The sequence below is a fragment of the Labrys sp. WJW genome (assembly GCF_001676615.1).
Lineage (GTDB): Bacteria > Pseudomonadota > Alphaproteobacteria > Rhizobiales > Labraceae > Labrys > Labrys sedimenti.
In genome coordinates this window covers 1-57,671 of record NZ_LYXZ01000061.1, presented here as the reverse complement: position 1 = coordinate 57,671, position 57,671 = coordinate 1, and the positions used below count along the sequence as shown (strand labels likewise).

Annotated in this window: 51 protein-coding genes, 1 pseudogene and 1 riboswitch (1 of these 53 running past the window's edge); of the genes and pseudogenes, 19 read left to right on the top strand and 33 right to left on the bottom strand. The window is 64.2% G+C overall.

The window, feature by feature from the left end; genetic code table 11:
• From BA190_RS30030 to BA190_RS30015, 4 genes are all read right to left on the bottom strand, one after another.
• On the bottom strand, positions 1-239 hold the beginning of the coding sequence (locus tag BA190_RS30030) for an NAD(P)-dependent oxidoreductase (protein ID WP_068296870.1). The gene continues 1,111 nt to the left of window position 1, outside the view; only the first 239 of its 1,350 coding nucleotides appear in the window; its start codon is at positions 237-239; its stop codon lies off the left edge, out of view.
• A gap of 202 nt (positions 240-441) precedes the next feature.
• Entirely contained in the window at positions 442-1,275 is an 834-nt protein-coding gene (locus BA190_RS30025; RefSeq protein WP_068296867.1) for a hypothetical protein, read from the bottom strand.
• Positions 1,272-1,799: an RNA polymerase sigma factor gene (locus BA190_RS30020; RefSeq protein ID WP_068296864.1), complete on the bottom strand. Its 528-nt coding sequence runs from the start codon at positions 1,797-1,799 to the stop codon at positions 1,272-1,274. The genes BA190_RS30025 and BA190_RS30020 overlap by 4 nt, the downstream gene beginning before the upstream one ends.
• A gap of 146 nt (positions 1,800-1,945) precedes the next feature.
• Positions 1,946-2,215 carry a bacterioferritin-associated ferredoxin gene (locus BA190_RS30015; protein ID WP_068296862.1) on the bottom strand — a complete coding sequence of 90 codons (270 nt, stop codon included), beginning with the start codon at positions 2,213-2,215 and terminating at the stop codon, positions 1,946-1,948.
• A 272-nt stretch (positions 2,216-2,487) separates the two neighbouring features.
• Between BA190_RS30015 and bfr the strand changes: the two genes are divergently transcribed.
• Complete coding sequence (gene bfr, locus BA190_RS30010; RefSeq protein ID WP_068296855.1) at positions 2,488-2,970, top strand: bacterioferritin; 483 nt, start codon at positions 2,488-2,490, stop codon at positions 2,968-2,970.
• Between the two features lie 151 nt (positions 2,971-3,121).
• Entirely contained in the window at positions 3,122-3,823 is a 702-nt protein-coding gene (locus BA190_RS30005; RefSeq protein WP_068296852.1) for an aspartate/glutamate racemase family protein, read from the top strand.
• 96 nt (positions 3,824-3,919) lie between these two features.
• Here the strand turns inward: BA190_RS30005 and BA190_RS30000 are convergent, their stop codons facing one another.
• The 7 genes from BA190_RS30000 to BA190_RS29970 form a co-directional block, all read right to left on the bottom strand.
• Positions 3,920-4,339 carry a GreA/GreB family elongation factor gene (locus tag BA190_RS30000; protein WP_245314999.1) on the bottom strand — a complete coding sequence of 140 codons (420 nt, stop codon included), beginning with the start codon at positions 4,337-4,339 and terminating at the stop codon, positions 3,920-3,922.
• A gap of 105 nt (positions 4,340-4,444) precedes the next feature.
• Positions 4,445-5,419 carry a transaldolase gene (gene tal, locus BA190_RS29995; RefSeq protein WP_068296846.1) on the bottom strand — a complete coding sequence of 325 codons (975 nt, stop codon included), beginning with the start codon at positions 5,417-5,419 and terminating at the stop codon, positions 4,445-4,447.
• Positions 5,420-5,652: 233 nt separating this feature from the next.
• Complete coding sequence (locus BA190_RS29990; protein WP_068296843.1) at positions 5,653-6,432, bottom strand: class I SAM-dependent methyltransferase; 780 nt, start codon at positions 6,430-6,432, stop codon at positions 5,653-5,655.
• Positions 6,433-6,466: 34 nt separating this feature from the next.
• On the bottom strand, positions 6,467-7,270 hold the full coding sequence (locus BA190_RS29985) for an ABC transporter ATP-binding protein (RefSeq protein ID WP_068296840.1): 804 nt from the start codon (positions 7,268-7,270) through the stop codon (positions 6,467-6,469).
• Positions 7,267-8,289 carry an iron ABC transporter permease gene (locus tag BA190_RS29980; RefSeq protein ID WP_068296839.1) on the bottom strand — a complete coding sequence of 341 codons (1,023 nt, stop codon included), beginning with the start codon at positions 8,287-8,289 and terminating at the stop codon, positions 7,267-7,269. Before BA190_RS29980 ends, BA190_RS29985 begins: the two co-directional genes overlap by 4 nt.
• A gap of 1 nt (position 8,290) precedes the next feature.
• The gene (locus BA190_RS29975) at positions 8,291-9,334 is read right to left on the bottom strand and encodes an ABC transporter substrate-binding protein (RefSeq protein ID WP_068296837.1); all 1,044 of its coding nucleotides are present in this window, start codon (positions 9,332-9,334) and stop codon (positions 8,291-8,293) included.
• 185 nt (positions 9,335-9,519) lie between these two features.
• Positions 9,520-9,751: riboswitch (cobalamin riboswitch) on the bottom strand.
• A gap of 72 nt (positions 9,752-9,823) precedes the next feature.
• On the bottom strand, positions 9,824-10,813 hold the full coding sequence (locus BA190_RS29970) for a GTP-binding protein (RefSeq protein ID WP_068296830.1): 990 nt from the start codon (positions 10,811-10,813) through the stop codon (positions 9,824-9,826).
• Positions 10,814-11,125: 312 nt separating this feature from the next.
• On the opposite strand from BA190_RS29970, the gene recQ reads away from it, so the two are divergent.
• The 6 genes from recQ to BA190_RS29940 all read left to right on the top strand — a co-directional run bounded on the left by recQ (position 11,126) and on the right by BA190_RS29940 (position 24,825).
• Positions 11,126-12,937, top strand: a complete 1,812-nt coding sequence (recQ, locus tag BA190_RS29965) for a DNA helicase RecQ (protein ID WP_068296828.1) — start codon at positions 11,126-11,128, stop codon at positions 12,935-12,937.
• A gap of 175 nt (positions 12,938-13,112) precedes the next feature.
• Positions 13,113-16,766, top strand: a complete 3,654-nt coding sequence (locus BA190_RS29960) for an acyl-[ACP]--phospholipid O-acyltransferase (protein ID WP_068296826.1) — start codon at positions 13,113-13,115, stop codon at positions 16,764-16,766.
• Positions 16,759-17,325 (top strand): TetR/AcrR family transcriptional regulator, encoded by a 567-nt coding sequence (locus tag BA190_RS29955; RefSeq protein WP_068296824.1) that lies wholly within the window; start codon positions 16,759-16,761, stop codon positions 17,323-17,325. Before BA190_RS29960 ends, BA190_RS29955 begins: the two co-directional genes overlap by 8 nt.
• A 214-nt stretch (positions 17,326-17,539) precedes the next feature.
• Positions 17,540-19,369 carry an ABC transporter ATP-binding protein gene (locus BA190_RS29950; protein ID WP_068296821.1) on the top strand — a complete coding sequence of 610 codons (1,830 nt, stop codon included), beginning with the start codon at positions 17,540-17,542 and terminating at the stop codon, positions 19,367-19,369.
• Positions 19,370-19,551: 182 nt separating this feature from the next.
• On the top strand, positions 19,552-22,173 hold the full coding sequence (gene pepN, locus BA190_RS29945; RefSeq protein ID WP_068296820.1) for an aminopeptidase N: 2,622 nt from the start codon (positions 19,552-19,554) through the stop codon (positions 22,171-22,173).
• 360 nt (positions 22,174-22,533) lie between these two features.
• A complete protein-coding gene (locus BA190_RS29940; RefSeq protein WP_068296817.1) occupies positions 22,534-24,825 on the top strand; it encodes a PAS domain-containing sensor histidine kinase in 2,292 nt (763 codons plus the stop codon).
• Positions 24,826-24,869: 44 nt separating this feature from the next.
• On the opposite strand, the gene BA190_RS29935 is transcribed toward BA190_RS29940, so the two are convergent.
• The 6 genes from BA190_RS29935 to BA190_RS29910 form a co-directional block, all read right to left on the bottom strand.
• The gene (locus BA190_RS29935; protein ID WP_068296814.1) at positions 24,870-25,088 is read right to left on the bottom strand and encodes a hypothetical protein; all 219 of its coding nucleotides are present in this window, start codon (positions 25,086-25,088) and stop codon (positions 24,870-24,872) included.
• On the bottom strand, positions 25,085-25,390 hold the full coding sequence (clpS, locus tag BA190_RS29930) for an ATP-dependent Clp protease adapter ClpS (protein ID WP_068296809.1): 306 nt from the start codon (positions 25,388-25,390) through the stop codon (positions 25,085-25,087). The genes BA190_RS29935 and clpS overlap by 4 nt, the downstream gene beginning before the upstream one ends.
• Before the next feature lie 130 nt (positions 25,391-25,520).
• Positions 25,521-28,418 (bottom strand): bifunctional [glutamine synthetase] adenylyltransferase/[glutamine synthetase]-adenylyl-L-tyrosine phosphorylase, encoded by a 2,898-nt coding sequence (locus BA190_RS29925; protein WP_068296807.1) that lies wholly within the window; start codon positions 28,416-28,418, stop codon positions 25,521-25,523.
• Positions 28,419-28,555: 137 nt separating this feature from the next.
• Positions 28,556-30,004 carry an ATP-binding protein gene (locus BA190_RS29920; protein WP_068296806.1) on the bottom strand — a complete coding sequence of 483 codons (1,449 nt, stop codon included), beginning with the start codon at positions 30,002-30,004 and terminating at the stop codon, positions 28,556-28,558.
• 72 nt (positions 30,005-30,076) lie between these two features.
• Complete coding sequence (locus BA190_RS29915) at positions 30,077-30,757, bottom strand: response regulator transcription factor (protein WP_068296804.1); 681 nt, start codon at positions 30,755-30,757, stop codon at positions 30,077-30,079.
• A gap of 247 nt (positions 30,758-31,004) precedes the next feature.
• Positions 31,005-32,540 carry a Do family serine endopeptidase gene (locus BA190_RS29910; RefSeq protein WP_082980133.1) on the bottom strand — a complete coding sequence of 512 codons (1,536 nt, stop codon included), beginning with the start codon at positions 32,538-32,540 and terminating at the stop codon, positions 31,005-31,007.
• 372 nt (positions 32,541-32,912) lie between these two features.
• Here BA190_RS29910 and BA190_RS29905 point away from each other — a divergent pair, with 372 nt between their 5' ends.
• The 5 genes from BA190_RS29905 to BA190_RS29885 all read left to right on the top strand — a co-directional run bounded on the left by BA190_RS29905 (position 32,913) and on the right by BA190_RS29885 (position 38,982).
• Complete coding sequence (locus tag BA190_RS29905) at positions 32,913-33,443, top strand: RNA polymerase sigma factor (RefSeq protein ID WP_068296962.1); 531 nt, start codon at positions 32,913-32,915, stop codon at positions 33,441-33,443.
• Positions 33,444-33,482: 39 nt separating this feature from the next.
• On the top strand, positions 33,483-34,445 hold the full coding sequence (locus tag BA190_RS29900; protein WP_245314998.1) for a FecR domain-containing protein: 963 nt from the start codon (positions 33,483-33,485) through the stop codon (positions 34,443-34,445).
• Positions 34,446-34,693: 248 nt separating this feature from the next.
• Positions 34,694-37,318: a TonB-dependent receptor domain-containing protein gene (locus BA190_RS29895; protein ID WP_371260435.1), complete on the top strand. Its 2,625-nt coding sequence runs from the start codon at positions 34,694-34,696 to the stop codon at positions 37,316-37,318.
• An 85-nt stretch (positions 37,319-37,403) separates the two neighbouring features.
• Entirely contained in the window at positions 37,404-38,291 is an 888-nt protein-coding gene (locus tag BA190_RS29890) for an energy transducer TonB (protein WP_068296797.1), read from the top strand.
• A 181-nt stretch (positions 38,292-38,472) separates the two neighbouring features.
• Positions 38,473-38,982: a Dps family protein gene (locus BA190_RS29885; protein WP_068296793.1), complete on the top strand. Its 510-nt coding sequence runs from the start codon at positions 38,473-38,475 to the stop codon at positions 38,980-38,982.
• A gap of 47 nt (positions 38,983-39,029) precedes the next feature.
• On the opposite strand, the gene BA190_RS29880 is transcribed toward BA190_RS29885, so the two are convergent.
• The 8 genes from BA190_RS29880 to BA190_RS29845 form a co-directional block, all read right to left on the bottom strand.
• On the bottom strand, positions 39,030-39,488 hold the full coding sequence (locus BA190_RS29880; RefSeq protein WP_068296790.1) for a cytochrome c-type biogenesis protein: 459 nt from the start codon (positions 39,486-39,488) through the stop codon (positions 39,030-39,032).
• 3 nt (positions 39,489-39,491) lie between these two features.
• Positions 39,492-41,477 carry a heme lyase CcmF/NrfE family subunit gene (locus tag BA190_RS29875; RefSeq protein ID WP_068296787.1) on the bottom strand — a complete coding sequence of 662 codons (1,986 nt, stop codon included), beginning with the start codon at positions 41,475-41,477 and terminating at the stop codon, positions 39,492-39,494.
• Complete coding sequence (ccmE, locus tag BA190_RS29870; protein WP_068296783.1) at positions 41,474-41,929, bottom strand: cytochrome c maturation protein CcmE; 456 nt, start codon at positions 41,927-41,929, stop codon at positions 41,474-41,476. The genes BA190_RS29875 and ccmE overlap by 4 nt, the downstream gene beginning before the upstream one ends.
• Positions 41,926-43,068, bottom strand: coding sequence for a c-type cytochrome biogenesis protein CcmI (gene ccmI / locus BA190_RS29865; protein ID WP_068296780.1), 1,143 nt, complete (start codon positions 43,066-43,068; stop codon positions 41,926-41,928). The genes ccmE and ccmI overlap by 4 nt, the downstream gene beginning before the upstream one ends.
• Before the next feature lie 222 nt (positions 43,069-43,290).
• Positions 43,291-43,689 carry a hypothetical protein gene (locus BA190_RS29860; protein ID WP_068296777.1) on the bottom strand — a complete coding sequence of 133 codons (399 nt, stop codon included), beginning with the start codon at positions 43,687-43,689 and terminating at the stop codon, positions 43,291-43,293.
• 301 nt (positions 43,690-43,990) lie between these two features.
• On the bottom strand, positions 43,991-45,415 hold the full coding sequence (locus tag BA190_RS29855; RefSeq protein WP_068296771.1) for an ATP-binding protein: 1,425 nt from the start codon (positions 45,413-45,415) through the stop codon (positions 43,991-43,993).
• Positions 45,412-46,086 carry a response regulator transcription factor gene (locus BA190_RS29850; RefSeq protein ID WP_068296769.1) on the bottom strand — a complete coding sequence of 225 codons (675 nt, stop codon included), beginning with the start codon at positions 46,084-46,086 and terminating at the stop codon, positions 45,412-45,414. The genes BA190_RS29855 and BA190_RS29850 overlap by 4 nt, the downstream gene beginning before the upstream one ends.
• 10 nt (positions 46,087-46,096) lie before the next feature.
• Entirely contained in the window at positions 46,097-46,405 is a 309-nt protein-coding gene (locus BA190_RS29845) for a PepSY domain-containing protein (protein WP_156771764.1), read from the bottom strand.
• 271 nt (positions 46,406-46,676) lie between these two features.
• Here BA190_RS29845 and BA190_RS29840 point away from each other — a divergent pair, with 271 nt between their 5' ends.
• Entirely contained in the window at positions 46,677-47,423 is a 747-nt protein-coding gene (locus BA190_RS29840) for a trypsin-like serine protease (RefSeq protein ID WP_162275254.1), read from the top strand.
• A 118-nt stretch (positions 47,424-47,541) separates the two neighbouring features.
• Positions 47,542-48,330, top strand: a complete 789-nt coding sequence (locus tag BA190_RS29835; RefSeq protein ID WP_068296762.1) for a trypsin-like serine protease — start codon at positions 47,542-47,544, stop codon at positions 48,328-48,330.
• A 27-nt stretch (positions 48,331-48,357) separates the two neighbouring features.
• Here the strand turns inward: BA190_RS29835 and BA190_RS36245 are convergent, their stop codons facing one another.
• Entirely contained in the window at positions 48,358-48,516 is a 159-nt protein-coding gene (locus BA190_RS36245) for a hypothetical protein (protein ID WP_156771763.1), read from the bottom strand.
• A gap of 326 nt (positions 48,517-48,842) precedes the next feature.
• On the opposite strand from BA190_RS36245, the gene BA190_RS36240 reads away from it, so the two are divergent.
• A complete protein-coding gene (locus tag BA190_RS36240; RefSeq protein ID WP_156771762.1) occupies positions 48,843-48,989 on the top strand; it encodes a hypothetical protein in 147 nt (48 codons plus the stop codon).
• Between the two features lie 19 nt (positions 48,990-49,008).
• On the opposite strand, the gene BA190_RS29830 is transcribed toward BA190_RS36240, so the two are convergent.
• The gene (locus tag BA190_RS29830) at positions 49,009-49,500 is read right to left on the bottom strand and encodes a YcgN family cysteine cluster protein (protein WP_068296759.1); all 492 of its coding nucleotides are present in this window, start codon (positions 49,498-49,500) and stop codon (positions 49,009-49,011) included.
• Positions 49,501-49,560: 60 nt separating this feature from the next.
• Positions 49,561-50,016, bottom strand: a complete 456-nt coding sequence (locus BA190_RS29825) for a VOC family protein (protein WP_068296756.1) — start codon at positions 50,014-50,016, stop codon at positions 49,561-49,563.
• A gap of 262 nt (positions 50,017-50,278) precedes the next feature.
• On the opposite strand from BA190_RS29825, the gene BA190_RS29820 reads away from it, so the two are divergent.
• The 3 genes from BA190_RS29820 to BA190_RS29810 are packed head-to-tail and all read left to right on the top strand — an operon-like array spanning position 50,279 to position 53,540.
• Entirely contained in the window at positions 50,279-52,408 is a 2,130-nt protein-coding gene (locus tag BA190_RS29820) for a transglycosylase domain-containing protein (protein ID WP_371260434.1), read from the top strand.
• On the top strand, positions 52,405-53,016 hold the full coding sequence (locus BA190_RS29815) for a DUF1214 domain-containing protein (RefSeq protein ID WP_082980129.1): 612 nt from the start codon (positions 52,405-52,407) through the stop codon (positions 53,014-53,016). Before BA190_RS29820 ends, BA190_RS29815 begins: the two co-directional genes overlap by 4 nt.
• Positions 53,013-53,540, top strand: coding sequence for a DUF1254 domain-containing protein (locus tag BA190_RS29810; RefSeq protein ID WP_068296749.1), 528 nt, complete (start codon positions 53,013-53,015; stop codon positions 53,538-53,540). Before BA190_RS29815 ends, BA190_RS29810 begins: the two co-directional genes overlap by 4 nt.
• Positions 53,541-53,728: 188 nt before the next feature.
• Here the strand turns inward: BA190_RS29810 and BA190_RS37105 are convergent.
• The 5 genes and pseudogenes from BA190_RS37105 to BA190_RS29785 all read right to left on the bottom strand — a co-directional run.
• A pseudogene (locus BA190_RS37105) lies at positions 53,729-54,193 on the bottom strand (ADP-ribosylglycohydrolase family protein); the annotation flags it as partial.
• Entirely contained in the window at positions 54,165-54,497 is a 333-nt protein-coding gene (locus BA190_RS37100) for an ADP-ribosylglycohydrolase family protein (protein ID WP_256390556.1), read from the bottom strand. The gene BA190_RS37100 and the pseudogene BA190_RS37105, both read right to left, overlap by 29 nt.
• Before the next feature lie 532 nt (positions 54,498-55,029).
• Complete coding sequence (locus tag BA190_RS29795) at positions 55,030-55,380, bottom strand: DUF1491 family protein (protein WP_068296740.1); 351 nt, start codon at positions 55,378-55,380, stop codon at positions 55,030-55,032.
• A complete protein-coding gene (locus tag BA190_RS29790; protein ID WP_068296738.1) occupies positions 55,377-56,162 on the bottom strand; it encodes a peptidoglycan-binding protein in 786 nt (261 codons plus the stop codon). Before BA190_RS29790 ends, BA190_RS29795 begins: the two co-directional genes overlap by 4 nt.
• Positions 56,155-57,671, bottom strand: a 1,517-nt coding sequence (locus tag BA190_RS29785; protein WP_068296736.1) for a PAS domain-containing sensor histidine kinase, incomplete at its 5' end; no start/stop codon positions are given. The genes BA190_RS29785 and BA190_RS29790, both read right to left, overlap by 8 nt.

The window sequence follows — 57,671 nt, the reverse complement described above, 5'->3', positions numbered from 1 at the left end:
GATTCCAGGATGGTCCGGGCCGCGCCGACCGTGTTGCCGGTCATGATCTCGCGGATGAACATCGGAATGTCGATGGAAGTGGGGCACGCCTTCACGCAGGGCGCGTCATAGCAGAACAGGCAGCGCTCGGCGGCAACCCGCGCCTCATGCCTGCCGAAGGCCGGATGAAGGTCTGAAAAATTGCTGGCGAGCGTGGGGGAATCGAGACGGCCCCGCGCAATGTCGGATCGTGCAGTCATCTGAACCTCTGGTATTTGGCTCTTTATTTTTTACCAGTTGATCAAAAGAACGAGTCGCTGTCAATCACACTTTTGAACGGCTCCAGAGTGAGAATCCGCCCGCCCCGCCGGCATGGCAAGCGGATTCATCAAGGCGAGGCCCAGGCCTGTCCTGGAACTGCCGGACAGGAAAGCCGGGCAAGCCGATGGTGCCTGTCGAGATCTACGCCGAGATCTGCTTTGCCAGGATGGCGGCGAGCTTTTGCATGATCTCGTCCGGCCCGTGGCCGATCAGCATGTAGGAACGTTCGGCATCCGACCAGTAGACGACGTTGAAGCCATTGCGCTGTTCGAGCGTCGGCGGCGTCACCGCCCCGGGGCTGTTGCCATAGATGCAGAAGGCAAGCGGGCCCGTCAGTTCGTCGAGATAGGCGATCTCGACCAGGGGCGCATTGTCGTAGTGGAAGAGTTCGACGCGCTTGAGCTCCTGGGCCGGCAGGCTGATCTTTTCGGGCGTCAGCGGGAAGCCGAGCCGGCGCGTCGCCGCGGCCAGATCGCGCTGCGCCGTGGAGACGTCATTCGGCATCCAGTCGAGCGTCTGCGACGTGGTCAGCCCCCAATAGTCGGCAACGGTGGAACGCCAGGCATCCGGTCCTTCATGATCGCTGCGCTGCGCCGAAGGCAACGGCCAGAGGCCGGGCGGCATGTAATGGCCGACACCGGTTCCCACGACGAACAAGGCGAGCGCCGCCGCGACCGCGGCAGGCGGGATGCGCCAGCGCGAACGCGGTGCATTGTCATTGACCACCGCTGCCGGAACCGCGGCCTCGCTTTCGGCCAGGAGCGCCTCCAGACGCTGCCGTGGCGCATATGCGTTCAGGGCCTCGTAACTCTGCTTGAACGGAAGCGAGCCGGCCGCAAGCGCGTCCAGCCTCGCCTTCAGGGCCGGCTCCCGGACAAGGCGAACCTCCAGCCCCGCATGCTCTTCGGGAGGAAGGGCTCCATCCAGAAAGGCAACGAGATTGGCGTCATCGGGTCCCATCTCTTGCGCACTCATGATGACTCCCCCGCAGCGCCCTCCGGCGTATCCTTGTTGAGATGAGCAAGCCTGAGCCTGGCCGAAGCCAGGCGGCTCATGATGGTTCCGATCGGCACGGCCAGCATGTCCGCCGCCTCGGCATAGCTGAGCCCCTCCGCATAGACCAGAAAGACGGTTTCACGCAGCGCTGCAGGCATGGCCTGTACTTGCCTCAACACTTGAGCGGCCAGAATATTCGTTTCGAACTGCCGCTCGCCGTCAAAAGACAGCACACTCTCGGCCTGCTCGAGCTCGACGGGGTTGCGTATCTTGTTGGCCCGGATTTCGTTGAGCCAGATCGAGCGTTCAATGGCGAACAGCCAGCGATCGAGCCGGGTCCCCGGCATGAATTGGTGCGAGCGCTCCAGCGCCCTGAGACAGGTGGCTTGCACCAATTCCTCGGCAGACTGTCCACTGCCCGACAGCACGAGTCCGAACCGCCACAAGGCCACGAGATGCGCGGCGAGGCCGGTTCGAACGTCCTGGTCACCTGATTGGGGCATGAATCGCCTATGCCGATAGGGAGCGGCATAATTGTGGCGCGGCGGGCAGGAAACGCAACCGTGAGATAGGAGCGGGATTTCCGGCGGCCAAACGCTGCTGGAGGCTGCTTTGCCCGTGCGTTGTTTACAATCGCTTGGCGTAATGCCTATTCGGCGGCGTCGAGCATGATTTCGTCGGTGTTCGCCGCCTCGACCATATCACGCAGGGCGCAATCCTCGGTGCAGTCGTGACAGCGTGCTGCTGCGCGCGCATCGGCGAGAATCTGCCGTACGGTGATCAGGCAGCGGCCGCATTCCGGCCCGCAGCCCAGGCAACGATAGGCATCCGCAGCCGAACGCGGACAGCCAGGCTGCTCGGTCGCGAGCGTGCTGGTGAAATCCTCATCGGTCAAAACACGGCAGGAACAGACGATCATTTGCAGCGATCTTGGGTTCGAGCAAAGGCAGTGACGCGAGTGATGTGGACGGACACGAGCGCCTTGTCAATGGCTCGGCACAACAATAGAATCGTTATAAATCAGTAGTTTAGAATGAGAATAAACTGGGAGCTGGCCCGGCTGCGGCCGGCAGATTTGCGGCTTCCCCTCCCCCGGCAAAATCCTCCGGACAAATTTGCCGCCATCAGGGCTTGCCTAAATTTAGAATTCTTCTAATGTGGCTTCAGTCCACCAAGTACGGAGAAACGTCCATGAAGGGCGACAAGAAGGTCATCGACTATCTCAACAAGGCGTTGCGGAGCGAACTGACCGCGATCAATCAATATTGGCTGCATTACCGGATCTTCGACAATTGGGGCCTGCTGGGCCTCGCCAAGAAGTGGCGTGCCGAATCGATCGAGGAGATGCAGCACGCCGACAAGCTGACCTCCCGGATCCTCTTCCTGGAGGGCTTCCCGAACATGCAGACGCTCGATCCGCTGCGGATCGGCCAGACGGTGAAGGAAGTTCTCGAATGCGACCTCGCCGCCGAGCGTGAGGCCCGTGCCCTCTATCAGGAAGCTGCGGAATATTGCCGCACCGTCAAGGATTTCGTCTCCGAGAATCTGTTCAAGGAACTGATGACCGACGAGGAAGGCCATATCGACTTCCTGGAAACCCAGCTCGACCTGGTCGAGCGCCTCGGCATCCAGAACTACTCGCAGAGCCATCTCGGCGGGTTTGCGGAAGAGTAGACCTCGTTTCATTTCGGAATCATCGGAAAAAGGCGGTCGCGACGACCGCCTTTTTCTTTGGTGCCACCTACCTGCGAACGGTGGAAGGATATGGTGTCGTGTAGTGCGATCGTATCGACCGACGCCACAATCCGCAGCCGAGGAGGAAACCATGCCGAGAAGATCGGCGATACAAATCAAGCCAACCAGGATCGGCCTGATCGGCGGCCTGGCGGCCCGGGCCGGGATCTATTACTACGAGCGGATCTTGCAGGAGTACCAAGGGGCGAAGATCGCACTCGATCTCACGTTGAAACATGCCGACGTCAACAAAGTGCTGGGCCATATCGGATCGGGAGACCGGGATGGGCTCGGCCGTTATCTGGGTTCGCTCGCCAATGAACTGTTCGACGCCGGCGTGGACGCGGTGTCCATCACCGCCGTCGCACCGCATCTCGCCATCGACGAAATCGAGAAGCGATCGAAGGGGCCGATCATCAATGTCCTGGAAGCGATCCCCGGCGCCCTGAAATCCGCCGGCTTCGAACGTGTCGCCATTTTCGGCAACCGGGCCGTGATGGCGTCGGATATTTTCGGCTCCGTGCCAGAGCATATGATCGTCAAGCTCGATCCGAGCGAGGCCGACCGCGTACACGAGACCTATACCGACATCGCCATATCCGGCAAACGCGGCACCAAGGCCGAGGTCGCCTATTTCGACGAGTTGGCTGGTGACCTGCTCGGCCGGCGGGGTGCGCAGGTCATCATGCTGGCCGGCACGGACCTGTCGTCTTTCTATGCGGATCGTGAACCGGATTTTCCCTTCCTGGATGTCAGCGCCCTACATATCGATCAAATTCTCGCGGGAATCTGAGCTGCGTCCGCGGCCGGGCATGTCGTCACGACATCATAAGGTTCGAGTCCGGTGTCGGGGTTCCGCGCTGATCGTCGCGCCGGATTGGCCCCCGACTCAATTCGGTTCCTGCGCGATGTCGATCGCCACGACCTCGGCCTCCTGCGGGCCGAGCCGAATCTCATCGCCCACATCCTTGCCGAACAACGCCTTCGCCAAGGGCGAGACATGGCTGATACGGCCATGGGCAGCATCAGCCTCGTCTTCGCCCACGATGCGCCAGATGCGTTCACGCCCATCGGCATAGTGGAGCGTCACGGCCATACCGAAGCGAATGCCTGTATCCACGGCTGCAGGGACCACCTGCTCCGCCGTTGCCCGCCGAACGGCCCAGTAACGGATATCCCGTGACGCATTGCCCATGGCAATCCGATCGCCGACGGCTTCTGCCGCGGCGAAGAGCGAACGCGCCTGCCTAAGCTCGGCCTCGATCATCGCGAGGCCTCGCCCGGTAACAAGATTGCGTTCGCTGCTCACAGGCCTTTCGGGAAGGACTTGGGCGTCCTCCCCTTCCTGGCCATCCTGTGTAAAGGCCCGGCTCACGTCGGCGACGATCAGGCGGTCAAAACAATGCAGCCAAGGTCATGCGGCCTGGGCAGTGCCCTCGACACGCTTGGCAATCAGCGTGCGCAGCTTACCGAGATCCTTGGCGAAGCCGCGAATGCCCTCGGCGAGCTTCTCGGTCGCCATGGCATCCTCGTTCATCTCCCAGCGGAAGGTGCGCTCGTCGATCTTGCCGGTGGTCGGCGCGGCGGCGTAGTTGTCGGGCGACAGCTGGCGCTCCAGCGTGCCCTGGTCGGCTTCCAGCGCCTGCAGCAGGTTCGGCGCGATGGTAAGGCGGTCGCAGCCGGCCAGCGCCTCGATCTCGCCGGTGGAGCGGAACGAAGCGCCCATCACCACCGTCTTGACACCGCGGGACTTGTAGTCGGCATAGATGCCGCGCACCGAGAGCACGCCCGGATCTTCTTCCGGCGTGAAGGTGCGGCCGTCATTCTTCACATGCCAGTCGAGGATGCGGCCCACGAAAGGCGAGATCAGGAATACGCCGGCATCACCGCAAGCCACGGCCTGGGCCTTGGAGAACAGCAGGGTCAGGTTGCAGTCGATGCCTTCCTTCTGCAGCACCTCGGCGGCACGGATGCCCTCCCAGGTCGAAGCGATCTTGATCAGGATGCGGTCACGCTCGATGCCACGCGACTTGTAGTCGGCGATGATGGCATGCGCCTTGGCGATGCTCGCCTGCGTATCGAAGGAAAGATCGGCATCGACTTCCGTGGAGACACGGCCGGGAACGAGCTTGGTGAGTTCCGCACCAAAGGAAACAGCGAGGCGATCGGCAATTGCGGCGACGACGCCATCCTTGCCGCCACCTTGCTTGCTGCCCCAGCTCACGGCTTCCGCGATCAAATGGTCATAGGCCGGCATCTCGGCTGCCTTGAGCAGCAGGCTGGGATTGGTGGTGCAATCGACCGGCTTGAGCGCCTTGATCGAATCGATATCGCCGGTATCGGCGACGACGACCGTCATGGCGCGCAATTGTTCGAGTTTCGAAGCCATATGTTACGTCCTTGTTCACAGAGCTTGATAGCGTCCCGTCACGGACCATAGACCCCAGCCCCGGCGACGTCATCAGTTATCATGCTTGTTTTTCTGGCCCGCCACCGGAGCGGCCAAAGCGGCACGGTGCGGCAGACATTTGCTGCCTCGAACACGCCTCTCATGACCCTGAAGGCCGCCTCCAAAGATATGGTTCCGTTGGCGGGAGATGCAAGGCTGCTCCGGTTCGCGGATCATTTGCGGCAGCAGATGATGAAGCGCCGATAGAGATAGGTGCGCAGCCGGTTGCGCAGATCCGCCCGGCGCCTCTGGGCCGCGGCGATCGGCCGATGCGAGGAGACCACCACATCCCTGAAGCCGGCCTGTTCCAGGAGCGGCAGCAGATCGGTGCTCCGCAGCCCCCTGCCAAAAGGCAGCCGCTCCATGATGCGGGCATGGCGCTCGCCCATTGCACCATCATAGAAGGGATCGGCGCCGCCAAGGCGATCGATCAAGGCAATGAGCCCGGACGCCAACCGGCCGGTCCTGGTTGGTCTTGCCCAATCCCCGTCGAAGAACAGCAATCTGCCACCCGGTTTCAGCACGCGATGCCAATCGGCAAAGGCCTTCTGCGGCTCGGTCAATGTCCAGACGAGATGCCGGCAGACGACGGCGTCATAGGCGTTTTCCGGCTCCATGGTGTTTTCTGCATCGCCCAGACGAAAGCGCAGGCGCTGGCGACCGTCATGCTTGCGCCGCGCAACCGCCAGCATCGCCTCGGAGAAGTCCAGCGCGGTCACGTCATGGCCGAGCGCCAGCAGCAGCTTGGTGATCTCGCCCGTCCCGCAGGCGAGATCGAGCACCCGGAGCGGTTCGGTCCCGAGATGATCTCGGATCGCCCCCGCCCAGGCTTCGAATTCGGGGCCCTCGGGAATGTGGTGCCCGAAGGCGCGGTCGAAGGTTTCCGAACGCTTCGACCAATAATCGCGAATCTCTTCCTTGAGATCATAGTTCGCAGGGCTGGCGCTCGTCATCTGACGGCTCTCTCCATCTGTCGTCGGCCGCGTGTCATGACACCGCCGCGATCCGGCCTGGTCGCGGTACCGGAAGATCCGGATGCCGATAGCGGATGAAGCATCCTCCCGCACCGTCGCGGATGACCTCGGCGGCGACACCGAAGACCGACTGGATGCGCACTGCCGTCAGCACCTCCGCCGGCGGACCGATCGCCTCGATCCGTCCTGCCTGCATCAGCGCGACCCTGTCGCAGAACATCGCCGCATGGTTGAGGTCGTGCAGGGCCGCCACGACGGTGAGATTCTGGCGATGCACCAGATGCAGCAGGCCGATCTGGTGACCGATGTCGAGATGATTGGTGGGCTCGTCGAGAAGCAGGATCTCGGGCTGCTGCGCCAGGGCGCGGGCGATGTGCAGGCGCTGGCGTTCCCCACCGGAGAGCGTGTGCCACAGGCGACCGGCAAGGCCGGTCATGGCAACCTCCTCGAGCGCGAGATCGACGATGGCGTCATCCCGGCTCGACCAGGGCGTGAAGGCTCCCAGATGCGGCGTTCGCCCAAGCTCCACAGCCTGGCGAGCGGTAATGCGCTCGGCCGTCTCCGCCTGTTGCTCGACCAGGGCGATGCGGCGCGCGACTTCGCGTCGAGCAAGACCATGGAGCGGGCGGCCCGACAGCAACACCTCGCCGCCCTGTGGCCGGCGAATACCGGCCAGCAGGGACATCAGGCTGGTCTTGCCCGAACCGTTCGGGCCGATGATGCCCAGCAATTCACCGGGATGGACCTCCAGCGACACCCCGTGCAGGATCGGGGCCCCGCCTGCCGACCAGGACAGGTTGCGCGCCGACAGGCTCATGCCGTCGCCTTTCTCTGGCTGAGGATGAGGGCAAAGGCCGGCGCGCCGACCAGGGCCGTGATCACCCCGATCGGCAGGACCTGGCCGGGGATGATGATGCGGGACAGAATGTCGGCCGCGATCATGAAGACCGCGCCGATCAGGGCGCTGGCCGGCAGCAGTCGCCCATGGCGCACGCCCACCACCATCCGCGCCGTATGGGGAATCACCAGGCCGACGAAGCCGATCGACCCGACGATGCTGACCATTACTGCCGTCATCATCGCCGCGATGCCGACGAGCACGACATAGGCGCGCCGGACTGAGATGCCGAGGGATGCCGCCGATTCCGTGCCGAAGGTGAAGGCGTCGAGCGCGCGGGCGTGCCAGAGGCAAACCAGCAGCCCCACGACCGTGACCGGCAGGGCAAGCCAGACATCCGGCCAGCGCACGCCCGAAAGATTGCCGAGCAGCCAGAACATGATGCCCCGCGCCTGTTCTGCATTGGCCGCCTTGGTGACGATGAAGGAGGTCAGGGCGTTGAAAAGCTGAGACCCCGCAACGCCGGCAAGGATCACCGCGCCCGTGCCGCGCCCCGACCGCATCGCCAGCAGGGCGACGAAACCGAAGGCCACCAGCGCGCCCAGAAAAGCGCCGAGCGGCATGCTCAGAAATCCTGCACCGATGCCGAGAATGGCGACCCCAACCGCTCCTGTCGACGCCCCCGCCGAGATGCCGAGCACATAGGGATCGGCCAGGACATTGCGCAGCAGGGACTGCAGCACGACGCCCGACAGCGCCAGGGCCGCGCCGCAGCAGGCCGCAACGACCGCGCGGCTCAGCCTGTAGTTCCACACGATGCCTTCATCGATGCGATCGAGGTCGTAGCCGGCGCCCCACAGGCGGTTGGCCGCCGTCTTGGCCACCACGTCCATCGGAATGGCCGTCTCGCCGATGGCGGCGCCGAGCCAGAGCGCCAGGACGAGCACGGCCAGCGCCAGAAGCCCGATCGCCAGCAATCGTGTGACGGCGCGATTCATCTCAGCGCTTCAGGCCGAAACGCTGGACGGCATCGGCGAGCATCTCGATGCCGTCGACGACGCGGACGCTCGGCTGCATGGCCTGGACGTCCATCTCCACGACATGGCCCTGCCTGACCGCCGGCATCAGGCTCGCCACCGGATCCGTCTTGAGGAAATTGAGCTTGATGGCGATGTCGTCGGCCGGATAGCGGCGGCGATCCATCCGGCCGGCGACGATGATGGTCGGATCGGCCTTGGCGATGGTCTCCCAGCCGACGCTCGGCCACTCCTCCTCGCTCTCGACGACGTTCCGGACACCCAGGACGGACATGATGTAGCCCGGCACGCTGTTCTTGCCGGCCATGTAGGGATCGACATCAACCTTGGCGCTCGAGAACCAGAAGGCAGCGGAGACCTTGCCGTCGCCGGCAGCGATCTTGCGGCGGGCGGCTTCCTCGCGTGCCTTCAGGTCGGCGATGACTTTCGCCCCGCGCTCCTGCACGTCGAAGATCTCGGCGAGTTCCCTGATCTCCCGATAGACCAGATCCATGGTGAAGAGGGTACCGCGCGTGCCGTCGCCACCGCCAGAATTGTCCTTGCCGACGCAATCGGCGGACGAAACATAGGTCTGGATACCCAGTTCCTCGAACTGTTCTGGCTTGCCGACGATGCCGCTGGGCCCGACATGCCATTGGAACTGGGCCGTCACGAGCTCCGGCTTCTTGCCGATCACGCTTTCGAAGCTCGGATCATTGTCGGCCAGGCGCGGAATCTTGGCATTGGCCTCCTCGTATCCGGGCAGTACGGGGCCGAACCAGACCGCCGTCCCGGCCACCCTGTCGGCAAGACCGAGCAGATAGAGGACCTCGGTGCTGCTCTGCCCCACGGAAACGACGCGGCGCGGCGCATGATCGAAGGTGATAGTGCGGCCGCAATTGGCGAGCTTGAGGGGATATTTCGTTGCCTGCGCCACCGCCGGATCGATACCAGGCGTGAGGCTGAAGCCGGCGGCAAGCGCGACGGCAAAGCCGAACCAGCGGGCCTTATTCCTTGAAAAGGTCATGATGTTCTCTCGTTCGCGATGGAAATGGCCTTCTTCGGCACGGCCGAAGACGGAAAACGGCCTCAGGCCAGGGCGTGGCAGAGGGTTCGATGACGCGAAGCGGAGGGAACAGGCGGGCGACAACCCGGACGGGCGGGAAGATAGGTCACAATGTCTCCTGTTCCGGGCATCCCCGCCCGTGACATGGGATTGATCGAGATGACGGCAGGTTTCCTGGCTCGCGGACGTCGACCTTGCATCTGCCTTCCCATGGGAGACCCACAGTGGCATGGCGCCTTTCGCGCCAGGAGGATGCTCGGCAATCCGCCTACAGTTGCGGGGGCAGCCACGGCATGGGCTTTTAAGAAAGCCGGACCGTGTTCCCTATTACTCCCGACGGACTTGCATCCGACGGGAACCGTCAACCCCACAGTTACCGGGGTGTCGCCAGCGCGGTCAAGCGAATATGCAAAACCTGCATCGGCCGATGCCGGACGCTGCCTTCCTGCTTCAGCCGGCGTCTGCCGCCGCCTGTACGCGACAGGCCAGGAACCCCTGTTCGATCACGTCCCTGGGCAGATTGCGGCCGATGAAGACCAGACGGCTCCGGCGCTCCTCCTCGGGCTTCCAGGGGCGCTGATGGTCGCCTTCGAGCAGCATGTGCACGCTCTGGACAACGAAGCGCTGGGGATCGCCGTCAAAGGCGACGATGCCCTTCATGCGCAGCATGTCGGCGCCGAATTGCTGCACGATCATGTCGAGCCAGGGCATGAACCTGCCGGGGTCGAGCGGCTCGCGGGACACCAGGGCGAAGCTGCTGACATGATCGTCATGCTCGTGCTCGTGGAAGCCCTCGAGGAAATCGGGCTCGGCTTCGAGGATACGGTCGAGGTCAAAGGCGCCGCGGCCGAGCACCTTGTCGAGCGCGATGTCGCAACGCCGGGTCTCGTGCAAGGTGGCGGTGGGATTGATGCGGCGGATCCGCTTCACCACCCGGTCGAGTTCCTCCGCCGTAACCAGGTCGATCTTGTTGAGCAGGATCGTGTCGGCGAAGGCGAGCTGCTCCTGGGCCTCGTGCGCTTCCTCGATCTCTGCAAGCAGATGCCGGGCGTCGACAACGGTGACGATCGAATCGAGCCGGGTCTTGGCGCGCACGTCATCGTCGACGAAGAAGGTCTGGGCGACCGGCGCGGGATCGGCCAGCCCGGTCGTCTCGATCAGGATGGCATCGAAGCGGTCGCGCCGGCGCATCAGGCCCTCGATGATGCGGATCAGATCGCCGCGCACGGTGCAGCAGATGCAGCCATTGTTCATCTCGAAGATTTCCTCGTCGGTGTCGACGACGAGATCGTTGTCGATGCCGACTTCACCGAACTCATTGACGATGACGGCATATTTCCTGCCATGGCTCTCGGTCAGGATCCGGTTGAGAAGCGTGGTCTTGCCTGCCCCGAGATAGCCGGTGAGGACGGTGACGGGGGTCTGCGGCAGGGGCTGCATGATGTCGGAATTCCTTGATCCATTGCGAAAACGGGCATGTCGATGCCGTAGGCGCTCGATTGAGCTTCCATTTGAATGAAACGTTATAACATAACTTTATGGATCGCAAGCAGGCCCTGCAATGCCATCGCAGGAGCAGCCGGCATCCTGGCGGAGAAGTGGCAGCGGCCCTGGCAAGCGGGATTATTCCACCGGAATTGCTTGCCGGCGGAGGAATTCAACGCGAGAGATTTTCGAATCACGACCTGTGTCGGGTAAGCCTCCTCCATCTCCCCGGAATGGAATCAGGCACCGAAGGCACATCCTGCAGGCATGACCCTCTCATCTCCCCGAGATCCTCTCGCCGTCCTCAATAGCGTATTCGGCTACGCCGCCTTTCGCGGCCAGCAGGAGGCGGTGGTGCGCCATGTCACCGGGGGTGGCGATGCGGTGGTGCTGTTCCCGACCGGAGCGGGCAAGTCGCTGTGCTACCAGATCCCGGCCCTATGCCGGCGCGGCGTCGGCATCGTCGTCTCGCCCCTGATCGCCTTGATGCGCGACCAGGTCGAGGCGCTCAAGCAGGCTGGCGTGAGCGCGGCAGCGCTCAATTCCTCCCTGTCGCGCGAGGAGGCCTACAAGGTCCGCCGCTCCCTGATGGACGGCAAGCTCGACCTGCTTTACGTCGCCCCCGAACGCGTGGCAACGCAAGGCTTCCAGGCCCTGATCGCCGATGCCGACATCGCGCTCTTCGCCATCGACGAAGCCCATTGCGTCAGCCAGTGGGGCCATGACTTCCGGCCCGAATATCGCGAGCTCGGCGGCCTTGCGGCTTCCTTCCCCGGCGTCCCGCGCATCGCGCTCACCGCTACGGCCGATCCGGTCACCCGCGCCGACATCATCGAGCGGCTCGGCCTCAACGCGGCAGAAGTCTTCGCCACCAGCTTCGACCGGCCCAATATCAGCTACGCCATCGTCGAGCGCGACAATGCCCGCCGGCAATTGCTCGCCTTCCTGGCCGGGCACAAGGGCAATAGCGGCATCGTCTATTGCCTGTCGCGTGCCAAGGTGGAGGAGACGGCGCAGTGGTTGAACGAACAGGGCATCCGCGCCTTGCCCTATCATGCCGGCCTGGAAGCGGCGACACGCAGCGCCAACCAGGACTCCTTCCTGGAGGAAGAGGGCCTCTGCCTGGTCGCCACCGTCGCCTTCGGCATGGGCATCGACAAGCCGGATGTGCGTTATGTCGCCCATCTCGACATTCCCGCTTCGGTGGAAGCCTATTACCAGGAGACGGGCCGAGCCGGGCGCGATGGCCTGCCCTCCGATGCCTGGATGAGCTACGGCATGGCCGATGTGGTGCAGCGCCGCCGCATGATCCAGGAGGGCAATGCGCCTGAGACGGTGAAGCGGGTCGAACTCGGCAAGCTCAACGCCCTGCTCGGCATCTGCGAAACCGCGGAGTGCCGGCGCAAGGCCATCCTCGCCCATTTCGGCGAGATCCATCCCGGCCGCTGCGGCAATTGCGATACTTGCCTTTCGCCGGTCGAGAGCTGGGACGGCACCGACGCCGCCGTGAAGGCCATGGCCGCGATTTACCGCACCGGCCAGATGTTCGGCGGCGCCCATATCATCGACGTGCTCACCGGCAAGGTCACCGAGAAGGTCCAGCGCTTCGGCCACGACAACCAGCCCGTCTTCGGGGCCGGCAAGGATATCGAGGCCCGCACCTGGCAATCGGTGCTGCGCCAGCTCACGGCAGCCGGCCTGGTCAATGTCGACCATGAAGCCCATGGCGCCCTGATCCTGGCCGAGGAAGCGCGGGCCGTGTTCAAGGGCGAACGGCAGATCATCTTCCGCCGCGACCGGCCGCGCAAGAGCACCGAGGCCAAACGCACCCGGCGCGGCGAGATCGAGATGTCGGAACGCGACGGCGCCCTGTTCACCGCTTTGCGCGCCGAACGCAGCCGGCTCGCCCGCGAACAGAGCGTGCCGCCCTACATGATCTTCGCCGACACCACGCTACGCGCCATGGCGAGCGAACGCCCCGCCAGCCTGTCCGAATTTCTGGCCCTGCCCGGGGTGGGCCAGGCCAAGCTGGAGCGCTATGGCGAAGTCTTCCTGGAAGTCGTCAGGCGCGAGGGCTAGGATGACAGCTCGAGACCGGTGGTTCCCGCCACTGTGCGACGGCGCACATGCCGGACCCGCGCCAGCCCTCCCCCACCTTGACGCCGTTTACCATACATTTTAAGTTAGTGAACGAACGCTAACTTAAAATGCGATTCTCCCGCGCCCGGTACGCGCCCATCCAGGAACCACACCGATGCTCGCATCGCTGATGTCCGCCCGCCGCTTCTGGCCTCTGTTCTGGAGCCAGTTCTTCAGCGCCTTCAACGACAATTTCATCAAGCAGGCTCTGACCATCCTGGCAGTCTACGGCATTGCCGAAACCGCCGCGATGGAAGGCGGCGACAGCATGGTCTCGATCGCCGGTGCCTTGATCGTGCTGCCCGGCCTGCTGCTCTCAGGCCTGGCGGGGCAATTGGCCGACCGCTACGACAAGGCGCGGGTCGCCCGGCAGATCAAACTGGCTGAAATCGCCATCGTCGTCGTCGCCGCGGTCGGCTTTGCCCTGCATTCCATGCCGATCCTCTTGGTCAGCATGCTCACGCTCGGCATCATGGGCACGCTGTTCACGCCGGTGAAATACGGCATCCTGCCGGATCATCTGGCGCCCGAAGAACTGCCCGCCGGTAACGGTCTCATCGAGGCGGGCACCTTCCTGTCGATTCTGATCGGCATCATCGGGGCCGGCTTCGTCGCTCCTCATTTGCCCAGCTGGATCGTGGCCGCCATCATGGTGGCGGTAGCCGTGGCCTGCTGGTGGTTTGCCCGCCTCATTCCACCCACGGGTGAAGCAGCACCGGATCTCAAGATAGACTGGAACATCATCCGCTCGAGCTACCAACTCGTGCAATTGGTAGCCTCCGACCGCAAGCTCCTGATCGGCTCGCTGGCGGTGGCCTGGTTCTGGATGAGCGGCATCGTCATCCTCTCGCTGACCCCCTCCCTCGCCCACAGCGTCATCGGCGGCGACGGCACGCTCAATACCTGGTTCACCACCGCCTTCTCGATCGGCATCGCCATTGGTTCGATCCTGGCCGCACGCCTGGCCACGGGACGGATCATCGTGCTGCTCTCGCCGATCGGCTGTATCCTGATGGGGCTGTTCTGCCTCGACGTGGCCTGGATCGCCTTCGGTACCGAGCGCTCGGAAACGCCGCTCTACTTCCTTGATTATCTGGCCACCGGCGCCGGCCTACACATGACCATCGCGCTCGTGCTGGTGGCGTTGGCTGCGGGCCTGTTCATCGTGCCGATCTATGCGGCCGTCCAGCATTGGGCCCCCAAGGACGAACGCGCCCGCGTCATCGCCGGCGGCAATGTCATCACGGCCCTGTTCATGACGGTCGGCGCCGGCGGCCTCTCCCTGCTGCAGGGTCAATTGGGCCTCACCACCCCGATCGCCCTGCTCGGCATCGCCATCCTCGACATCATCGCCGGCGTCGTGCTGCTCTATGTGCTGCCGATGAGCCGGTTCCGTGACTTCATCCTGCTGCTCTACCGGCTGCTCTACCGCCTCGAGGTCAAGGGCATCGAGAACCTGGAGACGCCCACGCCCCATCGCATCATCGCGATCAACCATGTCAGCTTCCTCGATGCCGGCCTGGTCCTGGCCCTGCTCGACAAGGATCCGGTGTTCGCCATCGACCACACCATCGCCAAGGCATGGTGGGTCAAGCCCTTCCTCAAGATCTGCCGCGCCTATCCGCTCGACCCCACCAAGCCGATGGCGACGCGCGGGCTGATCAATGCGGTGAAGGCCGGCGAGACCCTGGTGATCTTCCCCGAGGGGCGCCTCACCGTCACTGGCGCGCTGATGAAGGTCTATGACGGCGCCGGCCTGATCGCCGACAAGTCGCATGCGGACATCGTGCCGATGCGCATCGACGGTCTGGAGCGGACGCCCTTCACCAGGCTCGACGCCAACAAGGTCTCACGCCGCTGGTTCCCGAAGGTGACCGTGACCTTCACCGAACCGACGCGCCTCACCATCGATGAGGACCTGCGCGGCAAGAAGCGCCGCCAGGCCGCCGGCGCCGCCCTCTACGACGTGATGTCCGATCTCATCTACAAGACGAGTTCCGTCGACACCGATCTTTTCCGTGCCCTGGTCGCGGCCGCCGACAAATATGGCCGCAAGCGCGTGGTGCTGGAGGATCCGGTCAGCGGCACCCTCACCTATAAACGCCTCTTGATCGGCATCAGCGTACTCGGGCGCAAATTCACGGACTTCACAGCTCCGGGCGAGCATGTCGGCGTGCTCCTGCCCAACGCCAATGCCGTCGCCGTCACCTTCTTCGCCCTGCAGTCGACAGGCCGCATCCCGGCCATGCTGAACTTCTCGGCCGGCCAGGCCAACCTGATCTCGGCCTGCAAGACCGCGCAGGTGAAGACGGTGCTGTCATCCCGTGCCTTCGTCGAAAAAGGCCGGCTCGGCGATGTCGTGGCGGCGATGGAGGCCCATGTCCGCTTCGTCTGGCTGGAGGACGTGCGCGCCGAGGTCGGCACCGCCGACAAGCTGAGGGGCCTGCTCGGAGCCGGGCGCGCCCATGCCAAGCCTGCGCCGGACTCCCCGGCGGCAGTCCTGTTCACCTCGGGCTCGGAAGGGGCACCGAAGGGCGTGGTGCTGTCGCACCGCAACATCCTCGCCAATATCTCGCAGGTCGGTGCCCGCATCGATTTCGGCCCCGGCGACATCGTCTTCAACGTGCTGCCGGTGTTCCATTCCTTCGGCCTGACCGGCGGCATGATCCTGCCGCTGGTCAACGGCGTGAGGCTCTACCTCTACCCGACGCCGCTGCACTACCGCATCATTCCCGAACTGATCTACGGCACCAATGCCACCGCCTTGTTCGGCACCGACACCTTCCTTGCCGGCTATGCCAAGATGGCCAATCCCTACGACTTCCGCTCGCTGCGCTATGTCGTGGCCGGGGCCGAGCCGGTGAAGGTGGAGACGCGGCGGGCCTATAACGAGAAGTTCGGCCTGCGCATCCTGGAAGGTTACGGCGTCACCGAGACCTCGCCGGTGCTGGCGCTGAACACGCCGATGTTCAACAAGAACGGCACTGTCGGCCGGGCGCTGCCGGACATGGAGACGCGGCTGGAGGACATTCCCGGCATCGAGGAAGGCGGGCGCCTGCATGTGCGCGGCCCCAATGTGATGCTGGGCTATCTCAAGGCCGATCATCCCGGCGAGATCACCGCGCCCGAGGAAGGCTGGTACGATACCGGCGACATCGTCACCATCGATCCGCAAGGCTTCATCGCCATCAAGGGCCGGGCCAAGCGTTTCGCCAAGATCGGCGGCGAAATGGTGTCGCTCGCCGCGGTCGAGTCCATGCTTGCCGACCTCTGGCCAGAAAGCCCGGTCGCCGTGCTCGCCACCCCGGACCCGCGCAAGGGCGAGCGCCTGGTGCTGATTACCCCGCACAAGCAGGCCAACCGCGCCGACGTGATCGCGCATCTGCGCTACAAGCATGCCGCCGAGCTGATGATCCCCTCGGAGATCATGATCATCGACGCCATGCCGGTGATGGGCACCGGCAAGACCGACTATGTCGGCCTCAACAAGATGCTGAAGGAGCACCAGGCCAATGCCGGCGCCGCCGACGCCAAGGCCAGCCCACCAGCCCCGCTGCCAGGCTTGCCCGATCCGTCCAAGCCCTCCGTGGCTGCGCCCGCGCAGGGCAATGGCGCCGAACCGGAAGCCCATCGCCCACCGCCTGCCCCGCTCGCCGCACCGGGGCGCCCTGCCGGCGAGCCTCGGCCGCCCGCCGAAAAGGCAGGCGAGGCGGAAGCACCGCCTCCGGCCCAGGCCGCCCACGACGAAACGGGCGGGAATCATGCGTGACGGATCCAAGACCCGTGCCAAGATCGTGACGGAGGCCTTGCGCCTGTTCGCCCGGAAAGGCGTGGCAGGAACATCGATCCGCGACATCGCCGGTGCCGTCGGCGTGGCGGAGGCTGCCCTCTACCGCCACTTCCCGTCCAAGGATGCCCTGTCGCGCTCCCTCTTCCTCGACGGCTATGCCCGGCTTGCCGGTGACATCCTGGCGGCGGACCAGGCCCATGCCGAATTCGATACCAAGATCACCCAGATCGTCGAAGTCTTCTGCGATCTCTTCGACGAAGACCGGGCCCTGTTCACCTTCCTGCTGCTCTCCCAGCATGCCCATCTGGCCGAAGTCCCCGACGACGCCGGCAAGAACGTGGTGGAGGCTGTGCGCTCGATTTTTGCAGGGGCCATGCGCCGGGGCGACATCCCCGAGCGCGATGCCGATCTGCTGACTGCGATGGTACTGGGCATCGTCGCCCAGCCCGCCATCTTCACCCTGTATGGCCGGTTGCAGGGCTCGCTGCGCCACCGCGCGTCGGACCTGGCCAAGGCCATTCTTGCGGTGATCGCCTGAAGAAACCCGGCATCAACAGTTGTCGCAGCACAAATGATGCCACCGTAGCCGGTAAAGTGTTTCGCCTCCCCAACCGGACCTCATGACACCTCTCGGAAACACCCACTTTGTAATTGATACAGCTTGATTTTTTCTCTCCGACACAAGCTTCTTAGTGGTTGACCTCTGCCGCACGCTCCGCCATAGGCATGCGCCCCAATTCAAAGGAGGCGTTATGTTCGGCAGATGGTTCGATCGTCGCTGGCGTCACCTTCCAAGACTTTTCCTTTCGCTCTGGCGAGTCAGTCCGGGTCTCGGCAGCGTCATCCTGGCGGTTCGCATCCTGTGTGCGTTGCAGCCACCATTGGTCATCTATGTCGGCAAGCTCATCGTCGACGAGATCGTCCAGCTCAATCGTTTGCCTATGCCTGGCGAGGATCTCGCCGCATGGATGAGCAGCGGCCGGCTGACGCCCATAATGACGTATATCGGCCTGGAATTCCTGCTCACCTTCGGAAACACGGTGCTGACGCGGGCGACAACGCTGGCAGAATCGCTTCTTGGAGAACGCCACGGCAATGCCATGGCGATCCATGTCATCGAACATGGCGTGAGCATGGACCTTGCCCAGATCGAAAGCAGCGACTTTCAGAATCGCATGCAGCGGGCCGTTGCCCAGACGGCCATGGGAACGCCTCTTCTCGCCCAATTGCTGGGGCAGGCTCAAAACATTGTGACAGTCATCGCCTTGGCAGTCGGCTTGATCGCCTTCGTGCCGGGTTTGATGATACTGCTGCTCGCCGCTTTGATACCGGCCCTCTTCGGCGAGGCCCACTTCAACGCTCGGCGCTATGGCCTCAGCCACCACTTCACACCGTTGAAGCGCGAGGCCGAATATATGCGTTTCACTGGTGCCGATCCGCGAATCGCCAAGGAAATCAAGCTCTTTCGGCTTGGAGGTTTTTTTGCCAGGCGCTTCGGTGAACTCGCTGCGGAAATCCATTGCGCCAACCAGTCCCTCGCCATACGCCACGCTGCATGGAGCAGCTTTCTGGGCGGGATCGCATCAGTGGCCTACTATGCCGCTTATGCCGTTGTGACCTGGCAGGCGATCCTCGGCGAGATCAGCCTCGGCGACCTTGTCTTCCTGACCGGCTCGCTGCTGCGTCTCAGCGGTCTATTCGAAAGAACCATGCTGGGTTTCGTCGAGCTTGCCGATCGCAGCTATTACCTAGACGATTTCTATTCCTTCCTCGATACGCGGCCGTCGATTAAACGGGCCAGCAATCCAGAACCGATGCCCCACGCGATACGCAATGGCATCGTCTTCGAGAATGTGGGATTCCGTTATCCGGGGCGTGAAAGCTGGGTCATCCGTAACTTGAACTTCCACCTCATGGCGGGCAGGACTCTGGCCCTGGTTGGCGACAATGGCGCCGGCAAGACCACAATCGTCAAGCTGCTCACCCGACTGCATGATCCCGATGAAGGCCGCATCCTGCTCGATGGTATCGACATCCGCAATTTCGATCTGGAGGCCTATCGCGACCGCATCGGCGCGGTTTTCCAGGACTTCGCGCGCTATAATCTCGCAGCCGCCACCAATATCGCCGCTGGCCGCATAACGGCGTTGGCGGAAACGACGCGCATCGAGGAGGCTGCCAGAAAAAGCTTGGCCGATCGAGTGGTCGCCGGCTTTCCCCTCGGCTACCAGCAGCGACTGGGCAATGGCTATATGCGCGGCCACGACCTTTCCGGCGGCGAATGGCAGCGCATTGCCATCGCGCGAAGCTATTTTCGCAACGCGGACATTCTGATTTTGGATGAGCCCACGGCGGCCTTGGACGCACGGGCGGAAGCTGAAGTGTTCGAGCGCTTCCGCAATCTCAGCGTCAACCGCACCGTTCTATTGATCTCCCACCGCTTCTCCACCGTACGTATGGCGGACCACATTCTGGTGCTTGAGTGCGGGCAGATCATTGAGGAAGGGAGCCATCGGGCCCTTATCGAGAGGAATGGCCGCTACGCTGAACTCTTCCACCTTCAAGCTGCCGCTTATCAATAGGCCGCCTCGCGCACCCCAATATACCCAAAGCGGGGCCTATCCTGCCTCCCGCGCCATCAATCCGGCGAGGACATTTGATCTCTATCCTCGAACCGACGCCTCGGGTTGCGGTGCACGCCACTCATCCGCCATGATGGCCCGCACCAGACGATTCAGATTGTCCCTGCCGGAATGAAGCCCCTATGACCGAAGCTGCCCTGGAACCCGTTCGCCTCGCCGACTACCGGGTCCCCGCCTTCCTGATCGACACGGTGCATCTCGACATCCGGCTAGAACGGACGCAGACCCGCATCGTTTCCACCCTCACTTTACGGCGCAATCCCCACAGTGCGGACCAGGAGGCCCTGAAGCTCCACGGCGACAGCCTCGTCTTCGTCGAGGCCTGGCTCGACGGCGTATCGCTGCCATCGGAAGCCTATTCGGTCTCGCCCAATGGTTTCAGCCTGCACCAGCCGCCCTCCGAGCCCTTCACGCTGGCGATCGAGACACGGCTCGATCCGTCGGCCAACACGCAACTGATGGGGCTCTACCGCTCCAACTCGGCCTATTGCACCCAATGCGAGGCCGAGGGCTTCCGGCGCATCACCTATTTCCTCGACAGGCCGGACGTATTGTCGGTCTACACCACGAGGATCGAGGCTTCGTTCCAGGAGGCGCCGGTGCTGCTCGCCAACGGCAACCGGATCGAGCACGGATCCCTGGCCGACGGCCGCCACTATGCCGTCTGGCACGACCCCTTCCCCAAGCCCTCCTACCTCTTCGCCATGGTTGCGGGCGATCTCGCCATGGTGGCCGACAGCTTCGCCACCCGCTCGGGACGGCAGGTCCGCCTGGAAATCTATGTCGAGCATGGCAAGGAGGATCGCTGCGCCTATGCGATGGACGCCCTCAAGCGCTCGATGCGCTGGGACGAGGAAGCCTTTGGCCGCGAATATGATCTCGACATCTTCATGATCGTCGCCGTGTCCGATTTCAACATGGGCGCCATGGAGAACAAGGGCCTCAACATCTTCAACGACAAATATGTGCTGGCCTTGCCCCAGACGGCCACGGACAGCGACTTTGCGGCCGTCGAGGCGATCATCGCACATGAATATTTCCACAACTGGACCGGCAATCGCATCACCTGCCGCGACTGGTTCCAGCTCTGCCTGAAGGAAGGGCTGACCGTTTTCCGCGACCAGGAGTTCTCCTCCGACCAGCGCTCGCGCCCCGTCAAACGCATCAATGACGTCAAGCTTCTGCGCAGCCAGCAATTCTCCGAGGACGGCGGGCCGCTCGCCCATCCCGTCCGACCTGAAATCTACAACGAGATCAATAATTTCTACACCGCCACGGTCTATGAGAAGGGCGCCGAGGTCGTGCGCATGCTCAAGACCCTGATCGGCGACGATGCCTTCGCCGCCGGCATGGATCTCTATTTCCAACGCCATGATGGGGAAGCGGTCACCATCGAGGATTTCCTGACCTGCTTCGCCGAGGCAAGCCGGCGCGACCTCGGCCAGTTCATGCTCTGGTACAAGCAGTCGGGCACGCCGGAGATTCGCGCCGAGGGGCGGTGGAACGAAGAGGCCGGCACCTATCATCTCAGCCTGAAGCAGATCCTGCCGCCGACGCCGGGCCAGCCCAACAAGCAGCCAATGCTGTTCCCGATCCGCCTCGGCCTGGTCGGTGCGGAAGGCGATCTTCCCGTCACGCTCGACGGCAAGCCTTTCGACGGTCTGGTGGCCCTCGCCGAATCCGAGCGCAATTACGTGTTCGGCAATGTGCGCCAGGCTCCCGTCCTCTCGCTGCTGCGCGGCTTCTCGGCCCCGGTCAAGCTCACGGTCGCACTCGACGAGGAAGCCCTGCTGACCCTTCTCAAGGCCGACAGCGACCCCTTCAATCGCTGGCAGGCCTCCCAGAGCTACGCGCTCAAACTGCTGCTGCGGCTGGTGAAGGACCCGGCGACACCGGTCGATCCGCGCTTCATCGCGGCTGTCCGTGGCCTCCTTGCCGGGGGGACCGCCGATCCCGCCTTCACCGCGCTCTCCCTCGCTCTGCCCAGCGAGACCGACATCGCCCGCGAGATCGGCAATGACGTTGATCCCCAGGCGGTCTATCAGGCCCGCTTGATCCTGCGGCAGACCCTGGCCCGGGAACTGCAGGCCGAATTGCTGCGCACCATAGAGAACATGACGGTGGCGGGCCCTTACTCACCCCAGGCCGCCGATGCTGGGCGACGCTCCCTGCGCAACGGCGCACTCGATTTGGTCTGCGCTGGCGGCACCTCCCAGGCGCTCGACGCCGCCGTGGCGCAGTTCGACAAGGCCGACAACATGACCGACGAAATGGCGGCGCTGGCTACGCTGGCCTTGTCCGCCACGCCGGCCGGCGAACGCGCCCTGCACAATTTCCGCGAGCGCTACGACAGCGATCCCTTGGTCATCGACAAATGGATGGGCGTGCAGGCGATGCTGCCGCTCGAAGCCACGCTGGACCGCGTCAAGGAACTCATGCGCGATCCCGCTTTCTCCCTGCAAAACCCCAACCGGGTCAGGGCCTTGATCGGCACGTTCTGTTCCGCCAACCAGACGCAGTTCAATCGTCCCGACGGAGAAGGCTATCGCTTCGTTGCCGACATCATCCTGGCCATCGACCCGAAGAACCCGCAATTGGCAGCCCGGCTCCTGGTCGCGTTCAAGACCTGGCGTTCCCTCGAACAGGGCAGGCGTACCCTGGCGGCGGCAACATTGCGCGACATCGCAAGGCGCCCGGGATTATCCCGCGACGTTGCTGACATCGCGCAAAGATCGCTTGCATGAAGCAATCATTGAAACTATGCGGTCCGCTCGGCTACGGCTAACCGTTGCAATCGAGAGTACCGGTGCCTCTAGGGAAGCATTCATAGGCTGCATCTGACGGAAAGCAGCCGCATCCCACCACATCTTGTGGTGGCGAGTTTTCAGCCCCATAGATGTAGCCGAAGTATCAAGATTTTGTCTTGAATCGGGCGCGAATTCTTCGCTTTTCAGCCGCAAACGGACACAAATAATTAAAAAAGTGTTCACGGCGACTCTAGACAAATCACGTGAAGGTTGATTCTTATAGCCTTATCGATTCGGGGGCGGTGATGACCACCTGCCCTATCGCAAATTCTCAAATAAGGCTGGAAGGGCTAAGCAATGGCGCGTGCAAACGCGACACATGCGTCTTTGCGCGCGCCGGGCATCCGGGGCCTTGCCAAGACACTGGTCTGCCCAACCTATCGGCGACTGATCGGGCTTGAACCGATCCTGCGCAAGGCCGTGCCTGTGCTGATCATCGCCTTTCTTGCCGTCATCGCCCTCGCCGCCTTCATCCAGGCCCGGGACAGCCGCCAGCAGGCCGTGCAGGATGCCGGGCGCAACCTCGACCTCATCGTCTCGGCCGCAGCGGCGCAATTGAGCGCGATTGTCGCCCAGAGCGGGCGGGTGCCGACCCGGGCCGCGATCACGGCGCCCGAGCACACCCTGCTTGCGGTGATCACGCCGCAGGGGCGCCTGCTCAACGATAATGGCGATGCTGCCGGCCTGATCGGCGCGATCGGCGACCGCTTAAGCGGCCAGTTGACCATCACGGTCGGCGGCACCGCCATGCTCGCTTCCATCGGCACCAGCGAAAGCCTGCGCATCGTCGCCGCCAGGCCGATCGACGACATCCTGGAGGGCTGGTATGCGCTGAGCGGCCGCCTGCTCGTCTTCACCACAACCACCGGCGGCGTGCTGCTGATCCTCGGCTTTGCCTATTACTGGCAGGCCTCCCGCGCACGCAGGGCCGACGACATCTACAACAACGTCCGCAACCGGCTGGAAACCGCGCTCAGCCGCGGGCGCTCCGGCCTGTGGGACTGGGACCTCGAAGCCGGGCGGGTGTTCTGGTCGGATTCGATGTTCCACCTGCTCGGCTATGAGCCGCAGGATGATCTTCTGGTCCATAGCGACATCGATCGGCTCATTCATATCGACGATGGCGGCTTGCGCACCCTTTCCGCCGAGCTGCTGGCCAAAGACCCGCCACTCGCGATCGACCGGCGCTTCCGCATGCGTTGCGCCAATGGCGAATGGATTTTCGTGCGCGTGCGCGGCGAACTGGTCTATGGCCCGCAGGGCAACAAGCGGTTGATCGGCATCGTCGTCGACGAAACCGAGGAGCGGCGGTTCGCCGAGCACACCAAGCGGGCGGATCTGCGCCTGCGCGACGCCGTCGAGACCATCTCGGAAGCCTTCGTCCTGTGGGACGCCGGCAACCGACTGGTCATCTGCAATTCCAAGTTCCAGGCCCTTCACAATCTGCCGGACGGCCTGGTCCGCCCCGGCACCCATTACAGCGCCATCGTCGAAGCCGGCTCCCAACCGGTGGTGCGCACCAACATGTCCCCCAACGCTCCGATCGAGCGGGGCGCGCGCACCTTCGAGGCCCAGCTCCAGGACGGTCGCTGGCTCACCATCAACGAGCGACGCACCAAAGATGGCGGCTATGTCTCCGTCGGTACCGACATCACCTCGCTGAAGGAGCAGCAGACCCGGCTGATGGACAGCGAGCGCAGCCTGATCGGCATGATCGCCGACCTCAAGCGCTCCCGGCAGGTACTCGAGCGCCAGACCCAGGAATTGGCCGAGCTGGCTGAAAAATATGCCGAGGAAAAGATCAAGGCCGAGTCCGCCAACCGGGCCAAGTCGGAATTCCTCGCCAATATGAGCCATGAGCTGCGCACCCCGCTCAACGCCATCATCGGCTTCTCCGAATTGATGGAGAACGGCACTTTCGGCGCGCTCGGCCAGCCTCGCTATGTCGGCTATTGCAAGGACATCAACGACAGCGGGCGCTATCTCCTGAACTTCGTGGACGACATCCTTGAAATGTCGAAGATCGAGGCGGGCGAAGTCACGCTGCAGCGCGAGCTCGTGGCGGTCGACCGCCTGCTCGGGGATCTCCTGCGCTCGCTTCGGCCGGAAACGGACGCCAAGAAGCTCAGCCTCCACCCCTCCTGGAGCAATGGCGTGAACCTGCAGGCCGATCGCCGCGCCCTGCGCCTGATCATGAACAATCTTCTCTCCAACGCCATCAAGTTCACGCCGGAAGGTGGCAGGATCGGCGTTCGCATCCGCCGGCACGGCAACCAGGTCGCCCTCTATGTCGAGGATTCGGGCATCGGCATTCCGGCGGAAGCGATCGGCAAGCTCGGCCGCCCCTTCGAGCAGGTCCAGACCCAGTTCACCAAGACGCACAAGGGATCGGGCCTCGGCCTTTCCATCGCCAAATCCCTGGCGGAGCTGCATGGCGGCTCGATCCGCATCCGCTCCGCCGTGGGCGTCGGCACCGTCGTCATGGTGGTGCTGCCGGTCGAAGCCACGCGTTCGCCGGTTCAACCGACCACGCCAGTCCTGATGCGGTCCGCACCGAGACGGGCGGCATCGGCAGCGCTGCTGCACTGACACCGCCGCGCGATGGAACCCGCCGCTTCGGCCTGGCGAGGAGATCAGGTTCGACTCTTGCCTCCTTCATCGGCTCCACGCCCCCCATCCATCTGCTGCTGCAGCGCCGCCAGCCGCGCCTCCTGGGCCGCGATGCGATCGGCCAGGAGGTCCTCGTTCGCGGCCCCGGAAGATGCCGCCGCCTGCTCCATCAATTGACGGATGTTCTCGCGGATGATCGCGATCTCGGCATCGTAGGACTGTGTGGTGCGGGGCGTATTCATTCTTCCGGCTCCGTCGTGAACAACAGGGGATAGCCCTGGCTGCGCGCCATATCCGTGGCCCGGGTCGCCTTCGTCTCGGCAATGTCGCGCGCGAACACGGCCACCACGCAGACGCCTCTTTGATGGGCGGTAAGCATAACGCGGTAGGCCTGTGACTCGTTCATGCGGAATTCGGCCTTGAGCACGACCACCACGAACTCCCGGGGCGTGTAGTCGTCATTGACCAGGATGACCTTGTGCAGCCGCGGCCGCTGGGTCCTGGTTCTGGTCTTGTTGCGAGGGCGAAGGTCGGTGTCACTCATTGGCAGAAATCTCCCAATGAAGCCTCCCGTCGGGAAGCGATGATCGGCAGCATTCTTCCACGTCCGAGCGACAAAATCGAGCCCGCTCGAAGGGAGTCCAGGGACGAATGGGCGGCATCGCCACGCTGGCTTACTTCCCGCCGACGACCTGCTTGAAAATATCCCGCACCTGCGTCTGCGTCACGCCGATGACGGCGTTGAGCTCGTCGAAATCACTGCATTCGGCCACGCGGCTAAGCAGGATCTTGCCGGTTTCGGAGGTCTTGTCGGGATCGAGATTGCCGCCGACGCAAAAGCGGATCACCTGGGAAAGAGCGGTGTAGAGCCGCCAGGCCTCGATGAGGCGTCTATGCGCCGTCTTGGCCAGCACGCCGGCTTCCAGGGCCTTGTCGAGAGCCCTGCCGGTATTGGCATCGAGCATGGCCGGATGCTCGGCCGCGTGCAGAAGTTGCAGGGTCTGTGCGATGAATTCGATATCGACCAGGCCGCCCCGGGCATTCTTGAGATCCCAGGGCCCGCGGCCGCCCTTCTCGCTTTCGAGCAAGGCCCGCATATCTGCGACATCCTTGAGAATTTTGCGCGGCTCGCGCTCGACGGCGAGGATCCCGGCGATCGTTTCCTCGATCAATCGCCCGAGTTCGACATCGCCCGCCACGATACGCGCCCGCGTCATCGCCATATGCTCCCAGGTCCAGGCTTCCTTGAGCTGGTATTCCCTGAAACCGTCGACATGGATGGCCACCGGCCCCTTCTGCCCGGAGGGACGCAGCCGCATGTCGACGGAAAAGGCCGTCCCCTCCCCTGTCGGGGCCGAGAGGGCGGCGATCAGCCTCTGCGTCAACCGCGCGAACCAGACGGAAGGCGCGATCGCGCGCGGTCCATCCGTTTCGATGGCATCCGGATCATGGTCGTAGAGCACGATCAGATCGAGATCGGAGGAAGAGGTCAGTTCCCGCCCGCCGAACTTGCCCATGGCGAGGATGCCGACGCGGGCACCGGGCGGACCGCCATGGGCCTGCTTCAGCTCGGCGATGACGAGATCGAGCAAGGCCCTGATCACGGCCTGCGCCAGGGCGGTGATCTGCTCGCCGACCAGCAAGGGATCGAGTTCCCCGGACAACAGGCGGGCACCGAGCACGAAAAGGCGCTCGCGCACGAAGATACGCACCAGGTCGAGCTTGTCCTCATAGCTCTCGCCCGTCGCGAGTGCACCGGCGAGGCGGGAATCGATCCAGGCCTGGGCATCACCGCCCTCGGCGCCATGGTCGAGCAGGCCGTCCAGCGCATGGGGGCGCCGCACCAGCACCTCGGCCAGGCGTGGCGCCACGCCGAGCACACGCGCAAGCACGGAGAAGAGCTTGGCGTTGTTGCGCAGGATCGAAAAGAGCTGGTAGCCCGAGGGCATGCGCGCGAGCAGCCCGTCGAACACGAACAGCGCCTTGTCGGGCCTGCCCTCCTTGGCCAGTGCCTGCAGCAGGGCGGGCGTGAGTTCGGTGAGATCCTCGCGCGCCTTGGCCGAGCGCATGGCGGGGTAGCGCCCGTGATGCCAGCCGCGGATCATCTCCGCCACCTGCGAGGGCGAGGCATACCCCAGGCGCTCCAAGGTCTTCAGCGTCTCCGGATCGTTCTCCTTGCCGGTGAAGACCAGGCTGCCGACGTCGCTGGCGAGCGGCGCCGAGGCCTCGAACAGGCGGGCATAATGCTGCTGCACCGTCTCCAGGCGGGCGATCAACGCCTTGGACAGGGCTTCGACATCGGCATAGCCGGCGAAGCGGGCAAACTCCAGGAGCGCCTGTTTCTCCGCCGGCAGGCTGTGAGTCTGCTCGTCGGCCATCATCTGGAGGCGATGCTCCAGCCCGCGCAGGAAATCATAGGCCTCGGTCAATTCATCGCGCGCCTCCGGCGTGATCCAGTTGGCCTCCTGCAGGGCGGCGAGCATGGCGACAGTACCGCGCCCGCGCAGATCGGGATTGCGGCCACCCGCGATCAATTGCTGGGTCTGCACGAAGAACTCGATCTCGCGGATGCCGCCGCGCCCGAGCTTTAGATTGTGTCCGGCGACGGCGATGGCCTCATGGCCCTTATGGGCATGGATCTGCCGCTTCATGGCATGGACGTCCGCGATGGCGGCATAGTCGAGATGACGGCGCCAGATGAAGGGCACCAGCCCGGCCAGGAAACGCTCGCCCAGCGCGACATCGCCGGCGCAGGGCCGCGCCTTGATCATCGCGGCTCGTTCCCAGTTCTGCCCGACACTTTCATAATAGCCATAGGCTGCGGGAAGCGAGATCGCGATCGCGGTAGCGCCGGGATCGGGGCGCAGACGCAGGTCAACCCGGAAGACATAGCCGTCGGCCGTGCGCTCGGACAACAATTTGACCAGCCCCTGCGTCAGCCGCACGAAGAAAGGTGCCGGCTCCAACCCTTCGCGCAAGGGCGCCGTTTCCGGATCGTAGAGGACGATCAGGTCGATATCGGACGAATAATTGAGCTCGAACGCTCCCTGCTTGCCCATCGCCAACGCCACCAGGCCGCAATCCCGGTCCGGATTTTCAGGATCGATCGGCAGGAAACGACCCGCTGCGGCCGCCTCCCGCAGCAGGAAACGCAAGGCCAGGGTCGCACTTTCGTCGGCCACGCGCGTTAGGGCCGCCGTAACCTCGGCAAGCCGCCAGACGCAGCCGAGATCGGCGATGCCGATCAGCAAGGCCGCTTCCTGCTTGAGCAGGCGTAGTGCCCGCATGGCCTCGGCGATATCGGCCGCAGCAGTACATTGGGCCTTGGCGCGCACGATCGCCTCTTCGAGCACCGCCCCTGGCGCTCCTGCCAGGATGCGCTCCAGGCGGGCGGGATCGGCCAGGGCCAGCCCCCACAGGAAGGGTGAGGCGGTGGCAAGCCCGGCCAGCACGGCGTGGCCCTGTCCGCCCTCCAGCGCCGCTGCAACGGTCGGTTGTGCGGCCGGATCCAGCACTTCCGCCAGATCGGCGAAGCGGGATTTGACACGACGTTTGTCTTCAATGGGAATCATGCCGCCGCCTCACCCTGCTTTCACGCTCTTCTTGTCGTTCCTTGGCGATAGCATTGGTTCAAACAATTCGCATGCGCAAATGGCTGGCTTCGAATGCCGTCATTACGACGTAGCCTGCTCTCGGGCGGCTGTCCGGTTCAGGAACGAACGCGCAGGCCGGGGCGGCGCAAGGCGAGCTTGGACAGCGCAGGCTCCTCGGCGGGCTTGTCGGGTAATTCCAGCACCACGCGCAAACCCGGCTGGTTGTCTTCCAGGCGAATCGTACCACCATGCAGCTTCACCATGGCGGAGACGAGCGCCAGGCCAAGGCCGGAGCCCGGGCGCGTGCGGCTCGATTCCAGCCGGACGAAGCGTTCCAGCACCCTCTGCCGGTCGGCCTGCGGAATACCGGCACCATGGTCGGCCACGCTGAGAATGACGCGCCCCTCGCGCTTCTCGGCCGCAATCGTCACGTCGCCGGCCGCACCGCCCTCCTCCTTGGGGCTGTATTTGAGGGCATTGTCGATAAGATTGGCCAGCGCCTGGCTGACGAGTTCGCGGTTGCCGCGCAGCGCCAAGGGCGATTGCGCCGCCACCACGATCCTGGCGCCGCTCTCCTCGGCAACGGGTTCGTAGAGCTCCGCCACCGCATGCACGGCCTCGGCGACATCGAACTCGCTGAGCGCCCCGTCGATACGGCCGCCCTCCGCTCGCGCGATCATCAGGAGGGCATTGAAGGTGCCGATCAACCCGTCCGACTCCTCGATGGTGCGATCGAGCGCAGCGCGATAGGCATCCTCGTCCTTCGCCGTTCGCAACGCCTCCTCGGCATGATTGCGCAGGCGCGTCAGCGGCGTCTTGAGATCATGGGCGATGTTGTCGGAGACCTCCTTGAGGCCCGCCATCAGCTCCTGGATGCGATCCAGCATGGCATTGGTCGTCGAGGCCAGCCTGTCGAACTCGTCATCCGTCCCCGCAACCTTGAGGCGGCGGGTGAGGTCCCCGTCGATGATGGAGCGGCTGGTGGCATTGATATCGTCGAGGCGATGCAGCACGCGCCGCGCCACGAACCAGCCGCCGGCCACGCCGAGCAACATGATCAAGCCGACCGACCACAGCGCCGCGTTGAACATGATCGCGCGCACGCGGCTCTGCTCGTCGAGATCGACGCCGACCAGCAGCTTATAGCCGTCCTGCAAGGCAAAAACCCGCACCAGCGCCGTGCGTGGGCCGGCCTTGCCGCCATCATCACGGCGATAGGGAATATTGCTGAGGCCCGGCTTGTCGAGCACGCCATCGGGCAGTTCGCTGACATTGCCGACGAGCGCTTCGCCCTGCGGCGTGGTGAGCAGATAGAGCAGCGACCCCGGCCGGCGGGTGCGGGCCTCGATGGTCGAGGCCAGCAGCATCACGCCACCCTGGGCATATTCGTCACTGAGGCTGTTGATCTCGGCATTGATGGAATTGCTGATCTGCGAGCCGAGGAGGCGCTGGGCATTCCAGAAGAAATAGCCGAGCAGCGAAGCCGCGAACAGCGTGAACACCAGCAGATAGGCGGCCATCAGCTTGAAGGCCGTGGTTCGGATCAGTTTCCGCAGTCCGGTCACGGCCAGTCTTTCCGATTCCGCCCCCGATGCAGTATTCCTCATGCTCACAAGGTAAAACTCTGTCGGGACCGCTTATTTCGCGCTGTCGCGGATCATGTAGCCCGCCCCGCGAATGGTGTGCAGCAATGGCTTCTCGAAGCCCTTGTCGAGCTTGGAGCGCAGGCGCGACACATGGACGTCGATGACATTGGTGCCGGGATCGAAGTGGTAGTCCCAGACATGCTCGAGCAGCATGGTACGGGTCACCACCTGGCCGGCATTCTTCATCAGATATTCGAGCAGCCGGAATTCGCGGGGCTGGAGGTCGATCTCCTCCCCCGCCCGCTTGACCACATGGGACAGGCGGTCGAGCTCGAGATCGCCGACCCGATAGACCGTTTCCTCGCCCTTGCCGGGACGCCGGCGCGACAGGACCTCGACCCGAGCCAGGAGCTCGGAGAAGGCATAGGGCTTGGGCAGATAGTCATCGCCACCGGCGCGCAGGCCCTTGACCCTATCATCGACCTCGCCCAACGCGGACAGGATCAGGGCGGGCGTCTGCGTGTCTTCGAGGCGCAGGCGGGAGATCATCGAAAGACCATCGAGCTTGGGCAGCATGCGATCGACGATCAGCACGTCATAGGGACCGTCCTTGGCCATGGCATAGCCGCTCAAGCCATCGGCGGCATGGTCGGCAACATGTCCCGCTTCCGAAAAGGCCTTGACCAGGTAAGCAGCTGCGTCGCGGTCGTCCTCGACGATCAGAATACGCATTTTGGTTTCAGACTCATTCATATTTCGAGTTGAAGGCGTCTGAGACGAGCTTTGCCACATTTCGAGGTCACCTCATAGGGCGCAATGACCCGCGCCCGCAGCATTCACATTGATGTTTTCAAGAACGCACCCCCAAACCCGATCTCCTCCGGCCGGAGGGAACGGAATCGGAGGCGGCAAGGATTCGGGCCAAGAAGCCGGCGCGACCGCCCGTGATGGGCGGCCGCACCAGCGGTTTCAGCTCGGATCAGGCCTTGCCGATCGGCAGGGCGACAAAGTGCAGGCCGTCATTGTTCTTCACGCGCAGCAGTACGGTGCGCTTGGAGTCGGCCTTGGCGCTCGAAAGGATCTCGCGAACCTCACGCACATTGCTCACCGGCTTGCCGGCAATGTCGAGGATGACGTCCCCCGGGCGCAGCGATTCGGCCGCGGGGCTGCCCGGGTCGACATCGGTTACGACCACACCGGCCTTGCCGGCGCCAGCCACGGCAGCGGCCGGCGCGAGTTCAACGCCCAGGCTCACCAGTGAGCTCTTGCCGCCGGTGTCGTCATCCTGCTGCGAGCGCGCATCGGCCAGTTGCTTGTCGCCCGGCAGCTTGCTCGTCTCGACCTTGACGCTCTGCTCCTTGCCGTCACGCCAGACGGTCAGGTCAGCGGTCTCACCGGGCTTCACATCGGCGATGGCACGGGCAAGCTCGCGGGAATCGCTAACTTCCTTGCCGTTGACGGCCGTGATGGCATCACCCGACTGCAGGCCGGCCTTGGCGGCGGGGCCGTTGTTGGTGACGTCGGCGATCAGGGCACCCGAAGCCTTCTTCAGGCCGATGGAGTCGGCGATATCCTGGGTGACCGGCTGGATCTGCACGCCGATATAGCCACGCGTCACCTGGCCGTCGGCCTTGAGCTGCGAGACCACGCGCGAGACGGTCTCGGCGGGAATGGCAAAACCGATGCCGATCGAACCACCGGACGGCGAGTAGATCGCCGTGTTCACACCGATGACACGGCCGGAGAGGTCAAAGGTCGGGCCACCCGAATTGCCGCGATTGACCGGAGCATCGATCTGCAGGAAGTCGTTATAGGTCGAGTTGTTGAGATCGCGGCCACGCGCCGACACGATGCCTGCCGTCACAGTACCGCCCAGGCCGTAGGGATTGCCGACGGCCAGCACCCAATCGCCCACGCGCGGCTCATTCTGCAGTTCAAGCTCGACAAAGGGGAACTTGCCCGCATCGTCCTGGACCTTCAGCAAGGCGAGGTCGGTCTTCGGATCGACGCCGATCACCTTGGCCGTATAGGTCTTGCCGCCATCGGTGACGACATCGACTTCCTTGGCATGGTCGACGACGTGATTGTTGGTCACGACATAGCCGTCAGCCGAGATGAAGAAACCGGAGCCCAGCGCCATGCCGAACTGCTTGCGAGGCCGGCCGGGCTGCATGTTGCCGCCGCCAGGCCCGTTGAAGAAGAACTCGAACGGATTGGCCGGCGCACCGTCATTGTCGTCGTCGGAGGCGCTGGCATTGGTTTCGGTCTTGACCTTGATGGAAACCACCGCCGGCCGCACCTTCTGGACGATATCGGCAAAACCCGGCTGCGCGACGCCAGATTGAACGGCTTGGCTCTGGGTCTGCGCGAAAGCAGGCGTGACGGACGGCATGACCACGAAGTTGCCGGCAACAGCGCCGGCGACGCCAAGGCCGAACACGGCGGCCATCAGGCGCGTGCGGCGGCGGGCGAGGATACCGGCCTTCGGCTTCATGTCATGATCGGATGAATTCATCGTGATAGGCTCCATAATGACACGGCCTTCCGTAGGGATAGACCGGTCGCCTTTGCTTCAGCGCCCCCATTCAGCGCCGTTGCCGGTGACAATGCCCTGACCAACATTACGGCTCTTTTTCCGTCGGATTACTCTTTAGTAAGACGCACTTTTTTTCCCGCTTGAGAGCATGTCCCACCGGCTGGATGCCGACCCCTATCGCACTATAACCGCACATCCCACCGGACGGCACCGGATTTCTGCACCCCTTAGAATCCATATAAACTATTGATGTTGCAGGGAAATTGTTGATGGGATATCAGGTTTTGCCATGAGTTGACGCGCATCGCCTGCCCGAAGCGCGACTTCGTTCCCTTTTCCGATGCCGCGCCGATGACGACGTTCAGCACGACCGATGCCCGTGACGACCTGATGTCGCTCTATCTGCGTCAATGGAAGACGCTGCGCAGCCTGCTGCGCAAACGCAGCGTCTCGCACGATCTGGCGGAGGAGGCCGTCCAGGAAACCTGGCTGCGGCTGGCGGACATGAAGGGCACGCGAGGCCCCATTCAGGATCAGCAGGCCTTCCTGCTGCGCATCGCCGGCAACATCGCCATCGATCTCGCCCGCAAGGATCGCCGGCATTCGGCCCGCTGCATCAGCGATGAAGCCATTCTCCAGGCGGTGGCCGACAGCGCTCCATGCCCCGAGACGATCACGATCGATTGTGACCAATTGCGTTTCCTGGCCATCGGCCTGTCCAGGCTCGCACCCAAGCCACGCACGGCCTTGCTGCTGAATCGTTGCGACGGCCTTTCCCATCGGGACATCGCAAAGCGGCTCGGCGTTTCCGAAAGCATGGTGGCGCGCTACCTCGCCCAGGCGCTGCGACATTGCCGCGACCATTTCCGCGCCGTCGCCTGACCCCTCGGCCGATCACGTATAGATTGCCGGGAGCAGAGGGTGACGAGAACGCCGACCAGACAGATGGAACCGGGCCAAGAGAGGCGGCAAGCCAATATCGCACTCAGTGACGCGGCCATCGACTGGCTGGTCAGGCTCCATTCCGGCCAGGCAGGCAAGGCCGACCATGAGGCTTTCGCGGCCTGGCGCGGGCAGAGCCCGGAACATGAACTGGCCGCCCGCGAGGCCGAGACGATCTGGCACGGCATCGGCCTTGCCGGAGGCAAGGTCCAACGCAATGCCCGCGCCAAATTGACGAGACGGGCAGTGCTTGGCGGCGTGGCGGTCGGTGGATTGGCCGTCGCCGGTTCCAGCCTTCTACGCCCGCATCTGTTCGCCGACCACAGTACCGGTGCCGGAGAACGCGCGACGATAACCCTGCCGGATGGCTCCACCGCCCTTCTCAACGGCGACACGGCGCTGAATGTCTCCTTCGATGCCGCCCAGCGGCGCCTGGAACTGCTCGCAGGTCAGGCGCTGTTTCAAGTCCGGCCGGACGCCGGACGGCCTTTCGTGGTGGCGGCCAATGGCGGGCAGGCGCGGGCCGTGGGAACCGTATTCGACGTCGACATCCGTTCGCAGGAAGTGGTCGTTACCGTGGTGGAGGGACAAGTGGACGTGACGGCCGGTGCCCGACCCGGCACGGGCGTACTCGCGGCAGCCGACCAGCGGGTGCGCTACGGCCCAGACAGCCTCCCCTCGGCGGCCGAACCCGTCGATGCCGAATCCGAGACGGCCTGGCGCAGGGGCAAGCTCATCTTCAACCAGAGGCCGCTGGGCGATGTCGTGGTCGAGATCGAGCGTCAGCGCCGCGGCAGGATCGTGATCACCAGCGCCCGCCTGCAGTCGCTGGAGGTGACCGGGGTATTCGAGCTGGCCGACCCGGAATCCGTGCTCTCCACCATCGAGGCGACGCTCCCCGTCAAGGTGACGCGGCTGCCCTTCGTCACCATCCTGCACTGAAGCCGCCTTCCCTCGAGCGCTTGGGACATGGTTCCGCTCCCCTCTTCCGCGGGCACTTCGAAATTTTCCTGCCGACGCGGTGCAAGATCGCCGGCCTCGTTTCGTCCTGGAGATATGGGGGTCTGGCAGACGTTTTCAGGAAACGCCTGCTCTCCCCCCTTTTGATCAGCGGGGCGGGATTGATGGACGGCAGAAGATCGGGACATGATAGGGGGTGCGGCTTTGGCGGTCTCACCAGGATCGCACTTTTGGGGTCGGCATCGATCGGCCTGGCGCTGGCGTCGGCATGGTGCGGCGGCGCCGCCTATGCGCAGACGTCACAACAGGCCACCATTCGCCTCGACATCCGCCAGCAGGGCCTGGGCCCGGCGCTCACCCGCTTTGCCGATCAGGCCGGGCTGCGCCTGCTGTTCGCCTCGTCCCTGGTCGCCAATCGAACGAGCCCTGCCCTGTCCGGCAGCTACACCCGAGAACAGGCGCTTTCGCGCCTGCTCGCAGGCACCGGGCTTTCCTACAGCTTCACCAGCGCCAACACCGTGACCATCGGCGGGCGTGCTGCCGGCACGGCGGCCCCGCCTGCCGACGACGGCTCGCTGGTTCTCGACGTCATCACCGTGACGGCCGGCAGTGGTGGCAACCCGCAGGAAGCCCCCTATGAGACGCCGGCGCCCACCGCCTACATTTCGGAAAAGGCCATCGAGCGCTTCCGGGGATCGAGCCCGGCCGACATCTTCCGGGGCACGCCGGGCGTGACGTCGGGCGAAGCGCGCAACGGCGCCGGTGCCATCGACGTCAACATCCGCGGCATGCAGGGCATGGGCCGCGTCGCGGTGACGGTCGATGGCGCCGAGAATGCGGTGACCGTCTACCAGGGCTATCAGGGCACGTCCAACCGCACCTTCGTGGACCCGGACCTGCTCGGCGGCATCGACATCACCAAGGGATCGGATGTCACCTCCAGCGGCATCGCCGGCACCGTCGCCATGCGCACGCTCGATGCTGCCGACATCGTGGAGGACGGCAAGAATTACGGCGTGCGGGTCCGTGGCGGCTTCGGCACCAACACCTCTTCGCCGAAAGCCGGCGCTGTGGCCGGCTACCAGTGGCCTTACGCCTCCTGGGCCCCGCCCATCGCCACGCCATCCCCGACCGGCATGGACCGGCCAGCCCTCCTGTCGCCGACGAGTGGATCGGGCAGCGTCGTGGCCGCGGTGAAGCAGGAGAATTTCGACCTGATCGCCGGCTACGCCTACCGCAAGCAGGGCAATTACCACGCGGGAACGAACGGGCCTTCGGCCTATCCCATCCATTTGGGACCACGCCGCGTGTGCTCCACGCCCACTTACTGCGAAAACTACAAGGACTATATCGACAATGGCGGCATCGCCAATTACCGCGCCGGCGAGGAGGTGCTGAACACCCAGCTGGAGACGCAATCCTGGATCGCCAAGGGGACGGTGCGCTTCGGCGACGGGCATAGCGTGCAGCTCGGCTATAACGGCTTTCGCAGCGAAGCCGGCGACCTTCTCGCCTCCAGGCTCACCAATGACCGGGGCCAGGCGGTCCAGCAGGCACAGACCACCGGAACCTCGGTCGACAGCGTCACGCTGCGTTACCGCTGGAAGCCCGAAGACAACGACCTCATCAACCTCAAGACCAATCTGTGGTGGAGCAAGCTGGAGATGCGCAATCCGTTGCGCGCCGGCTACAGGCCACCTAAACCGGGGGATTTCCGCTCCGGGTCCGACACGGACATGTGGGGCGCCGAGATCACCAACACCTCCAAATTCCATCTGCCCTACGGTTCGGCCGACCTGACCTATGGCCTCTCTTATCGAGGCGAGGATACTCGCCCGAGCCGCGGCACCAAGGAGGCGGAAACCTGGCTGGACCTGCGCGACGGCATCCGCCACGAAGCCGCCGGTTTCGCCAAGGTCGCCTGGCAGCCCGTCGACTGGCTCACCCTCAACGGGGGGCTGCGCTACCAGTATTTCTGGTCCGAGGATCGTAACGCCCCCGAACAGGTGCGGCCCGACTACACCTACGACACCAGGCTGGCCAAGGGCGGCATCAGTCCCTCGATCGGCGTGACGGTCGAGCCTTTCGACGGCACCCAATTCTACGTCAACTATTCCAATGCGATGCGGCTCCCCAGCATCATGGAATCGGTCTCGGCCTTCACCATGAACGTCAATTCGCATCTGAAGCCCGAGCGTTCCAGCAATTGGGAAATCGGCACCAATCTGCGCCGGGAGGGCATGCTGTCGGCGAATGACAAGGGCATGCTCAAGCTGGGCTATTTCGACTGGACCGTCGACGACTACATCGCGCGCCAATGGTACACCTTCCCCAACGGTGTCTCGGGCATGCGCATCTTCAACATAGATCGCGCCCATTTCTCCGGCCTGGAACTATCCGGCCGCTACGAACTCGGCGGCTTCACGGCGGATCTGGCGGCCAATTACTACACCAATGTCGAGTTCTGCCGCACCGCCGGGACCTGCGAGAACAAGTCGCTTTATGCCGACTACTCGACCAACCATATTCCGCCCCGCTATTCGCTGGCGCTTACGCTGTCCCAGAAGCTGATGGACGACGCGCTCACCGTCGGAGGCCGGATTTCCCATGTCGGTGCCCGCGCCATCGGCCATGGCGACGTGACGGCCCAGGGCGCATCCCAGTTCATCGCCCTGGTAGACTGGAAGCGGCACACGCTGGTGGACGTGTTCGCCGAATACAAGTTCAGCAAGAACCTTACGGGCAGCGTCCGCGTCGAGAACCTGACCGACCAATATTACGTCGACCCCCTGAGCCTGGTGCAGCAACCGGGCCCGGGGCGCACCTTCTACGCCTCGCTGACCGCCACATTCTGACGGCGCCGATGAACACGCTGCGCAAGGCCAGCTATCCCACGATAGCCCCGGTCGGGCTGGAGTGCGTACCGGAAGGCGCCCCATCGTGACCGATTGGCAAACCGTTTCAGGCTCCGGGAGCCGCCTCGCGGATCTGGCTCTCTGGGCCTGTTCGGGTCTCGTCGTGCTCAGCCTGCACCTTGGGGTTGCCATCTGGTGTCTGTGGCCGTCGCCGGCGGCGCCTTCCGCCGATACGCCGCCGCCGGCGATCATGATCGAGCTCGCGCCGACCCCGGAGGCGGTGCAGACCCAGACCAACGAGATTTCTCCCGAACTGCAGGCGGCGGAACCCCAGGCTGCCAGCGAAGCGGCCCCGGCGCCCGAGGAACCCGTGCCCGCCGACCCCATCGAGGAGGTCCAGGCTCCGGAGCCGGTAACGGAGGCAGCCAAGCCGCAACCGATAATGGAAACGCCGCAGACACAGGTCACACAGGCCGAAGTACAGCTCCCCGAGCAGCGGCCCATCGAGATGAAGGCGAGGCAGCAGACTGCTCTCCGGCCAGAGCCAAAAAAGCCGCCCAAGCAAAAGCCAGCCAAGCCACGTCCTCAGCACGCCCAGGAGGCTTCGAAGGCGGCCGTCGTGGCACAGGCCCAGGCCAACCAGTCGAGCCGCAACGCAGCCCGGCAAACCAGCTCCGGCCAGCTGTCCGGCCAGGCGCCGGCGGAGTGGCGCTCGCAGTTGATGGCGCATCTCGAACGGCGCAAGCGTTATCCAGCCGGCGCCCGTTCGCGCGGTGAACGTGGTATTGCCTATGTCCGCTTCCGGATCGACGACGAAGGCAACGTACTGGCAGCCTCGCTCGCCCGTTCCTCGGGTTCTGTCGAACTCGACCAGGAGGTACTGTCCCTGGTCCGGAGGGCCTCGCCCGTTCCCGCGCCGCCGGCTGGCGTCAGCCGGACCATCACCGCGCCGGTTCGGTTTGATTCAAGGTGAGATCGGTGCACGAGCAACCAGGCAAAGCAGACAGGGCCATGGCGGTCCAACGATTGTCCAAGCTCGATCCGCGATGAACCTTGCTGGCCGAGCGATGTTCTATGAAGGCTGCCTCTCCGTCATGGTTCCGCTTGGGCTGGAGAGGAGCGCCACCGACCTGATAGCAAAAGGAAACGACTTGATGGCCAAGGACAAGGCGAAGGCATTGAAGACGGCGGATCTGCGGGTCCCCACCGATCTGGGTTCCAATGCGACAAAGGATCTGTCAGGCGCACTCACGACGTTGCTTGCTGACGTGTTCACCCTTTATCTGAAGACCAAGAATTTCCACTGGCACGTCTCGGGCCCGCATTTTCGCGACTATCATCTGCTGCTGGACGAGCAGGCCGATCAGATCTTCGCCATGACCGACGCCATCGCGGAAAGGGTCCGCAAGATCGGCGGCACCACGCTGCGCTCGGCTGGCCATATCGGGCGGCTGCAGCGCCTGTCGGACAATGATGCCGATTTCGTCACGCCCGGCGACATGCTCGCCGAGTTGCTCGACGACAACAAGCGCCTGGTCGGCTTCCTGCGCGAAACCCACGATCTGTGCGATGAACACCGCGATGTCGCAACGGCGAGCCTGATCGAAAACTGGATCGACGAAACCGAACGCCGAGCCTGGTTCCTGTTCGAGACCGGCCGATAGCAAACCTCTTCCGCATCGCGAGCCGGGCGGCCGCGGCGATCCGCGGCCTAGCCTTCCCGCTTGAGGATATCATCGACCCTGGCCTGCTCATCCGAACTGAGCGGTGCAGGAGCAGCAGCCTGCCGCCGCCGCGTCGACAGGAATATGGCGATGCCGCCCAGCAGCAGCAATGCGGGCGGCCCCGACCACAAAGCGAGCGTCCGCCATTCCAGAGGCGGCTTCAAGAGGATGAAATCGCCATAGCGGGCAACCAGGAAGTCCTTGACTTCGGCGTCGCTGTCGCCGGCCTTCAGGCGCTCGCGCACGAGGATGCGCAGGTCCTTGGCGAGCGAGGCATTCGAATCGTCGATCGATTCATTCTGGCAGACCATGCAGCGCAGTTGCGCCGACAGCGCGCGGGCGCGTGCCTCGAGGGCCGGGTCGGGTAGAACCTCGTCCGGCTGCACGGCCAGCGCCGGCAGCACCATGAGGCCGAAAAGGCAGGCGAGGATGAAGCGCTTCGCCATCGCCTATTCGGCCGGTTGCATGGTCTGGGCAAGCCGGCGAGCCGGCTTGGGCGCGCCGACGCGCAGGCGACGGTCCGAGAGTGACAGCAGGCCGCCAAACGCCATGATCAGGCAGCCGAGCCAGATCAGGGTGATCAGCGGCTTGTCGTAGAGCCGGGCCGCAATGGCACCATCCGGCAGATTGTCGCCGAGGCCGATATAGATCTGGTCGAAACCATGGGTGCTGATGCCCGTTTCCGTCACCGGCATCTGGCGCGCCGGGTAGAAACGCTTGGAGGACGTCATGCGGCCGATCTCGACGCCATCGCGGCGGATCACGAACTGCGCCTCGGTGGCCGTGTAGTTCGAGCCGCGTCTGGGTACTGCGCCGACATAGGTGGCCTGGAAACGTCCGAAGGTGGCGGTCTCGCCGGGCTTCATCGCCACGATGGTCTCCGATTGCCAGGCTGAGGCAGCGACGACGCCCATCAACGTGACGCCGACGCCAAAATGGGCGAAGGCCGTGCCGAAGGCCGACCGCGGCAGGCCCGTTGCCCGGCGCAGGCTGGATCCCAGCGGCTCGCGGAACAGCTTGATGCGCCCGGCGATCTCGACCACCGCTCCCGCCATGATGAAGAAGGCGAGGCCTGCGCCGAGCGGTGCCAAGACCGGCCCGCCCTGCTTGAGCCACAGCGTCACCAGCGCGGCCAGGATGGCCAGGCCGATCGCAGCGGCGAGGCGCTGCATGGCACCGGCTAGGTCACCACGCTTCCAGGCCAGGAACGGCCCGAACGGCATCACCACCAGCACCGCCAGCATCAGCGGCCCGAAGGTCAGGTCGAAGAAAGGCGGACCGACCGACACCTTGCCGCCGGTCAGGGCTTCCAGCGCCAGCGGGTAGAGCGTGCCGATGAACACGGCAAAGCAGCTCACCGTGAGCAGGAGATTGTTGAGGATCAACGCGCCCTCGCGCGAGATCGGCGCGAAGATGCCGCCCTGCTTCAAGGCCGATGCGCGCCAGGCGAACAGGCTGAGGCCGCCGCCGATGAACAGCACCAGGATGGCGAGCATGAACACACCGCGCCTGGGATCGGTGGCGAAGGCGTGCACCGAGGTAAGCACGCCCGAGCGCACCAGGAAGGTGCCGAGCAAAGAGAGCGAGAAGGTGAGGATGGCGAGCAGGATCGTCCACACCTTGAGGGCATTGCGCTTTTCCATCACCAAAGCGGAGTGGAGCAGCGCGGTGCCGGCCAGCCAGGGCATCAGCGAGGCGTTCTCGACCGGATCCCAGAACCACCAGCCGCCCCAGCCCAGCTCGTAATAGGCCCAGTAGGAACCCATGGCGATGCCCAATGTCAGGAAGATCCAGGCCAGCAGGATCCAGGGCCTGACCCAGCGTGCCCAGGCGGCATCGATGCGCCCCTCGATCAACGCGGCGGCGGCGAAGGCAAAGGCGATGGAGAAACCGACATAGCCGAGATAGAGGAGCGGGGGATGGATGGCGAGGCCGACATCCTGCAGGATCGGGTTGAGATCCTGCCCCTGCATCGGCGCCGGCGTGAGGCGGGTGAAGGGATTGGAGGTGAGCAGGATGAACAAGAGGAAGGCCGTGCTGATCCAGGCCTGCACCGCCAGCACGGTCGCTTTCATGGTCGGCGGCAGGTTGCGGCCGAAAGCAGCCACCAGTCCGCCGAAAAACGCCAGGATGAGGACCCAGAGCAGCATCGAGCCCTCATGGTTTCCCCATACGCCTGTAATCTTGTAGAGCAGCGGCTTGGCCGAATGGGAATTCTCGAACACGTTGGTAAGCGAGAAATCCGAGCTGACATAGGCATAGGTCAGCACGCCGAACGCCACAGCAACGAAGAGAAGCTGGAACAAGGCCGAACTGGTGCCGATACGCATCAGCCCGAGATCGCCGACACGAGCACCCCACAGCGGCAGCACCGACTGGATCACGGCAAGCGTGAGGGCGAGAACAAGTGCGTAATGGCCGGCTTCGACGATCATGGCTTCTTCCCGTAAGCGCCGCCCTCTTCCCAATGGCCTTGCGCCTTCAGCGCATCCGCCACCTCCTTGGGCATGTATTTCTCGTCATGCTTGGCCAGCAGCGTATCGGCCTGGAAGACGCCGGCGCTGTCGACCACGCCCTCGGCCACCACGCCCTGCCCCTCGCGGAAGAGGTCGGGCACGATACCCGAATAGACGACCTTGATCGACTTGTTGGTGTCGGTCACCGTAAAGGCGATCTCGGAGGCGCTGCCGCGCTGCAGGGAGCCCTGCTCCACCAGGCCGCCCAACCGCCAGCGCTGGCCGGGCGTGGTCTGCTTGCCGACGATGTCGCTCGGCCCGGCGAAATAGGACATGGTGCCGCCCAGGCTGAACAGCACCAGGCCTACCGCAGCCGCAAGGACCACACCGGCCGCCCCGATCATCGCCAGACGTCTGCCCTTGCGCGTCATAGACCCAATGCCTTCGAAAGCTCGTCCATCTGCCTGACGGCGTCGGGCGAATTGGCCAGGGCCTTGCGGGCATCGGCAAGGGCAGTGCGGGCATTGTCCGCCTGCCCGAGCACGCTATAGGCCTTGATCAGCTTCATCCATTCCTCCGGGCTGCCCCCTTGCGATTTTAACCGCTCGGACAGCCCGGACACCATGCCCTGGATCATTTTGCCGCGCTCCTCCGGCGTCATCGCCTGGGCGGCCTTGACATCGTCCTGCGACGGGCCGCGTGCAGCCGCATCGGGACCAGCACCATCGGGAGCAGATTTGGGCTGCCCGCCGACCCTGGCGATTTCCTGCCGCAGGAAGTCGGCAGCATTGGGATTGTCGGCAATCAGGGCCTGCCAGGCCTCGATCGCCCCCTTCTTGTCGCCGTCCTGTTCCTTGGCGAGACCGAGGAAATAGGCGGAGCGGAATTCCTTCGGATCGAGCTTGAGGGCCCGCTGGAAGGCGGCCTTGGCGTCGGCCGTCACCATGCGGTCGGCGGCGGCGACGACGGCAACACCGAAATTGGCCTCGCGCTCGGCGGTCGATCCCAGCAGCCGCAGCGCATTGGCATAAGCCTGCTTGGCATCCTCGAAGCGCTGCTGGCGCAGATAGATCTGCGCCATCAATTCCCAGCCGCGGCCATCTTCGGGATTCTCCGCCAGCTTGGCTTCGACCCGGGCCACCAATTCGTCGAGCGAGGCGTTTTCAATATTGCCGTCCAGCCGTGCCGCCAGCGGCTGGTCGGGACTCGATGGCGAGCCGAGATAGGCATAGAGCCCGAGGCTGAGCAGTGGAACCGCAACCAGGACGACGCACGCGGCAAACCTGCGCCGCCCACTGGCCGCCCGTTCGGCCGGCTGCCGGTCCTTCTCGGCCTTCTCTCCCTCATCGGCCTCGATCAGCCTGCGGGAGACCTCGATGCGGGCGGCCTGCGCCTCGCTCCTGGCGATCAGCCCCCGCTCAAGATCGCGATCGATCTCGGCCAGCTGGTCCTTGTAGATGGCGACATCGGATGCCTGCGGCGTCACGGCGCTGCCACGCTGCGCCAGCGGCCACAGCAATGCCAGAGCTGCGAGGCCGGTCATGGCGGCCAGGGCTATCCAAAGGAGCATTCGAGATCTCTTGCGCTGGCCATAAGGCCTAATTTGGGCGTTTCAAACGCGCAGAGACGCCTTATCACCCATCGGCTGCGGGCAGCGTGCGCGACCGCACCCCCGCCCACCCAGATATCGCCGGAGCAAAGCGCGTTCATGACCGAACACCTCTTCGCTCCAGCTTTTCGTCCCGACGCGTCGCTGCGATTCCCGGCCCTTCCGCCCAATCGCAAAACGCCTTCAGCTGTTGACCCAACCGCCATCCGGCTGCCGGCACGCCGTCGAACGGGCGACGCTTGGCACGCCGTCCTTGTAGACGGTCTGGGAATATTGCCGGCACGGGGCCGCACCCGGGTTCTGCAGCGGCCCGGCCACCACGCTGCCGTGGGTGGTGGCGTTGCTGTCGCTCTTCCAATCGACACTGACCTTGGCTTTGCCATCCAGGGCCGTGCGCCGAGCCTGCTCGGCCCGGGCGCGATCGGCCGGATCGAGGCCGTCGAGGATCGGCGAATTGCTGGTGGCGGGCGTGGGCGGCGCAGCGGCAACGGTCGGCTGGGTGGTCGAACTGGTAAGCCCGCATCCTGCCAGCGGCAGTGCCACCACAGCCAGGCCAAACAGCTTGACGATCGATTTTTTCATAGGACCCCTGACCTAAGCATAAGAGCATAAGCTGCCGGCAGCCTTACACGCAAAAACGCCCTGCGCCAACCGTCTCGCAGTGTCGCAAGGGGCAGGTGTTCCGCGTGATACGAGAAAGTGATCCTACCACCATGCGTAACCCCGGTTGTGTTTGCATGAAGGAGCGCAAGATGTGCGGAGTGTCAGCCTCCGGCTGACATTCTACCGGACCGCAAGGACTTGCTACCGGACCGCAAGGGCTTGGCCTTCAAGATGTCAGCCGGAAGCTGACACTCCCAATCCGCCAAATGCAGCTGCGGGGCTAGACCGTCGCTCCCTCACCGCTTCGCGAGGACGGTCGGGCGCCAGCCGTTGGCACCGGCCCCTGCAGAGCGGGAATGTCGAGGACGGCCCTCAGACCGCCGATCGGTGCTTCATCGAGATTGAAACGGCCACCATAGAGCGAGACGAGATCCTGCACGATGGCAAGGCCGAGGCCGGTGCCGGGCTTGGTCTCGTCAAGCCGCTTGCCGCGTTGCCCTGCCTCGGCGCGCTTCTCGGGCGACAGGCCCGGTCCGTCGTCGTCGATGGTAATCCGGGCGAACATCGCGCCATCCAGGTGAAACGCCTCGGCCCGGATCATCACCTCGCTGATTGCCCATTTGCAGGCATTGTCGATGAGATTGCCGGTCATCTCCTCGATGTCCTGCTTTTCACCGCGGAAACGCAGCGCTGGATCGACCTGAACCTTGATCTTCAGGCGCTTGACGGCATGGATTTTCTCCATGGCCCGGACCAGCCCCTCGATTACCGGCGCGATCTCGGTCACCGTTCCGACCACGCTGACGGCCGCTGCGATGCGCGCGCGCTGGAGGTGATGATCGATCTGCTTGCGCATCACGCCGACCTGCCGGCCCACCTGTTCGGCCAGGGGACTCGCCGGCGCCGTGCCCGCCTCGTTGGCAATGACCGACAAGGGTGTCTTCAGGGCGTGGGCGAGATTGCCGACATGGGTGCGGGCCCGCTCGACTACTTCCCGGTTGGCATCGACCAGCGCATCCAGTTCACGCGCAAGCGGCACGATCTCGTCCGGCAGGTCGGGCGGCAGCTTGGCCGCCTCGCCGGTGCGCATGCGGGCCAGTGCACCGCTGATGCGCGACAGCGGCCTGAGGCCGAAGCGCACCTGCAGCAGAATGGCGGCGAGCAGGCCGACGCCGAGTGCGGTAAAGGTCAGCAGCAGCGAATATTGAAAATCGGAAATGGCGCTGTCGATCTCGTCGGCAGGGCCGGCCAGGGTCACGCGGTAGCGGCCGTCCTCCCCGAGATCGATCAGGCGCTCGACGGCGCGCAGCCGGCGATCGTCCGGACCCTTGATATAGCCCTCGCGCACACCACTGGGCTCACCGGGCGTGTTCTGGTCGTCGAGACTCGGCAGGGTCGCCTCGAACAGCGATTTGGAACCGTTGGACGTCGGCTTGTCGAGGCGATTGATCTGCCAGTACCAGCCCGACAGCGGCAACTCGAAACGCGGCTCGCCCATGGCGCCGGGTGCCGTGCGGTCGCCCACATCGGCGCCGGCGATATCGGCCACCAGCGTCTTGAGATAGACATGCAGGCGCTCGTCGAAGGACCGTTCGGTCGCATGCTGGTAGACGGAGGAGAGGACCACGCCCGCCACCACCAGCACCACCACCACCCAGGCCGCGGCGGCGACGAAGAGGCGGAAGGCCAACGAGCGTGTGGTCATACGCGCATGGCGTCCGGCGGCGTGAGGATATAGCCCATGCCGCGCACGGTCTGGATCACATCCACGCCCAGTTTCTTGCGCAGCCTGCCGACGAATACCTCGATCGTATTGGAATCGCGGTCGAAATCCTGATCGTAGAGATGCTCGACCAATTCGGTGCGCGACACGACGCGCCCGGTATAGTGCATCAGATAGGCCAGCAGCCGATATTCATGCGAGGTGAGCTTGATCGGATTGCCATCGACCACCACGCGGCCGGCCCGGGCATCGAGACGCACGGGGCCGCAGACGAGTTCGTTGGTGGCATGGCCGGTGGTGCGACGGATGAGAGCCCTAAGACGAGCCAGGACCTCTTCCATGTGGAAGGGCTTGGCGACGTAGTCGTCCGCCCCCGAATCGAACCCCATCACCTTGTCGGACCAGCGATCCCGGGCGGTAAGGATCAGCACCGGCATCACCTTGCCGGCCCGGCGCCAGCGGTCGAGCACGGTGATGCCATCAAGCTTCGGCAACCCGACATCGAGCACAACGGCATCATAAGGTTCGGTATCACCGAGAAAATGACCTTCCTCGCCGTCGAAGGCCCGGTCAACGGCATAGCCGGCCTCTTCAAGCGCCTTGACCAGTTGGCGGTTGAGATCCTGATCATCCTCGACCACGAGAAGCCGCATCGGTATTCCTTTACTTCACACCCACGACTTCGCCGGTCTTGGCGTTGATCGTCGCTCTTATCACCCGACCATCGGTCCCCAGAAATGTGACGACATAGCGGTAATTGCCAGGGTCTCCACACAAATTGCCGTCGATCATTTCCCCCTTTACCGCACGTCGGGCCGCTCCCAATGCCGAAAGAAGAGGCACGATCGTACCCGACTTCACGAGCGGGCGTGCCTCACTGAGGCTGACGCAAGCAGCCATCGCCGGCTGCAGCGCTACAAACCACCCCAATCCCAGGGCAAGGGCCACGGCTAAGGAAAATATCCGCCCCATCCTCATCCTTCTGCTATAGCTCGCCTCGTGCAAAATCCAAAAACGCGCCGAAACAAGGAGTTAGAACAAGGCGGCATTTCCGCCCGACGCGCCTTGCTCTAGATTTCGCCGCAATTCCCCTCGATTCGAGCCATCATCATTGTGCAGAGCCACTGAACACGGCATGAACGTAATGCTCAATCCCGCCTTTCGCCAGAAGGCGCGCCCCGTTAATGCGACAGGCCCTGGCTGGTTCGCACCCGGGCTAGGCCTGTCACGCATACAGGCATCGATGTCGATCTGGGCCCTACGCTCGCCCATGATCGCCCTTCTGACCCTGGTCATGGCTCTTGCGTCGGCGCTGCCGGCCCGTGCCATCGTCGGCGGCAGCCCGGCAGCCGCCGATATGACCCGCCATGTCGTGATGATCGTCTCCGATCGCGGCAGTTTTTGCTCGGCCACCGTCATTGCTTCCGATCTTCTGCTGACGGCGGGTCATTGCGTGCGCAAGGGCGCCAATTACCGCCTGCTGACCTATCAGGCCGGCAAGCCGGTGCTGTCACAGCTCGGCAGCGTGGCGGTCCATCCCCAATTCGATGCCAAGGCCTATGACAAACGGCATTTCACCATCGATCTTGCCCTGGTGAAGCTCGATACGCCCCTGGCGGGCTATGCGCCGCTTTCCCTGACGGCTGAAGCAGGCATCGCGGGTGCGGTTTACCGCGTCGCCGGATTCGGCCTGACTGCCCAGAATGCCGGCAAGAGCGGCGGCGTCCTGCGCGAGATCGCGCTGGAAGGAGCTCCGCCCATCTCCAGGGTGCAATTGCGCCTGCGCGAAAGCAGCGGGGTCGGCGGCGCTTGCCAGGGCGATTCGGGCGGTCCGGTGCTGCGCGAGGGCATGCTCGTGGGCGTGCTGGCCTCGGCCGTGGGCGCCAATAGCGGTCGGGGCTGCGGCGGCATGACGGGCGTGGCCCTGCTGGGTACCGCCCTGCCCTGGATTCGCAGCAATGCAGCGCGAATGGGAGCGTCCCTGCCATGACCGCCCGGCGTTTGAGACCCGGCCGCTTCTTCCAGGTCGAATCCGAGACTCGCTCAAGAAGAATCCGCCCGAACGCGCAATAATTTGGTTTTGGTTGGAAATGCTCTACAGCTTAGCCATGATGAAAACCCGCCTCGCCGCCGCTGTCATGTCCTTCGTGGCCCTCACCATGCCAGCCCTGGCGATCAAAGGCGGGCGCGACGTCACCGATCCCACCGGCGTGCGCAGTCATGTGGTGCAGATCACCGGGCCGAGCGGCACTAAATGCAGTGGTACGGTAATTTCCCGCAAGCTTGTGCTCACGGCTGCTCATTGCTTCCTGAGCGGGCATGGCGATTATCGCATCCGCGCCCTCGACACCCAGTTCCGTTTCCGCTTTGCCGAAGCGACCCAGGTGGCGATCCATCCCCAGTTCGACGTCACGGCGCTCGGCACTTCGGCCGCGATCAACGATATCGCGCTGATCCGGGTCGACCACGATTTTCCCGACTGGCTGGTGCCGGTGCCGCTGGCCTCGCGTATCGCCGATGACGGCAGTTTCGTCGACGTCCAGGTCGCCGGCTTCGGCATGAGCCGCGATCGCGTGGTCAGCAGCGCCGGCAAGCTGCGTGAGCGGCGCTTCGACATGCTGGACCAGATCGACAGCAAATCCCACCAGCTCTTCCTGATCGATCACAAGGCAACCCGCCGCACCATCAACAATAACGGCATCTGCCGGGGCGATTCGGGCGGCCCCGTGTTCCAGCGCCAGGGTGCGAGCTATGTACTGGTCGGCGTGATCTCGGCCGTGATGGGTGGCAAGGGGCGCGATTGCGGCACGATCACCGCCGTCACCGCCGTCTCGGCCTATCGCTCCTTCATCGAGACCATGGCCGACAGGGCCGGCTCCCCCGTGCGCTTCCAGTAGGCGAGATGCTGATAGACGGCACCAGGCCTAGAAGAAAGACGCAAGGAACAGGGCGGAAGCGGCGATCACGACGAAGGAGAGGGTCGAGATCGCAAAACTGAGATGCCGTCCAGCTGCGGAGGGATTAACGCGGCCGAAGCCAGCCAGCCGCTCAGGACGATCGAAAACCAGTTGCGCACGTGTCATCAATCTTCCCCCGAATCTGATGTTCAACACGCCCTATTTCGAACAGTTGAGCGCATTCGCTCTGTGCGAAAACGCACAAACTCCTCTCCTTCGACAAAACATGTTTACCAAAGAGTAAACTTAGTATTTGTCCGGCCTCAAACCGGCATGGACAAGGCGACATGCAAGATCATGCCCGCCAAGACCATAAGCACGGCAGCAGAGCCGATATCGACAAGCGTTTCCATCCCGCAACTCCTGTTGAATGATGCCAAGATAGGTGTGTTGTGTTGCTGGAATGCTGCCCGAGTGGGGCAATTCCCAGAACATACGCACGGAGATGCTCGATGACGCGTCGCCGTTTCGGTGCCTCGTCACCGAGATTCCACTCGTCTCAGGCGCACTCGAACGGCATCTGCCGCCGCCGCGGCAGGAAAACCCCGCAGGCGATCGTCGCCGGCCCGCATCCTGCCGTCTCGGGCATGGCGACGTGACGTCGTATCTACAACGGCTTCAGCGCCTGCGGGCCGCCTTGGGTACGCGCATGGGCCAGCGCACCACATGCTCTTCCCACTCGCCCTCGCCCACCTGCTTGTCGTCGGCCTTGACCTTGCCGCGCACCGAGACATTGGCCTGGTGCACGGTATTGGGGTCCCCCGAAACCAGGGGATGCCACCAATAGAGATCCTCGCCATCGGCAACCAATCGATAGGCACAGGTCGGCGGCAGCCAATCGATGGTGCGCACCAGCTCGGGCGTCAGCGTGACGCAATCGGGGACATGACGCTTGCGATGCTCGTAGTCGGAGCATTGGCAGCTGTGGCACTCGAGCATGAAGCAGGCGACATCGGTGAAATAGGTGTCGCCGGTTTCCTCTTCCTCGAGCTTGACCAGGCAGCAGCGCCCGCAGCCATCGCAAAGGCTCTCCCATTCCTCCGGGGAGAGGGCCTCCAGGGGCTTGGTCTTCCAGAAGGGCTTCGAAGGCTGTTCCATCGCCGTTGCCATAGCGGAACAGCCGGTCAGAGTCACCCTTCGTGAGAAGGCGGGCCGCCGGAAGGGAGCGTTTCAGCAGGCCATCTTGCGCATGCCTTCCTGGATTTCCTCGACGGTGAGGTCGCGCTGATGGGTGGCGATCGACCAATGATGCCCAAAGGGGTCCTTGATCACGCCATAACGGTCTCCCCAGAACATGTCCTGCACCGGCATCGCCACTTCGGCGCCCGCCTCGACAGCGCGGGCGACGAAAGCGTCGACGTCGGCGACGAAGAGATGGATGGTCACGGGGGTGCCGTTGAGCATCTTGGGCGATAGCAGGCCCCATTGCCTGTTCGCGTCGACCAGCATGACCGAACTGCCGCAGACCTTGATCGAGGCATGCATCAGCTTGCCGTCGGGTCCGGGCAGGCGGATCATCTCTTCGGCGCCAAAAGCCTTCTTGTAGAATTCGATGGCATCGGCTGCGCCATCGCAGACCAGATGGGGCGACAGCGTGTTCATGCCGTTCGGGGCGATTTCAGCCATGGTCTTCCTCCTCATGGGCAAAACTCTCGGACTTACCCCAAGGACGACGCGCCACATCCGGCGCCGACAGGCACGAATGAAAAATTTCGCAAGCCATGGCATTTGCCATGCCCGGCGGAAAATCGGCGTGGGTCTTTCAGGATCGGCGACCGGGGGTTAGACTGTCCATCCTGACGTCTTTCGCGTACCGGTTGGTTCCATCGTGCCTGAACGCAAGCCAGAGCCGTCCTTTCGAAAGCGCCTGAGCCGCGCCGCCCTTCGTTTGGACTCATGGCTCGACAACGCCGTCTACGCGTCGTGGCAGAAAGTGCGAGCCGGGATCGAGCGCGGCTCCGACATCTCCAACAGGTTCCAGGTCTCGGGCTGGCGCCGGATGCTGGTGGAAGTCGGCTGTGAAGGGCTGACGCTGGGCACGGCCGGCATGATCTTCGGCCTGATGCTGATGCAGCCGGCGATCCGCCAGATCGGCGATGACTGGTTGCGCCGCGCCGACATCGCCGTCACTTTCGAGGATCGTTATGGCAATATCGTCGGCCAGCGCGGCATCCGCAGCAATGACAGCGTGGCACTGGCCGACATGCCCGACTATGTCATCAAGGCCGTTCTCGCCACCGAAGACCGGCGCTTCTACGATCATTTCGGCATCGACGTCATCGGCACGCTACGCGCGCTCACCGTCAACAGCCAGGCGAGTGGCGTGGTGCAGGGCGGCTCCTCGATCACCCAGCAGCTCGCCAAGAATCTCTTCCTGTCCAACCAGCGCACGCTGGAACGCAAGATCCGGGAGGCCTATCTGGCGCTTTGGCTCGAGGGGCATCTGAGCAAGGACGAGATTCTCAAGCTCTATCTCGATCGCGCCTATATGGGCGGCGGCGCCTTCGGCATCGAGGCGGCCGCTCAATATTACTTCGGCAAGTCGGTGCGTGACGTCTCCCTGGCGGAAGCCGCCATGCTAGCCGGCCTCTTCAAGGCGCCGACCAAATACGCGCCGACCAACAACCTTGCAGCAGCACGTGGGCGGGCCAACCAGGTTCTCAGCAATCTCGTCGATGCCGGCTTCATGACGGAGGGCCAGGTCTCCGGTGCCCGCCGCAATCCGGCCACGCCGATCGACCGGGCGCGCGAGAAGGCACCCGACTATTATCTGGACTGGGCCTATGGCGAGATCGCCGACCTCGCCGATGACGGTGCGCTGGGCAGCGAATCCGTGTTCGTGGTGCGCACGGCGCTGGATCCGATCATCCAGGCGACGGCGGAAAACGCCCTGGAATCCAATCTGCGCCAATATGGCAAGGACTATAACGTACATCAGGGTGCAATCGTGGTCATGGAGCCCGATGGTGCCGTGCGTGCCATGGTGGGCGGGCGCGACTACAGCCAGAGCCAGTTCAACCGCGCCACGGACGCCCTGCGCCAACCCGGCTCCTCCTTCAAGCCCTTCGTCTATGCCACCGCCCTGATGAATGGCTTCACCCCCAAATCCATCGTGGTGGATTCACCCGTCTGCATCCGGAACTGGTGTCCCCAGAATTTCGGCCACAAATTCTCCGGCCCGATCACGCTGACGCAGGCCATTACCCGCTCGATCAACGTCATACCCGTCAAGATTTCCCTGGCCCTCAGCAAAAGCGCCGCCGATGGCCGGCGCATGATCATCGAGACGGCCAAGACCATGGGCATTGAGACGGAACTCAAGGAGTCCTGGGCCCTGCCGATCGGGGTCGAGGCGGTCAATCTCCTGGAGATGACCGGCGCCTATGGCGTCTTCTCGTCCGGCGGACACAAGGCGCCTCCCCATGCAGCGCTGGAGATCCGCAATGCCAAGGGCGACCTTCTCCACAAGTTCGATCCCGCCCGCGAAGATCCGGTGGTGATCGACCCCAAGGTCATCGCCGACATGAACGGCATGCTCAACAGCGTTGTCGAAAACGGCACGGCCAAGCGAGCCCAGTTGCCCGGCATCAAGGTGGCGGGCAAGACAGGCACCACCAATTCCTACCGCGATGCCTGGTTCATGGGCTTTACCGGCAATTTCATCGGCGGGGTCTGGTACGGCAATGATAATTTCCAGCCCACCGAGGAGATGACCGGCGGCTCGCTTCCGGCCATGACCTGGCAGCAGGTGATGACCGTCGCTCACCAAGGCGTGGAAATTAGGCCGATCCCCGGCGTCGCCCCCTTCCCGCCGGGGCAGCAGCCCAGCAAGGACGAACCGTCGGCGCCCAATGCCGCGGATGCAGCCCAGATGGCTCCCGCACCGCCGCCTGTCCTTACCCGCAGCGCGACCCAGATCCTGCGGGATGTCGCCACCCTGATCGAGCAGGCCGATCGCATGCCTGCCAGGCAGGCAGCCCAGATGCGCCGCCCGGCGCCGGCTTCGGCGATCGAATGAAAGGCTTCTCCTCGATCCTGGGGCTGGTCTATGCCCTTGCCCTCGGCGGCGTGTTGGGGCTCGGCCTCACCTGGTGGGCTACCGGGTCCGATTTCCAGCTCGGCGCCTTGCGGTTCGGTCCCTGGACGGCATGGCCCCTGGCCGATCCGCTCGGGGCCGATCGCTACAGCCGCGCGCGCATCGCCCGCAGCGGAGACCTGCCACTCGGACCTGGCGAAGGCCTTGCCTTCACGGCATGGGAGGATTCGGCGGGGCGAGCGCTCGATGGCGCCTGCCGATACCGCCTTTCGGCCCTGCTGCCGCAGGCGCGCTGGTGGACCCTCAGCCTCTATGATCGATCCGACAAGCTCCCACGCAATCCCAGCAACCGGGCCGGCTTCACCAGTTCTTCCGTTCTGAGGGGCGAAGAAGGCCGCGTGACCATCACGGTGGCGCCCGACAGCCAGCCCGGCAACTGGTTGCCGAGTTCCCCCGGACCGATGAGCCTGATCCTGCGCCTGTATGACAGTCCGATCTCGACAGGCCTGGCCACGGAGTTCGGCGCCGGCCGGACCATCGCCGTCCCTGCGATCGAACGGCTCGACTGCATGGCTGGAGGCACCACGTGATCCGCTGGCTGCTATGGACGCTCGCGGGCCTGCTCATCGGCGTCGTGGTTCACCTGACCGCGATCGTCACTTTGCCCCGCCTCAGCGGACAGACCGGCTTCCAGCGTGCAAGCGCGATTGCCCCGCTCGGGCGTTTCGTCGTCCTGACCGCCGACAAGACCCCACTGCCGCTGCCGGACCCGGCCATCGTCACGGCCTTCTGCCGCTACGACCTGGCCGGCGGGCCGGTCCATGTGCATGTACCGTTGAATGCCGGCTTTCTCTCGGTGTCGTTCTATACGCCAGCGGGTCTCAATTTCTACACCCTGACCGACCGGGCGGGGGCGAACGGCGCGCTCGACATGACTTTGTTCACGCTCGCGCAGCTTGCCGAGATCAGGGCCAAGCAAGGTCCGGACCTGCCGGTCGCCTTGCGCCTTCAGGCACCGGAGCCGACGGGTTTGATCGTGGTGCGCGCGCTCGTGCCTGAACCGACCCAGCAAGCCGATGTCGAGCGGGGATTGGAACCGGCAAGCTGTCGCTAGGATGTTTTCCAGAAACGTCGACAGACTTTTCGGTCGAGAAGATGCTCGAGACCGTTTCAACCCAGAGCGAGCGCGCGAGCCGTCTCGATGATCTCGTCGCCCCACACGACCTTGCGCTGCCAGGCGATCGGAATGGTGCTTCGTCCCCACAAGGCGCCGGCCAGTTGGCCTGTCACAGCGCCGATCGTGTCAGCGTCCCCACCCAGATTCACTGCGTCTACCACCGCATCCTGGAAGCATCCGGCGCGGGATACGGCCCATAACGCCGCCTACAGCGTGTGCATGACATAGCCGCTGGAGGAAATGGCATCGCGCTCGACCAGCCGCCAATCCGTGCTTGCACAACGCCGCAACCGCTCGGGACGGTTCTCCTGCAAGGACCTCGGCCGCAGCACGCTCGCCGGATCGGCTCCGTGCAGGGCCTCGAAAAGCAGAGCTGCGAAATAGACGCAGGCCTCGACGGCTTCCTCGGCCCCATGGGTCAGGCGGGACTGGTCCGCCGCATCCAACAGGGCACGTTGGCGATCCCCCCGAGCCGCGATGACGACGGGCACCAGCCTCATCAGGGAGCCGTTGCCGGCGGTATCGGGGGCTGTCGGGCCGGCGAACGGATTGCGCGAGGCCTCATAGCGAGCCAGGGCCCTGCTGGTCACCCCTATCGAAGCATTCGCCGGTCGCACTCAGATAGCCGTGCCGCCACCAATTGACGAAACGGTTCATGCAATCCCGGGGATCGAATTGTTTGTGCTGCTGAAGACTGGTCGCCAGGCAAAGCGCCATGGAGGTGTCGTCGGTCCAGGCCCCTGGTGGAAGGGCGAATGGCCCGCCGCCGACGATGTCGGTCAGGGGAGCATGGCTGTCGCGGGCTGAGAATTCGAGCGTGGTGCCCAGCGCATCACCAATGGCAAGTCCGAGGAGAGCGCCCTCGGCTCGGTCGAGATAGTCGCTGGAACTCACGCCTTGCGATGACGCTTGCCACCACCGGCGCCGCGACGCGGCTGGGGTGACTGGCGATCATCTTCCACGTGGCGCTCGATGCGCACGCCGGTGAAGAAAAGGATTTCGGCACTATGCTCCCGGGCCTCCCGTTCACTCGGAGGGCGGGGGGCTTGGGGATGTTTGGGAAATGGCAGGACGATGCTCATGGCGGGACCTATCAGCAGATTGCACCAGAAATCGAGACTCCGTTCGCTTTGGGGTCATTAGCAGGTAAGGAAAGTTAACAGTCTGTGTACATACGCACTAAACGCCGCCCGCCGTCGCTGCGGCGTGACTCCGGTGTGCGATTTTGCACATCGGGGCCCGATATTACGGCCAATTGGCCCTTTTTGGGCAAAACGCGCCCAACAAAATAGGCGTAGGCCTTTCGGGCATGGGGCATCCGGCAAGGCACCACCGGCCGCCCCAGGCCAGACTATGCACCCAAAGCAGCCGGTTGCGGAATCACGTTTTGATACATTGCCGAATGGTAATTCGGGTAATACCCGCTTCAGTTTTCCTCGGCGAGGTCGAGAAAATGCCGGCCCTGGCGGTCTTCCGCTTCGATGACCCAGAGGTCGGGGTCGAAGCGGAATTCGCGCTGCAGCCGCGTCTCCGCATCCAGGGGCGTGGCGTCCGGCGGCGTGATCCGAACAAAGCGGCGCACACCATCATCCTCGGTGATGAGCGATTGCGGCGCCGGGCCGTAAAGCGCCGCGGTGCCGTCGAGATGATCGATCTTGACGAAGATGGCCCCGGCCTCCTCCGAGCCGCGCTGACGCAGCGCGGCGAAGGCGCCTTCGGCCATGGCGCGGCGAAGATAGGCCGCCACGAACAGGCTGGATTTGAGCCGGGCGCTCATTCCACCTTGGTACCGGAGCGGGTCAATTCCTGCAGCAGCCGCGTCGAGATCTGGCCGGTTACCGGCAATCCGCGATCCTTCTCGAAGCGGGAGATGGCGTTGCGCGTGTCGGCCGCCATGAAACCATCGACCTTCAGGGGACCATAGCCCTGCTTGGCCAGTGCCTTCTCGACCCCGAGCACGCGTTTGTCAGGCTGCGGGCCGGCCGGGGCCGGCGGTTCGCCATTGATCAGCGCGGCGATCTGGTCGACGGGCGGAGCCGGGGGGGCCTCTGCTGTGCTCGGCTCGGTGGTGAGCAGGGGACTGGAACTGGCGATGATCTTGGTGAGCAGCGCCGCGCTGGACTGGCCGTCGACCGGCATGCCGTTGTGCTGCTGGAAGGAGCGGATCGCCGCGGTGGTCTTGGGACCGAGGACCCCGTCGGCCAGGCCGTCATAGAGCCCCCTCTCGGCCAAGGCGAGCTGGACGTCCCGCAGCACGGCAACCGCATCCTGGGCGGCGGCATCGCCGGCCCCACGTGCGTCTGCACCCGGCGCCGAAACGGAAGGAGCCGACGAGGCAGAGCCGCGCTGGGCGATGAAGGGAGAGGTATGCGTGCCGTTCTGCAGAACCAGAGCATTGACCAGGATCGCAAGGCTGAGGCCACCCATCACCGCCAGTCCCGCGACCTCAGCCGGACGCTGCAGGATCACCCTGACGATACCGACATAGCGCGAGGGGGCCTCTTCGACCTTGTCCGACAGCAGAAAATCGCGATCGGAACGGGCTAACGCTTCACGCACGCTTCTTCCCCAATTCTTCTTCGATAAAATGATCTTGGACCGCCGGACGCACCGGCAGCATTTCAATGGTGGCACCGCTGGCAAAGGCCCGGCGCGAGGCTTCGCTTTCGCAATCGGACGGCAGCTGGACCGTCACGGTGGTACCGTGACCGATCAGGCTGTCGACCTCCATGCGCCCGCCATGCAATTGGGCAAGGCCCTTGACCACGGAAAGGCCGAGACCGGTGCCTTCATAGGTCCGTTCGTAGTCCTTGGACGGCTTGCCGGCCGTCGATTGGAAGAAGGCCTCGCCCAGCCGCGGCACGTCTTCGCGCGCCACGCCCACACCGTCATCCGCGACGAAGAGGGCAACGCCGTACTTCTCCTGGCGCGCGCCGATGGTGACATGGCCGCCGCGCTTGGTGAATTTGAGCGCGTTGGACATCAGGTTGAGGTAGATCTGGCGGCAGGCGCGCTTGTCGGCGATGATCGGCGGCATGTCGGGCGCGATGGCGGTCTCCAGGGAGATGCCGAGTTCCTGCGCCTTCAGCAGCAGGATATTGCGGCAGTTCTCGATGAGATCGCGGATCTGGAAGGATTCGGGCACCAGTTCGAAGCTGCCGCTCTCGATCTTCGACATGTCGAGGATGCCGTTGACCATCGACAGCAGATGATGGCCGCTGTCATGGATCAGGCCGGCATATTCATGCCGCCGCTCCGCCGACAGCTTCATCATCTCCTCGTTCAGCATCAGTTCCGAAAAGCCGATGATGGCATTGAGGGGCGTGCGCAGTTCATGGCTCATCGTCGCCAGGAAGCGGCTCTTGGCGGCATTGGCCTTCTCAGCCTCGATCTTGGCGTCGATGAGCTGGTGCTCATAGGCCTTGCGGTCGGTGATGTCCTGCATGACGGCGACGGTCTGGCGATCCTCGTCCTCGCCCAGCGGCCGGCAGCGCATCTCCACCCACAGGAAGACGGGAGCCCCCTCCCCCTTGCGGCGCAGGCGGAACTCCACCGTCGAGGCGAGGCCGTCCATCTCGGCGCTGGAAAGGGCGGAGAGATAAGCCGGCCGGTCAGCGATATGCACATAGTCGAACAGGCCCTGGCCGAGCAGTTCGGACGGTTCGGCACCAAACAAGGCCTGGGAGGCTGGCGAAGCATAGACGACCTGACCGCGCTTGCCGTGCCGGGTCACGAGGTCGCTGATGTTTTCCGCCAGCAGGGTATAGCGGGCTTCACCGGACTTCACGAGCTGGCGGTCGTAGCGCCGCAGCCGCAATTCCATCAGCACGATGCCACCGACGGCAGCAAGGGCAAGCACGACGCCCAGTCCGTCCAGGAAGCGCGCACCGAGACTGGGCGGCGGCGCCATCTTCGTTCCCGCCAGGGCGATCACCATGGCGGTGATGCCGGCCAGGACGATAGCGCGGATCACGATGTTGCGGGCGCCCGTCAGCAGTGCGAGGGCGGGAGCAATCGCCAGAAGCGCGTAGGCGCTGGCACTGTGCCCGCCGCTGTGGCGGGCGGCGG

Bases quoted from the DNA above. Each gene is read 5' to 3' on its own strand.
- BA190_RS30025 (WP_068296867.1), bottom strand. From the start codon at position 1,275: ATGAGTGCGCAAGAGATGGGACCCGATGACGCCAATCTCGTTGCCTTT.
- BA190_RS30020 (WP_068296864.1), bottom strand. From the start codon at position 1,799: ATGCCCCAATCAGGTGACCAGGACGTTCGAACCGGCCTCGCCGCGCAT.
- BA190_RS30015 (WP_068296862.1), bottom strand. From the start codon at position 2,215: ATGATCGTCTGTTCCTGCCGTGTTTTGACCGATGAGGATTTCACCAGC.
- bfr (WP_068296855.1), top strand. From the start codon at position 2,488: ATGAAGGGCGACAAGAAGGTCATCGACTATCTCAACAAGGCGTTGCGG.
- BA190_RS30005 (WP_068296852.1), top strand. From the start codon at position 3,122: ATGCCGAGAAGATCGGCGATACAAATCAAGCCAACCAGGATCGGCCTG.
- tal (WP_068296846.1), bottom strand. From the start codon at position 5,419: ATGGCTTCGAAACTCGAACAATTGCGCGCCATGACGGTCGTCGTCGCC.
- BA190_RS29990 (WP_068296843.1), bottom strand. From the start codon at position 6,432: ATGACGAGCGCCAGCCCTGCGAACTATGATCTCAAGGAAGAGATTCGC.
- BA190_RS29985 (WP_068296840.1), bottom strand. From the start codon at position 7,270: ATGAGCCTGTCGGCGCGCAACCTGTCCTGGTCGGCAGGCGGGGCCCCG.
- BA190_RS29980 (WP_068296839.1), bottom strand. From the start codon at position 8,289: ATGAATCGCGCCGTCACACGATTGCTGGCGATCGGGCTTCTGGCGCTG.
- BA190_RS29975 (WP_068296837.1), bottom strand. From the start codon at position 9,334: ATGACCTTTTCAAGGAATAAGGCCCGCTGGTTCGGCTTTGCCGTCGCG.
- BA190_RS29970 (WP_068296830.1), bottom strand. From the start codon at position 10,813: ATGCAGCCCCTGCCGCAGACCCCCGTCACCGTCCTCACCGGCTATCTC.
- recQ (WP_068296828.1), top strand. From the start codon at position 11,126: ATGACCCTCTCATCTCCCCGAGATCCTCTCGCCGTCCTCAATAGCGTA.
- BA190_RS29960 (WP_068296826.1), top strand. From the start codon at position 13,113: ATGCTCGCATCGCTGATGTCCGCCCGCCGCTTCTGGCCTCTGTTCTGG.
- BA190_RS29955 (WP_068296824.1), top strand. From the start codon at position 16,759: ATGCGTGACGGATCCAAGACCCGTGCCAAGATCGTGACGGAGGCCTTG.
- BA190_RS29950 (WP_068296821.1), top strand. From the start codon at position 17,540: ATGTTCGGCAGATGGTTCGATCGTCGCTGGCGTCACCTTCCAAGACTT.
- pepN (WP_068296820.1), top strand. From the start codon at position 19,552: ATGACCGAAGCTGCCCTGGAACCCGTTCGCCTCGCCGACTACCGGGTC.
- BA190_RS29940 (WP_068296817.1), top strand. From the start codon at position 22,534: ATGGCGCGTGCAAACGCGACACATGCGTCTTTGCGCGCGCCGGGCATC.
- BA190_RS29935 (WP_068296814.1), bottom strand. From the start codon at position 25,088: ATGAATACGCCCCGCACCACACAGTCCTACGATGCCGAGATCGCGATC.
- clpS (WP_068296809.1), bottom strand. From the start codon at position 25,390: ATGAGTGACACCGACCTTCGCCCTCGCAACAAGACCAGAACCAGGACC.
- BA190_RS29925 (WP_068296807.1), bottom strand. From the start codon at position 28,418: ATGATTCCCATTGAAGACAAACGTCGTGTCAAATCCCGCTTCGCCGAT.
- BA190_RS29915 (WP_068296804.1), bottom strand. From the start codon at position 30,757: ATGCGTATTCTGATCGTCGAGGACGACCGCGACGCAGCTGCTTACCTG.
- BA190_RS29910 (WP_082980133.1), bottom strand. From the start codon at position 32,540: ATGAATTCATCCGATCATGACATGAAGCCGAAGGCCGGTATCCTCGCC.
- BA190_RS29905 (WP_068296962.1), top strand. From the start codon at position 32,913: ATGACGACGTTCAGCACGACCGATGCCCGTGACGACCTGATGTCGCTC.
- BA190_RS29885 (WP_068296793.1), top strand. From the start codon at position 38,473: ATGGCCAAGGACAAGGCGAAGGCATTGAAGACGGCGGATCTGCGGGTC.
- BA190_RS29880 (WP_068296790.1), bottom strand. From the start codon at position 39,488: ATGGCGAAGCGCTTCATCCTCGCCTGCCTTTTCGGCCTCATGGTGCTG.
- BA190_RS29875 (WP_068296787.1), bottom strand. From the start codon at position 41,477: ATGATCGTCGAAGCCGGCCATTACGCACTTGTTCTCGCCCTCACGCTT.
- ccmE (WP_068296783.1), bottom strand. From the start codon at position 41,929: ATGACGCGCAAGGGCAGACGTCTGGCGATGATCGGGGCGGCCGGTGTG.
- ccmI (WP_068296780.1), bottom strand. From the start codon at position 43,068: ATGCTCCTTTGGATAGCCCTGGCCGCCATGACCGGCCTCGCAGCTCTG.
- BA190_RS29860 (WP_068296777.1), bottom strand. From the start codon at position 43,689: ATGAAAAAATCGATCGTCAAGCTGTTTGGCCTGGCTGTGGTGGCACTG.
- BA190_RS29855 (WP_068296771.1), bottom strand. From the start codon at position 45,415: ATGACCACACGCTCGTTGGCCTTCCGCCTCTTCGTCGCCGCCGCGGCC.
- BA190_RS29850 (WP_068296769.1), bottom strand. From the start codon at position 46,086: ATGCGGCTTCTCGTGGTCGAGGATGATCAGGATCTCAACCGCCAACTG.
- BA190_RS29845 (WP_156771764.1), bottom strand. From the start codon at position 46,405: ATGGGGCGGATATTTTCCTTAGCCGTGGCCCTTGCCCTGGGATTGGGG.
- BA190_RS29840 (WP_162275254.1), top strand. From the start codon at position 46,677: ATGTCGATCTGGGCCCTACGCTCGCCCATGATCGCCCTTCTGACCCTG.
- BA190_RS29835 (WP_068296762.1), top strand. From the start codon at position 47,542: ATGATGAAAACCCGCCTCGCCGCCGCTGTCATGTCCTTCGTGGCCCTC.
- BA190_RS36245 (WP_156771763.1), bottom strand. From the start codon at position 48,516: ATGACACGTGCGCAACTGGTTTTCGATCGTCCTGAGCGGCTGGCTGGC.
- BA190_RS36240 (WP_156771762.1), top strand. From the start codon at position 48,843: ATGACGCGTCGCCGTTTCGGTGCCTCGTCACCGAGATTCCACTCGTCT.
- BA190_RS29830 (WP_068296759.1), bottom strand. From the start codon at position 49,500: ATGGCAACGGCGATGGAACAGCCTTCGAAGCCCTTCTGGAAGACCAAG.
- BA190_RS29825 (WP_068296756.1), bottom strand. From the start codon at position 50,016: ATGGCTGAAATCGCCCCGAACGGCATGAACACGCTGTCGCCCCATCTG.
- BA190_RS29815 (WP_082980129.1), top strand. From the start codon at position 52,405: ATGAAAGGCTTCTCCTCGATCCTGGGGCTGGTCTATGCCCTTGCCCTC.
- BA190_RS29795 (WP_068296740.1), bottom strand. From the start codon at position 55,380: ATGAGCGCCCGGCTCAAATCCAGCCTGTTCGTGGCGGCCTATCTTCGC.